Below are 55,807 nucleotides of genomic sequence, written 5' to 3'. Positions count from 1 at the left end.
CGGAATCCATTAATCGCAGCACGGAAACCGAATTAAAAGGTTTATTGAAAGACGAACCGGCGATTAACTTCGGTGGCGGTCGCGGCACATCACAGTGGTTTACCATTCGTGGGATGGGGCAAGATCAAGTGGATGTAAAAGTGGATGATGCTTATACCGATGCTCAACTTTTCCACCATCAAGGTCGTTTCATCTTTGATCCGGCACTATTGAAGAAAGTCAGCGTACAAAAAGGCACAGGATCCGCCAGTGCCGGCATCGGTGCAACCAGCGGTGCAATCGTTGCGGAAACCGTGAGCGCAAAAGACTTGCTGAAAGAAGGTCAAGACGTTGGTTTTAAACTAAATGCCGGCGTGAGCTCAAACAAAGGCTGGAGCAAAGGCGCAACCGTTTATTCACGCGCCGGTATGATGGATGCGTTAATTTCCGGTAACTGGGTCAAAGAAAGCGAGTATAAAGCAGGCAACGGCTACAAAATCAAAAATAGTGCATTAGGTCAACGGGGCTTATTAGCAAAAGTTGGCGCAGATTTGAATGAAGATCACCGAATTGAATTAAGTCATCGTCAAGAACGTCATTATGGCGTTCGTGCACTTCGTGAAGAATTTGACTTTTCACAGGATTGGCTAACGGCAAATGGACGAAATGGCAACCCACCGGCACTCACAAAAGAACAGCGTGCAAACGGCTATACGTTAAACCGAGAAGGGAATACTTGGTATGTTTTAGATCGCGATGGCAACAAAATTCCGAATACGGCAAATAACGCCCCTCGCTATCGCATCACCACCAATGACACCAGCAAAATTGAATGGACAGGGCAAAACATGGGCTTTATCAGCAATGCCAAGGTCAATGTGTGGCGCAGTGTAATTAGCCGTGAAGAGCCGAGCGAACGTTCCAGAATCCGTTTAATTGCCAATGGCGCCAACGTAAACTTGGATTCACCTATCGGTGAATCTCACTTAATCAAATACGGTGTCAATTACCGCGATCAAGAAGGTAAACCGAATTCTCTTACCGTACAAAACGGCATCCAAATGAAGACTCAAAAGAAACGTGAAGTCGGTGTTTACACAGAGGGCATTTGGGGCTTAGGCGCATTCACCTTAACCACCGGTTTGCGTTACGATCACTTCAATTTCCGTGCCATGGACGGTTCAAAATCCAAGAAAGGCAGTGTGAATCCAAGCGTAGGGTTGATTTATGAAGTCACCAATGATCTTAGTTTAAATACCAGCTTAAACTATGCTACCCGTAGCCCGCGTTTCCACGAAATCATGCTTTCTTCAGGCGCTAGCCGAGGAGGCTCGGCCGTGTATTCCATCGCCAACAACATCAAACCGGAAAAATCTCGCAATGCAGAAGTGGGTTTCAACTATAAATTCGCTGATAGCCTTTCCTTAAATGGTAGCTATTTCTGGCAAACCGTTCAGGACACGCACGCCTTTACGCAAATCAGACAGGGTTATTATGAAATCCAAAATGCCGGCAAATTAAGAAATCACGGTTACGAGTTAGGCACCGCCTATAAATATGAAGGCTTAACCTTGCGTGCCGGCGTGGCTTACAGCAAACCGGAATTGGACGGCAGAACCGTGGACAACACCGTCACGGCGATTCCAATCGGTCGCACTTGGACCACCGGCGCCTCTTACCGTTTCGAACAACCTGACGTAGAAATCGGCTGGAAAGGTCGCTTTGTACAACATACCAGCTACGATTCCACCACCAACAACCGTGGCGGCGGAGCAACCACCACCAAACGTCCGGGGTATGGCGTGAACGATTTCTATGTAACTTGGAAACCGGTTAAAAACGTTAACGTCAACCTGGCATTAAACAATGCGTTCAACAAATACTACCGCAGCCACAGCCAACGCGCAGGCGTATCCACCTTGCCTGAGCCAGGTCGTGACGTTCGTTTAAGTGTAAACTACACGTTCTAAACCTGAAAAGTGCGGTGAGATTTTACCGTGTTTTTTCAATACATCATGAAGGATTAAGTTCAGTTGGACTTAATCCTTTTCATTATAGCCAAACAAAGTCTGACTATAAAAACCCTACGCGATGCGTAATTCACAATTTCATGCGTAGCCTGCCACGAATGATTTTCCTCACGAGCGTTTTTATCCGTGCAACAAGTTGCACGCTACGGAGAGCGTGATTTCATATTGTAGCGTGCATCTTGATGCACGACCAAACCACGCACGGAACATTATTTAACCCTTTCAGGCATTCACAATTTCGTGCGTAGCGTGTCACGAATGATTTTCCTCACGAGCATTTTTATTCGTGCAACAAGTTGCACGCTACGGAGAGCGTGATTTCATATTGTAGCGTGCATCTTGATGCACGACCAAACCACGCACGGAACGATATTTAGCCCTTTCAGGCATTCACAATTTCGTGCGTAGCGTGTCACGAATGATTTTCCTCACGAGCATTTTTATTCGTGCAATGAGTTGCACGCTACAGGGAGCGTGATTTCATATTGTAGCGTGCATCTTGATGCACAAATGATTTTCCTCACGAGCGTTTTATTCGTGCAACGAGTTGCACGCTACGATTCTAAAAAGTGCGGTGAGTTTTTACTGTGTTTTTTTCAATTAAATAGGTTACGTATGCGTTTTATTGCATATCGGCGAAAATCCTAAAACACACTGAGGCAAATTCCCGTATGTTTTCTTCAAAACATAAAAACCTCGAGAATATCGACCGCACTTCACATTTTTTTGAAAAAACACTTGCGATAAAAAATATTTTCCAGTAGTTTAAAAAGCAATTCACTAGGAGATTCCCAAATGCGCTTTATTCGTCGTCACCATCATCACCACGTAACTGAATGATCTTTCAGGTATTTGGTGTGCTTGGAAGATGACTTCCGAGCAGGCACGAATAAAACGCTATCCCTTTAAGCCCCTCGGAAGTTGACTTTCGAGGGGTTTGTTTTTTTACCGTAAAAATAAATGCCTTAGAAATTAATCTATGATTTTATTAGACAAATTTTATTTCTCTAGTAAATTATCAATAACTTAAATCATAAGGACAAAAAAATGCTTACTAACCCAGTTGTTATTTCTATCGCGGTCTTGCTAGTTCTCAGCTTGCTGCGAATTAACGTGGTCATAGCCTTGGTTATTTCTGCCCTCACCGCAGGTTTAATTGGTAATCTAGGACTCACAAAAACCATTGAAACCTTTACCGGTGGCCTCGGCGGTGGTGCTGAAGTGGCAATGAACTATGCCATGCTCGGTGCCTTTGCCATTGCCATCTCCAAATCCGGCATCACTGATTTACTTGCCTATAAAGTGATTACCCGCATGAACAAAACCCCCTCTGCCAATGGGATTGCCATGTTCAAGTATGCCTTATTAGGGATTTTGGTCTTGTTCTCAATTTCCTCACAAAACCTGCTACCGGTGCACATTGCGTTTATTCCTATTGTGGTTCCACCTCTACTTACCGTGTTCAACAAACTGAAAATTGACCGTCGCGCCGTGGCTTGCGTCCTCACTTTCGGTTTAACCGCCACCTATATGTTATTACCGGTGGGTTTCGGTAAAATCTTTATCGAAAGCGTTTTGGTGAAAAATATTAATCATGTCGGTGCGCCATTGGGGTTACAAACAACCGTCAGTGAAGTTTCCCTTGCCATGATGATTCCGGTAACCGGGATGATTTTAGGTTTATTGACTGCCGTGTTTATCACTTATCGCAAACCGCGTGAATACAGCGTCACTACAGCAGAACCGACAACGCAAGACATTGAGCAACACATTGCTAACATTACACCAAAACAAATCACCGCAAGTCTTGTTGCGATTGTAGCAACCTTCACCACGCAATTAGTCACAAGCTCTACTATCATCGGTGGTTTGGTCGGTTTAATCATTTTTGCCGTGTTTGGTATCTTCAAGCTCAAAGAAAGCAACGACATTTTCCAACAAGGCTTACGCTTAATGGCCATGATCGGCTTTGTGATGATCGCCGCGTCCGGCTTCGCTAATGTGATTAATACCACCAGTGGCGTAACAGACTTAGTACAAGCGTTAGGGCAAGGCTTACAAAGTAAAGGACTTGCAGCGTTCTTAATGTTATTCGTCGGCTTGTTGATCACCATGGGGATCGGCTCTTCCTTCTCTACGGTGCCAATCATCACCTCGATTTATGTACCGCTTTGTTTGTCTTTCGGCTTCTCCCCACTTGCCACCGTGTCTATCGTGGGCGTTGCGGCAGCATTAGGTGATGCGGGTTCACCGGCTTCCGACTCAACCTTAGGGCCAACATCCGGTTTGAATATGGATGGTAAACACGACCACATTTGGGATTCTGTTGTACCTACCTTCATTCACTATAACATTCCGTTGTTAGCCTTTGGCTGGCTTGCAGCAATGACTCTCTAACCCTAAAAGTGCGGTCGGAAAAACACATCAATTTTCCATCGCACTTTTGCTTTTTTATGGCTATGAACAACATTTCCACCCAACGCTTAAAACAAAGTTTCCAGGATTTCTTCGCGCGTTACGCCACGCAAAAAGAAGAGATTGTTTATGCCAAATTTTCACCCAATCTGTTTACGGAAAATTGGCAAAAAACGGCATTTTATTTTGCGCAGATCGAACACTCTCTTATGCAGCTTGAACAGATTGAAAGGGATAACATTGAAGCCTGGCAGTTTTACACGCAAAAACTATCCGCACAATGCACCGCACTTTCGGATGCCTTAACGCGTCAACAGCAAAATGCGCAACTCTTTCCCGTTAAAGATAAAGAAGAAAATAAACCGCAAAATAAACGTCAACATCCCGTACACAGCCTGCCACCGCGCGAGCGCTTGGCAAAATATTATGAATATTTAGCGTCTTTTAATGAGAAAATTCAGCACGAGCAAGACAGTTTAAGTGAAGCGCAGAGAGAGGGACTTCCATTTAACCGATTAAAACTGGAACAACTAGAACAACGTCGCGCCCGTTGCTTGGAAGCCATCGAAATGTTAGAGGAATATTTAATTTTCCTCGAAAAGCAAAAATAGTCGCAATAAAAAACCTCGCCAAAATCGCGAGGTTTTTTCATTCCGAACAGATAAATTAGCCGGTGTAACGGCCTACACCCAGCTCATCTTCTTTACGGGTGCGGTTAATTACCATTTGTGGCGATTGCAACACACGTAAGCCCATTTGATCTTCGGTGCGCACCACTTCACCACGTAAGGAGTTCGTGAATACATCCGTGATTTTAATGTCGACAAATTTCCCGATCATTTCCGGCGTGCCTTGGAAATTCACAATGCGGTTGGTTTCCGTACGTCCGGTTAATTCCATAATATCTTTCTTGGACGGACCTTCCACTAATACACGTTGCTCCGTGCCTAACATCGCACGGCTGAATTGTGCCGCTTGGTTATTGATACGTTGTTGCAACAAATATAAACGTTGTTTTTTCTCGTCTTCGGTGACATCGTCAGGGTAATCTGCCGCTGGTGTACCAGGACGGGCAGAATAAATGAAGCTAAAACTCATGTCGAAGTTCACTTGGGCGATCAAATTCATGGTCTGCTCGAAATCTTCATTGGTTTCCCCCGGGAAGCCTACAATGAAGTCAGAACTGATTTGAATATTCGGACGTACCGCTTTTAGTTTGCGAATAATGGATTTGTATTCAAGCGCTGTATGTCCGCGTTTCATCATGGTTAACACACGGTCTGAACCGGATTGCACCGGCAAATGAAGGAAACTCACGAGCTCCGGGGTATCACGATACACATCGATAATATCATCGGTAAATTCGATTGGATGGCTCGTGGTAAAACGTAAGCGGTCAATACCATCAATGGCAGCGACTAAACGCAATAATTCCGCAAAGGTACAAATTTCACCGTCAAATGTCGGCCCACGATAAGCATTCACGTTTTGACCAAGCAAGTTTACTTCACGCACTCCCTGTGCGGCTAACTGCGCAATTTCAAATAAAATATCATCTACCGGACGGCTGACTTCCTCGCCACGGGTATAAGGCACTACACAATAAGTGCAATATTTATTACAGCCTTCCATAATAGAAACGAACGCTGTTGGGCCTTCAGCACGAGGCTCCGGCAAACAGTCAAACTTCTCAATTTCCGGGAAGCTAATATCTACAACGGAGCTTTTCCCACCGCGGATTTGGTTGATCATTTCAGGCAAACGATGCAACGTTTGCGGCCCAAAAACAATATCCACATAAGGCGCACGAGTGCGAATATGTTCGCCTTCCTGCGATGCCACACAACCGCCTACGCCAATCAATAAATTCGGGTTATTTTTCTTTAATTCTTTCCAACGACCTAATTGATGGAAGACTTTTTCCTGTGCTTTTTCACGAATGGAACAGGTATTTAACAATAAAACATCCGCTTCTTCCGGCACTTCGGTAAGTTCCAAACCGTGTGTGCTGTGTAATAAATCCGCCATCTTAGATGAATCGTACTCGTTCATCTGGCAGCCCCAAGTTTTAATATGTAGTTTTTGCGTCATACTGGCTAAAATTTACTCTAATGGTTCATAAAAATTGACTGGCTATTCTACCGAGTTGCGCTTTTTCCCGCTAGCAAAAAAGCAGATTTTTCGAAGAATTTTACCTGTTGGAGGTAGAAGAAATAGCAATTGAAGAGAATAAAGAAAAGGCAGATAAACACTCTAGAAAAGCAAACTTCGCCTGAAATTTATCTGCCATGAATCAATACATGGAATGACTTACTGATTCGGTGAGTAATAAAGTTTACCAATTTCAATCTTTTGACGGCCGGTTTGTTCGCGCCATTTATTACTATCACGCAAAGAATAAACGCAACCGCAATATTCTTGCTGATAAAAACGCTCGCGTTTACTGATTTCAATCATCCGTTGTGAGCCACCTTCTTTACGCCAGTTGTAATCCCAATAAATCACATCATCATATTTTTCTGCCGCACGATGACCGCAACCGTTAATTTGCTCCATGTCTTTCCAGCGGGAAATCCCAAGGCAACTGGTGAAGACCGGGAAACCATGTTCATGGGCATATTCAGCCGCTTTTTCAAAACGCATATCGAAACACATGGTACAACGAATACCACGCTCTGGCTCCCATTCCATGCCTTTAGCACGATCAAACCATTCTTGACGATCGTAGTCAGCATCAATAAACGGAATACCAAATTTCTGTGCAAAACGAATATTTTCTTCTTTACGAATTAAATATTCTTTTAACGGGTGAATGTTCGGGTTGTAGAAATAAATCGTAAATTCAATACCGGACGCCAAAATAGCCTCCATCACCTCCCCCGAGCAAGGGGCACAGCAGGAATGCAAAAGCAGTTTATTGTGCCCTTCGGGCAATTCCAGTTTTTCACGAATAAACGGCGCATTCGGATCTTTACGCGGTTTTTGTTTGCGTGTTTTATGTTGAAAACTGACTGCACTTTGAAATTGTTGTTCTGTCATTTTAATAACTTCTATCTACCGATAAATAGGCCAAAGAAATTAACGCTTGTTTATATTCGCTTTCCGGCAAAACTTGAATCGCATCAACGGCTTTTTGCGCTTCTTGTTTAGCGCGACCCATCGCGTAATCAAGGGATTTATGCTCAGCCATAATGGCTAACACCTCATCAATGGCCTCGCGTTTTCCGCCTTGCTCAATAGCCTCACGAATTAATGCGGCTTGTTGCTCATTGCCGTGGTGCATCGCGTGTAATAAAGGAAGGGTCGGTTTGCCTTCAGCTAAATCATCGCCCACATTTTTCCCAAGCGCTTTGGCATTCGCGCTGTAATCCAACACATCATCCACCAACTGGAATGCCGTACCGAGATAACGACCGTAATTCTGTAATGCTTTTTCCTGCTCGTCATCCGCATCGGCAATGATTGCGGCAGCTTGCGCCGCCACCTCAAATAAACGAGCGGTTTTGCTGTAAATTACCCGCATATAATTTTCTTCGCTGGTTTGCGGATCGTTCACATTCATTAATTGTTGCACTTCGCCTTCTGCCAACACATTGGTGGCGTCCGCCATAATGCGCAAAATTTTTAACGATTCCAGCTGAGCAACCAATTGGAACGCGCGGGTATAAATGAAATCGCCCACCAACACGCTTGCGGCATTACCAAACTCCGCATTGGCTGTGGCACGTCCGCGACGCATATCCGATTCATCGACGACATCATCATGCAACAAAGATGCCGTGTGAATAAATTCGACAAAGGTAGCGCACGTAATGGCTTTTTGCCCTTCAAAACCCAAGGCTCTTGCCGCCAACACAGCGATTAAGGGACGAATGCGTTTGCCACCACCTTGCACAATGTAGAATCCCAATTGATTAATCAACACCACATCTGAGTTCAGTTGGGCTAAAATCGATTCGTTCACTTTTTGCATATCCGCTTGGCTTAACGCCTGGATCGCATTCATATCCATTAAGTTTGTTGTCTTCATTTTGGTCAATTTGGGCTACATAAGGCCGGTTACGTTAAAACTGAGGCATAAAGTGCGGTCGATTTTACCTGATTTTTTAGGCTTTCTGAAATCGTTCCGGAAAATTTGTGGGATTTTTTATTTTCTTTTAAAGAAGTCCTTGCCATAAGGCAAATTTTTACGTAGAATTTGCGCCCTATTTATATGAATTTTATGTGCGAAATGAAACAACATTAGAGCACAATGATAGCGGAGTATTTATGTACGCAGTTTTCCAAAGTGGCGGTAAACAACACCGAGTAAGCGAAGGTCAAGTGGTTCGTTTAGAAAAACTTGAACTTGCAACTGGCGCAACAGTTGAATTCGATTCAGTGTTGATGGTCGTTAATGGTGAAGATGTTAAAATCGGTGCCCCAGTCGTTGCTGGTGCAAAAGTAGTGGCTGAAGTAGTTGCGCAAGGTCGTGGCGATAAAGTAAAAATCGTTAAGTTCCGTCGTCGTAAACACAGCCGTAAACAACAAGGTCATCGTCAGTGGTTCACAGAAGTGAAAATCACTGGGATTCAAGCATAATTTCAGAGGAGATCAAGTAGATGGCAACTAAAAAAGCTGGTGGTTCAACTCGTAACGGTCGTGATTCTGAAGCTAAACGCCTTGGTGTTAAACGTTTCGGTGGCGAATCTGTATTAGCAGGTAGCATCATCGTTCGTCAACGTGGTACTAAATTCCACGCAGGCAACAACGTTGGAATGGGACGTGACCACACCTTATTTGCGACAGCCGATGGTAAAGTAAAATTTGAAGTAAAAGGCGAGAAAAGCCGTAAATACGTAAGTATCGTTACTGAATAATTTTACACTGAGAACAAATAAATACCCTGCAAAAGCAGGGTATTTTTTTAGGTTATTTCAATCATCAAATCCGCACCCAATTTACGCTTCAATCAGTTTTTACGCTACAAGCAGTTAATTCATCCCCCCCTCAAAGTGCGGTCAAAAATAATTACATTTTTTCTAATCTAAAATAGCCAATACACTTTCCGGCGGGCGCCCTATTTTGGCTTTATTGTCGTTAATAAGAATGGGGCGTTCTAAAAGTGAGGAATGCTGACTAATCGCTTGCAAAAGCGCCTCTTGACTCAAACTCGGGTTATCCAGACCCAGTTCACCATATAACGCGTCTTTTGTTCGCATCATTTGTCGAATATCGCTAATACCTAATTTATCTGCAAGATGCTGTAATTCAGCCGGGGTATAAGTGTTTTGCAAATAAAGCTCAATTTTAGGATGAATATGGCGCTGTTCTAATAAAGCTAATGTTTCACGGCTTTTTGAACAACGAGGATTATGAAAAAGAATAAGTGACATGGAAATTCCTTCTGTATATGTGATTCGCTCAAATTTTAACTTATAATCGTACCCGTTTTACAGAGGTATTTATTATGATTGAAATGTTAAAAACGTGGTACGTTCGTCGTTTCAGCGATCCGCAAGCGATGGGATTATTTGCCATTTTGTTATTTGGCTTTATCTTAATCTATTTTTTGAGTGATTTGATTGCACCCTTGCTCGTTGCCATTGTGCTTGCTTATCTTTTAGAATGGCCCGTTCGTTGGTTAAATACGCGCTTAAAATGTCCAAGACTACTCGCTAGCACCATTATTTTAGGTGGATTTATCGGCTTGGTTTTCTTAATTGTTGTCGTTTTAATCCCTAATCTATGGGGACAAATGGCGGGATTATTAGGCGATTTACCACATATGTTCAATAAATTTAATGAATGGCTGCTCTCCTTGCCGGAACACTACCCGGAATTAATTGACTATCAAATGGTTGATTCTATTTTCAGTTCCGTGCGTACTAAAATTCTCGGTTTAGGCGAATCTGCCTTAAAACTCTCTCTTTCCTCGATCATGAACTTGGTGACATTGGGGATTTATTCTTTTCTTGTGCCGTTAATGATTTTTTTCTTGCTGAAAGATAAAGAACAATTAATTGCCGGCGTCAGCCGTTTTCTACCGCGTAACCGAACATTAGCCTCTGTGGTTTGGTTAGAAATGCAACAACAAATCGCCAATTATATTCGTGGAAAATTAATGGAAATTTTGGTGGTCACCATCATCACCTACGCCACCTTTCTCATTTTCGGCTTAAATTACCCATTATTATTAGCCGTAGCGGTCGGACTTTCCGTATTAGTGCCTTATATCGGTGCGGTGTTAGTGACCATTCCTGTCGTGCTGGTTGCGATTTTTCAGTTCGGTGATACCCATACGTTTTGGTACATCGTGATCACATTTATCATCACACAGCTCTTAGACGGTAACCTACTTGTGCCTTTTCTTTTTTCGGAAGCCGTGAATTTACATCCGCTGATTATCATTATTGCGGTGCTTATTTTTGGCGGCTTGTGGGGATTCTGGGGGGTATTTTTCGCAATTCCGCTCGCCACACTGGTTAAAGCCGTTGTCAATGCTTGGCCTTCCAATGAAACATAAGGAAGGCTCAAAGCCATCGCCTAGAGACGACATAATGCGATAAAATAGAGCGTCATCTACGTTAAAGTACGCGTAATAACACCGGTTGGTAAGCCGATTTACGGTTCAGTTTTTGGGCATACCAGCGCACACCAAGAAAGGAAAGTGCGGTGGAAATAAAAATAAAAAATACACTGACAAGCTCGTGACTCAACAACGAATCAAACAACAGCGTGCTGAATAATAAGGTGAACAACGGAACACAATACATCAGTAACGCCGATTTGATCAAGGAATGTTCAGACAAACCAATCTCCACCCGCTGCCCAACTTTTAGCGGGGTAATGGTTTCAATGGTGAAAATATGCTCACCACGCGCACCGCTACCGGTTAATTCCGATAATGCGGAATTTCCACAAGCGGATTTCGCTGCACAACTGCCACACGCGCTTTGTGATTGGCATTTGACTTTCGCCTTGCCGGATTCGTATTCAATCACGACCGCACTTTCTGTCAACATAATAAGCCTGTTTAGTTTTTGTTAAATTGAATGTCTTGCACAATACGTTTTGCCGTAGAAATCGGTAATTGCCCAATAATTGTCACCTCTTTATTGCCCACGGTTTCGTTATAAATCGTGTATGCGCCTTGTCGCCACGTATTGTCCGGCTGTGTATTTTCAGTCATTTTATCAGATACATATAACGTAAAAGAAAAAAGTCCGTCGCTATAAAGTTGTGATTCAATTTTATCATTGCTATCACGTTCAATACTACGATTTACCGCTTTAAAACCTTGTGGCAACCAACCCGGCGCCCAAGTAAAGTTTGGCGTTTGATTGGCATTTTTATCCATTAATAACGGAGGGAAAGCCACTTGATTGAAATAATCCACTAAGCCTGAAATTCCATTTCCCACATACACATTAACGACACGGAATTGATCCAATAAATTGCCATCGCGATCCAACATATCGCTGCGCAACAACAAGTTATTCTCTTCATCAATAAAAGCAACATATTGATAACGAAAATCGTCTTTCGGCAAAATTCGAATGGTTTGCACCACATGATCCGCTACGCGATTACGCCCGATATTCACAAAATCATAGTATTGCTCCAAGGTATCAAAATTCGCACGAATGAGTGGCGGCAAATTATCGGTAATTCCTTCACTGTTAATGCTAAAGGGTTGATAGTTTGGCTGGAAATAGCTAATTAATTTATCGCGTTGAATAATTTCTTGTTGAGCGCCATCAAGTGTCACTAATTGCGCAAATGTTTTGCCGTTCACTTTAAAATGACGATAACGCAACGAATCCATATTGGACGGCGTGGTTTGCACAAAAGAAAACTCATAATTGAGCTGATCGGCGGCTTTCTTCATTTCCTGCAACAACTGTTTCGCCGAAAGCGTTTCGGCACCGACAGAAGAAAATGAAGTACTGAGTAAGAAAAAAAGTGCGGTGGTTTTTAAAAATGTTTTTAACATGATCAAATTCCTAATAAACAAATTCACCACCCAAAATGGTGGTGAATTCTTATAAAATGGTCATCCCGAAACACAGGATTATTTATTGTTGCGGTTTTGTCCCAAATTGATGGAATCCGCATAAACCCGGCGTTGTAGTTCATAACTTTGCAACATCGCACCAATACGCTTATTTTTTTGCTCAAGCTGCTCAGCTGTCATCACATCTTTGCTTGGCGCATTGTAACTCACTTCTTGCACACCATTGTTAAAAGGCAGGGTCTGTAATACTGGCGCATCCACCGCACTTTGAACGGTAGATTTCGCATTAAAAGACTGCACGCCTAATACGGCTACCAAACACACGCTTGCTGCAACGGCAACCTGTGTTATCGGCATAAACCACGCTTTCAATTTTTGCATGAACGGCGTATTTTCCACTTCCTGTGGCAACGGTTGAGACGTCATTGCGTTAGGCACTTGAATCTCTTCTGTTGCAATTAAGCTTTCCATTTTGGCGGTGAAATCAGCGCCTAATACAACATTCGATTCTTGACGCATAATAGAACGAATGGTGTGAAAATCTTCCCAACTTTCCTGCAATTCCGCATCTTGGCATAATTGTTCGGTGAACGTAGGATTCACTTGCTCACCGTCCATATATGCTGAAAGTAATTCTTTTTGCATTTTTTACTCCGACTCACCGTAGTGGTATTCTTAATTTTCAATTAACGTTGTAAAAGCGGTTTGACCTTGCTTTCAATAATTTCACGTGCTCTAAAAATTCGTGATCTGACCGTCCCCACCGGACATTCCATAATTTCCGCAATTTCTTCGTAACTCAATCCTTCAATTTCGCGCAAAGTAATTGCTGTGCGTAAATCTTCTTGTAAGCCTTTAATGGTATCAAACACAATTTTCTTTAATTCGTTAGATAACATTTCGTTTTCAGGTGTTGCCACATCCCGTAAATTCGATCCGACATCGTAAGACTCTGCCTCTTCAGCCAAAATATCTTCATTTGGAGGACGGCGACCCTGTGCCGTTAAATAATTTTTTGCAGTATTTACTGCGATTCTATATAGCCAAGTATAAAAAGCACTATCACCACGAAAAGCACCGATAGAACGGTAGGCTTTTATAAATGATTCTTGTACAACATCGGGAATATCATTCGGTGAAACGTACCGCGTTAACAATCCGGCGACTCTATTTTGATAACGCGATACCAACAAATTGAAAGCTTTCTTATCTCCCTGCTGCACCCTTTCTACCAAAGCTTGATCTGTTAGCTGTTCAGCCATATCACCTCAAATATTACGTCTCACAAACTTTAATTTCAAAGCCAGCAAGCTTACAGCAAATTAGACGAAATGAATAAAAAAAAGTTCAGTTCTTTTATAAAAATGAATAAAATAATGCAAATCAATGTGTTAGATTAAGCTTTTGCTGAATTTCCTGTACCATGTCAGCCAATTGCGGATCCGCAATTTCGCCATGATTAAAGAACCAAGAAAACAACTGCAAATCACTGCAAGCCAACAAGCGAACAAAAATGGCTTTTTTATGCTCGCTTAACTGCTCAAAATGCTGTTTATAAAACGGCATGATGACCTTATCCAACTCCAGCATCCCACGCCGACAATCCCATTCAATACGCAACGGATCGTAATTTTTCATGTTATTCTCCAATCAAATACATTCGCCTTTTCCGAAGTGGATAGAAAGTGCCTATTCTCTGAAATCAAATCCGGCGCATTTCCACACCGTATTTTAACGCTATTCCTTTAGTTTAACTTGAATGCATACATAATTATAGTGATGAATAGATCGAGATTTGAAGTCGCTCAAAAAATATAAAAAAATCACCGCACTTTATACCTCAAAAATCATAAAAAAGAGCAACACAGCCTAACTGCGTTGCTCTTTGAATTGCTCAATTTATTCGAGCTATTTTTTCTTCGGTCTTTCCCAACCTTGCACGTGTTTTTGTGGCACACGGGTGGTGACCAGTTCGTCGCGTTTAACATCGTAGCGGATAGTGGAACCGGCGCCAATTGTTGCACCGCTTTCAATCGTCACTGGCGCGATAAGTTGGCTATCGGAGCCGACAAAGACGTTATCGCCGATAGTGGTTTTAAATTTATTGGCACCATCGTAGTTACAGGTAATCACGCCTGCGCCGATATTACAATTTTGACCAATTTCCGCATCGCCCACATAGGTTAAGTGGTTCACTTTGGATCCCTTGCCGATTTGTGCTTTTTTAATTTCCACAAAGTTGCCCACATGGGTGTTTTCTGCTAATTCTGCGCCCGGGCGTAAGCGAGAGAATGGGCCGATAGCCGCATTGGCGCCCACAGTGGCATCTTCCAATACAGAATACGGTTTGATTTCCACATCATCGCCGATATCACAGTTCGTCAGCACACAGCCGGCACCGATTTTCACCCGATTTCCCAACCGCACTTTGCCGTTTAAAATCACGTTAACATCTATTTCAACATCCTTGCCGTGAGTCAAGTTACCACGCAAATCAAAACGCTCAGGATCTAACAGCATCACGCCTGCCAACATCAGTTTATCCGCTTGTTTACGCTGAAAATAACGCTCCATGCGCGCTAATTGTTGACGGTTATTAATACCTTCAACTTCCATAAAATCCTCAGCTTGTACTGCAACAACAGCACGCCCATCACGATTTGCTAGCCCAATGACATCTGTAATGTAATACTCGCCTTGCGCATTATTATTGTCTAACTGAGCAAGCCATTTCTTAAAACTCGCGCCGTCAGCAACCAAAACCCCCGTATTGATCTCACGAATCTCCCGTTGTTCCGGTGAGGCATCTTTTTGCTCCACAATCCCAATGACTTTACCGTTTTCACGTAAAATTCGGCCATATCCTGTTGGGTTATCCAATACCACCGTTAAAACAGCAACGCCATTTTCAGGCTTGGCATTAATCAACTTTTGCAAGGTTTCAGGCGTGATCATCGGTCCATCGCCGTACACCATCAAAATATTTTCGTCATCCGCAAAAAACGGTGCAGCCTGTTGCATCGCATGCCCTGTGCCGAGCTGTTCTGTTTGCAAAACCCAATTCACCGGTTCCGCCGCCAAACGCTGTTGCATTAAATCGCCACCGTGTCCGTAAACCAAATGAATATTGCGCGCGCCAAGTTGTTTCGCTGTGTCAATAACGTGTTTCACCATCGGTTTGCCCGCAATCGGATGTAAGACTTTGGGTAAATCGGAATACATGCGGGTGCCTTTGCCGGCCGCCAAAATGACGACGCTGAGTGCTTGAGTTGTCATAAAAATGTCTCTTTTGTTCGCTAAAAATTGCGCACTAGTATATCATTCTTGGCATTTTGTAAAAGAATAAAAAACACCGCACGTCTTCCTGTTATTTTTCCCCATTTTACGCTATTCTATGCCGTATTTTCTCAGTTAAAACCCGCCAAAGTGCGGTCTATTTTTTAAGGTGATTTTTTATGCAAGAACAATATCGTCCTGATTTACTTGAGCCGGAAGTGCAAAAATTCTGGCAGGACAATAAAACTTTCAAAGCGGTACAAGATAACAACAAAGAAAAATATTACTGTCTTTCCATGTTGCCGTATCCATCCGGCCGTTTGCACATGGGGCATGTTCGTAATTACACCATCGGTGATGTGGTTTCCCGTTATCAACGCATGATTGGTAAAAACGTGTTACAACCGATGGGGTGGGATGCGTTTGGTTTACCGGCGGAAGGCGCAGCAGTAAAAAATAATACCGCCCCGGCAAAATGGACTTATGAAAATATTGCCTATATGAAAAACCAGTTGCAACTGTTGGGTTTCAGTTATGACTGGGATCGCGAAGTAACCACCTGCCGTCCGGAATATTATAAATGGGAACAATGGTTCTTTACCGAGTTATACAAAAAAGGCTTGGTGTATAAGAAAACCTCTACGGTGAACTGGTGCCCGAACGATAAAACCGTCTTGGCAAACGAGCAGGTGCATGAAGGTTGTTGCTGGCGCTGCGATACGCCGGTGGAACAAAAAGAAATTCCGCAATGGTTTATTAAAATTACCGACTATGCCGAGCAATTATTGAACTGCTTGGATGACTTGCCACAATGGCCGGATCAAGTCAAAACCATGCAACGTAACTGGATCGGTCGTTCTGAAGGCGTGGAAATCACCTTTGATATTAAAGACACCAACAAAAAATTAGCCGTTTATACCACCCGTCCGGACACGTTCTACGGCGTGAGTTATGTGGCGGTAGCGGCAGCTCATCCATTGGCGACACTTGCTGCGCAAAATAATCCTGAATTAGCAGAGTTCATTCAAGAAGCGAAAAACGCTAAAGTTGCGGAAGCGGACATTGCCACCATGGAGAAAAAAGGTATGGCTACCGGTTTGTATGCGGTGCATCCGTTAACCGGTGAACAAGTGCCTGTGTGGGTGGCGAACTTTGTATTAATGCATTATGGCACCGGTGCCGTGATGGCTGTACCGGCGCACGATCAGCGCGACTATGAATTCGCACAAAAATACGGTTTGGCAGTGAAACAAGTGATCGAACCGATGAACGGTGAAGAAATTGATTTAACCAAACAAGCCTTTACCGAACATGGCAAACTGATTCACTCCGGTGAGTTTGATGGCCTGCCATTTGATGCGGCATTTAATGGCATTGCCGACAAATTAGAAAAATTAGGCGTGGGCAAACGCCAAGTGAATTACCGTTTACGCGACTGGGGCGTCTCCCGTCAACGTTATTGGGGCGCGCCGATTCCAATGTTAACCTTGGAAAATGGTGATGTAGTGCCGGTGCCAATGGAAGATTTACCCATCATCCTGCCGGAAGATGTGGTAATGAATGGCGTGAACAGCCCGATTAAAGCGGATCCTGAATGGGCAAAAACCACCTATCAAGGCAAGCCGGCGTTAAAAGAAACCGACACCTTCGACACCTTTATGGAATCCTCTTGGTATTACGCCCGTTACACTTGCCCAGAATATCAACAAGGCATGTTAAATAGCGAAGAAGCGAACTACTGGTTGCCTGTGGATCAATATATCGGCGGTATTGAGCATGCGACCATGCATTTATTGTATTTCCGCTTCTTCCATAAATTATTGCGTGATGCAGGCTTTGTCACCAGTGATGAACCGGCGAATAAATTGTTATGCCAAGGCATGGTGTTAGCGGATGCGTTCTATTACACCAGCCCGACCAACGAGCGTATCTGGGTTTCGCCAACCAAAGTGACTTTAGAGCGTGACGACAAAGGTCGTATCGTGAAAGCGGTGGATGATGAAGGTCATGAGTTGGTGCACGCCGGTATGACGAAAATGTCAAAATCCAAAAACAACGGTATTGACCCACAAGAAATGGTGGAAAAATACGGCGCGGACACTGTGCGCTTGTTCATGATGTTTGCCTCTCCTGCGGAAATGACCTTGGAATGGCAAGAATCCGGTGTGGAAGGCGCGAAACGTTTCTTAGCACGCGTATGGAATTTGGTGTTTGAATACAGCAAAAATCCGACAAAAACAACCGTTAATCCGACCGCACTTTCTAGCACTCAAAAAGCGTTACGTCGTGATGTCCACAAAACCATCGCAAAAGTCAGTGATGACATTGGTCGTCGTCAAACGTTCAATACGGCGATTGCGGCAGTCATGGAATTAATGAACAAATTGACCCGTGCGCCATTAGATGACGAGCAAGATCGTGCCATCATGGCGGAAGCCTTGAGCGCTGTCGTACGTATGCTTTATCCAATTACGCCCCACATTTGTTTCCGTTTATGGCAAGAATTAGGCAACCAAGACGCCATTGATTTTGCGCCATGGGTGGAAGCCGACCCTGACGCGATGATTGAAGATGAAAAATTGATTGTGGTTCAAGTGAACGGCAAAGTGCGTGGTAAAGTCACTGTGGCTGCAGAGGCAGACGAAGAAAGTGTGAAAGCGATCGCTTTTGCCGATGAGAACGTCAAACGTTTTACCGATGGAATGCAAATTGTTAAGGTAATTTACGTTGCCGGCAAATTGCTCAATGTTGTGGTGAAACCGCAGTAATTTAATCACAAACCGCACATAAAACGTGCGGTTTTTTTTACCTATACTTCACAAGCTCCTCAAAGAGCTTGTGAAAACTGACAACCGAAAATTAACATATAGGCGGATTATTTCTCCCCTCGTAGCGTGCAACTTGTTGCACGAAATTATGAATATCCGAAAGGATTAAATAACGTTCCGTGCGTGGTCTGGTCGTGCATCAAGATGCACGCTACGCATGAAATTGTGAATTACGCATCTAGGTTAATCATTCGTGCATCAAGATGCACGCTACGTACGAAATCGCGAATTACGTATCGAGGTGAATCATTCGTGTATCAAGCTGCACGCTACGTACGAAATCGCGAATTACACATAGAAGTTAATCTATTTTAGTGAATCGTAGCGTGCAACTTGTTGCACGAAATCGTGAATGTCCGAAAGGGTTAAATAACGTTCTGTGTGTGATTTGGTCGTGCATCAAGATGCACGCTACGCATGAAATCATGAATTACACATCGAGGTTAACTATTCGTGCAACAAGTTGCACGCTACGAGGGGAGAAATAATCCGACTATATGTTAAGTTTCGGTTGTCAGCCTTGTTCATTATATAGCAAGGATTTTTTCTATTCATCGCTTAAGCTATTTAGCTCCATACGCTATGCATATGGTTTTTATAGTCAGACTTTGTCTAGCTATAAAAAATGACCGCACTTAATGCAAAGTGCGGTCATTTTTTTTGTTATTTTTCGAGATCAAAACTCGTCTTCGCGTTCACCACTGCCCACATAATCCGCAAAATCCTCTTGATTAAAACCATGTGACAGCATGTATTGCCAAATTTTTTGGCGCATTTTCGGCGGTTGCTTTTCCTTATAATCAGGAAACTTTTTGCGTAACACATTTAACGCCAATGCCGACCAATCAATATCGCATTCACGGACAACCGCTTCAATGATTGTGCTTTCAATCCCTTTTAATTGACGCAATTCTTGTTTAATTCTATTCACACCATAGCCTCGTTGAGAACGGCTATTCAAATAACTTTCAGTAAAACGTTGATCACTTTGCCAGTTTTTTTGCTGGCAATGGGCAATGGCTTGGTCAATTTCTTCCTCAGAAAAGGCTTTTTCCTGCATTTTACAACGCAGTTCAAATTCGCTGTATTCACGGCGAGAAAGTAAATTCATCACATAATTAAGGGCAAGAGAGGACATATTGTGTCACTTGTGATTACCGTTAAAGGAACAGATAGAAAAAGTGCGGTCTTTTTTCACCGCACTTTACCTATCACTCATTTTATTCGAAATCAGCTTCAGCTGCTTCGTCTTCAACATCGGCGGTAATGGCCGTTTCCGGATGCGCTAACAATTCATCACGCAAAGTGCTTTCAATTAATTTCGCTTGCTCCGGATTCTCTTTTAACCATTTCATTGCATTGGTTTTACCCTGACCGATTTTCTCGTTTTCATAGGCATACCATGCACCGGCTTTGCTGATAAGTTTGTGTTTTACACCAAGATCAATCAATTCGCTTTCTTTAGAAATGCCTTCACCGTACAGAATTTGGAAATCCACTTGACGGAATGGCGGTGCGACTTTGTTTTTCACCACTTTGACGCGCGTTTCATTACCAATGACCTCATCGCCTTCTTTGATTGAGCCAACACGGCGAATATCCAAACGCACAGAGGCATAAAATTTCAGCGCATTACCACCGGTAGTGGTTTCCGGGTTACCAAACATCACGCCGATCTTCATACGAATTTGGTTGATGAAAATCACTAAGCAGTTGGCATTTTTAATTTGTCCGGTTAATTTACGCAACGCTTGAGACATGAGGCGCGCTTGCAAGCCCACATGAGAATCGCCCATGTCGCCTTCGATTTCCGCTTTCGGCGTTAAGGCCGCAACGGAGTCAACAATAATCACATCCACGGCACCGGAACGCACTAAGGCATCACAGATTTCTAACGCTTGCTCACCGTTATCCGGTTGAGAAACCAACAACTCTTTCACATCCACACCCAGTTTAGAGGCATAAATTGGGTCTAAGGCATGTTCCGCATCGATAAAGGCACAGGTTTTGCCTGCTTTTTGCGCTTCAGCGATCACAGAAAGCGTCAAGGTGGTTTTACCGGAAGATTCCGGGCCAAAAATTTCAACGATACGTCCCATTGGCAAACCGCCGATCCCTAATGCTAAGTCAAGACCGAAGGAGCCGGTGGAAATCGCTTCAATATCCAATTTTTGGCTGTCGCCTAATTTCATGATGGCGCCTTTACCAAATTGTTTTTCGATTTGACCTAACGCGGCGTCGAGCGCTTTTTGTTTTTCTTCTTGAGTTGCCATTTTTTACCTCGGGAAAATCATTATCAAAATTTGCGCTTATAATAACTGTATCAATATACAGTATCAAGTGAAATTTTGATCTTTTTAAAAATAATGTGACACAGCTTCCAAAACTGCATTCTTTTAGGGTTTATTCTGCTTGAGACATGATGTCTTCTATGCTTTCTTGGAGTGCCAACCAGTCAGCTTCTACCTCTTCCAACTGCTTTTTCACCTGCACTTGCTCGGCTAAAAGTGCGGTCAGTTTTGCTTTCATTTCTACGTCGTACAAACTCGGATCTGCCAGCGCCGTTTCAATCTGCTGCAACTTCGCCTCCAATTTTTCCATTTGAGTTTCCAGCTGCGTTGCCTGTTTGCGTAATGGTGCCAGTTGTTGGCGAAGTTCCGCTTCCTTACGTTTTTGTTCTTTACGATTGGCGGCAGAATTTTCATTTTCGCTGGGCTCATTTTGTGCTTTTATCACTGCCGGTTGTGCATTCTGCTCGTTCAGCCACTTCTGATAATCCGCCAAATCCCCTTTAAATTCTTCCACTTGCTTATCATGCACCAAATAGAATTCATCCACGGTATTGCGTAATAAATGGCGATCGTGCGAAACCAATACCAAAGAACCTTGATAATCCACCAACGCTTCGGTCAGTGCCTGACGCATATCCAAATCCAAGTGGTTGGTCGGTTCATCCAGCAACAGTAAATTAGGACGTTGCCACACAATAAGCGCCAGCACCAAACGCGCCTTTTCGCCTCCGGAAAAAGACGCCACCGGCTGATTGACTTTGTCGCCGTGAAAGGCAAATCCGCCTAAATAATCGCGCAGTTGTTGCTCTGTTTGTTGGGGCGCAATTTTTTGCAAATGCCACAAGGCGCTTTCATCCGCGCGCAACGTGTCTAATTGGTGCTGGGCGAAATAGCCTAATTGTACGCCTTTGGCTAATTGAATCGTGCCACCGGTCGGCGCAATTTCGCCTGCCAATAATTTAATTAAGGTGGATTTCCCTGCACCGTTTTTACCGAGCAACCCGATACGTGAACCGGGCACCAGATTCAGTTTAATTTTACTTAAAATTTCCACCGCACTTTCACCCGAACCATAACCTGCAGAGGCGTTTTCCATCATTAATAGCGGACTTGGCAGAGAGAACGGTTCGCGAAATTCAAAATGAAACGGATTATCCACATACGCCGGCGCAATTTTTTCCATGCGCTCCAATGCCTTTATGCGGCTTTGCGCCTGTTTGGCTTTGGTAGCTTTGGCTTTGAAACGGTCGATATAACGCTGCAAGTGATCAATTTTCAGTTGTTGCTGGCGATACATGGCATTTTGTTGCGCTAATTTCGTTGCCCGTTGCAATTCAAAGGAAGAATAATCGCCCGTGTATTCATTGAGTTTTTGTTGTTCAATATGCAAAATCTTGCCGACAATCGGGTCTAAAAAGTCGCGGTCGTGCGAGATCAGAATTAATGTCCCCTGATATTGTTTTAACCAACACTCCAACCAAATCACGGCGTCCAAATCTAAGTGGTTGGTGGGTTCATCGAGCAACAATAAATCAGAGCGACAAATCAAGGCTTGAGCCAAATTCAACCGCATCCGCCAACCACCGGAAAACGCCTTCACCGGCTGTTCCAATTCCGCCTGAGAAAATCCCAAACCATGCAATAATTCGCCGGCACGTGCTTCAATCGTCCAAGCATCAATGGCATCAAGTTGATTATGCAAAGTGGCTATCGCATTACCGTCATTGTCAGCGTTCGCTTGTTGCAATGCCTGTTGCAGACGGCTGTATTCACGGTCGCCCTGAATCACATAATCAATGGCGCGGCAATCCAGTGTGGGCGTTTCTTGATTCACCCACGCTAACGCCCACGTTGACGGAAAAGACACCTCACCACCTTCGGCGCTCATTTCATTTTTAAGCAACGCAAATAAGGACGATTTGCCACAACCATTTTTGCCGACTAAGCCAACTTTTTGTCCGGGATTAATGGTGGCATTGGCGTTTTCGAGGAGCGTAGTCAAGCCCCGTTTTAAGGTTAAATTTGTGAAAAAAAGCATTGGTTTATAACGAATTTAATATAAGATATCAGTTCATAAAATACGTAGGTTATTTTCCACTTTTTTATTGGAGTTGCCAATGTTTGATTCTCTCGTCGTTCAATTTGTCGTGCTATGGGCGGTTGTTGACCCGATTGGCTCCATTCCCGTCTATTTAACCAAAACCGTTGGCTTATCCGTGGAAGATCGCCGAAAAATCGCACGCAAAGCTGTGATGATTTCCGCCGGTATTTTGATTTTCTTCCTCATCGCGGGACAAGCCTTGTTAGAAGCCATGCAAATTCCCCTCACCGCCTTCCAAATTGCCGGTGGTTTGGTGTTATTGTTGTTCGCTTTGACCATGATTTTCGGTGAAGGCAAACCGGAACAAGAAATTAAACTCTCATCCAATCTCAACGAACTGGCCGTGTATCCGTTAGCTGTGCCGTCTATTGCCTCGCCCGGCGCGATGATGGCGATTGTGTTACTCACCGACAACCATCGTTTCAGCCTGTTCGATCAAACCATGACAACCTTAATCATGCTTTCTGTGTTGTTGATTACCTATCTTTTATTCCTCGCCGCCAATCGCATTCAACGCTGGATTGGTAACACCGGCGCTGCGGTAATTAGTCGCGTGATGGGGTTAATTTTAGCCGCCGTTGCCATTAATAATATGTTGGTGGGCATTCGTGATTTCTTTACACAAATGAGTTAAACATGAACTTAATTAATGCCAGTGCTTGTGAGCTGTTTAATCTTCCTTTTTTCCAATTTGCTCAAATGAAAAAATTTTGCCCGGAAGAGATTCCGCGCATTAAAGCTGACTATAAAGCTCATTGGGAAAACTGGAAAGCGACCATTTTGCAAGTGTCCACAGAACTCGGTGCGCCTTTTGCTAAACCGCATATTGAAAGTTGGACGAATGGGTGGCAGGTACGCGGACATTTTTTTGCTTATTTTAAGTATGAAGATCATCTTAATTCCGCGGCGATTTTATCGGTATTATTAAACTCTCGTCGTTTGTCCGTCAGTTTAGATTGGCATTGCTATCGCGCCGATCGTTCGCAAATTAATGTACAACAATATAACCAATGGCTTGAAAATATCGACTTTACTACCTTTGCGGAATTTGATATTTGGCGCGGTGATGAAAGTGAATACGATGATTTTCGTAAAGTCAAGACGCTTTCGCCGGCTGATTTAACGCTACGTTCTGACGATGATTTTTGGTGCATCGGGCGAAACGCAGAAAAAGCCGAACTGGATTCACTGGATGCGACCCAATTTATCGTTAATAGCATTCGTGAGCTCTTACCGCTGTATGAAGCCTGTCATCGCAAGTCAGCATAGAAAACATGGTCACCACCTCGTGAGGTAAATTTAATCTCGGCGTTCTCCTTGCACAGAAAACGTTCGCATTAACTGATGCATTTTCTGACAATTTTTATGAAACGCTCGGCAATAAGGACAAATCGCCAAATGCAGATAAACTTGTCCTTGTTCTAATAGGGTCAAGGGGTTTTCTTGATGCTTAGAAATTAATTGAGTCACTTGACGACATTTCATCGTTTTTCTCCGGCATTATCCGTTTGATCAAACCAATGGTGGGACAAACACGCTTGTAATTGTAAGCGGGCGCGGTATAGCAACACGTGCAAATTAGAGGTGGATAAATCACATTCTTGGCAAATTTGTTCACTTTGCATATCAAAATATTCTCGCATCATAAAAACACGCGCTTGCTGTGCCGGCAGATGATCCAAGCAGGCTTCAAAAATAATCCAAAACTCTTTTTTATATACCTGTTCTTGAGGTTCTTCCCACGTAGAAGGTAAAAATCGACTACGATCCCAATGCCCTTCTTGATCAAAAAACACATTGGGATCATCGTCATCACTCACCTCTGAAACCGTTACCACACGCTGCCGATACTTCAATAAATCAATAATCTGATTTTTCAAAATGGCAAAAAACCACGTTTTTAATGCAGCTGCACCTTTAAATGACGCCGCATGCTGATACGCCTTTGCCAGAGCTTCCTGCACCACATCTTCCGCCAAATCCTTATCGCGCAACTGCAGCAGTGCAAATTTTAACATTTGTTCCCGAATCGCTTGTATTTGCTGAGATGAAATCGATTGAAACGCCAACGGCATCGTTGAAGACATAAGAAAATCCGTTTTATCTGTACTCACAAGTATTCATCATAATCCCATCTCTTTCACAAAGAAAGTCATACCAAAGAATTCATGGATATGAATGATGTACTTTGTGAAAAGGCTTGTTTATCACAAGCCTTATCATTAAAAAAGAAGATGAACCTTATTTAAAACAAATTACATTTTCGGTTTCATAGGTTCATTCTCTTTCATGCCCTTTTCCATGTTATTTTCCATCATTTTTTTATCTGATTTCATCTTTTTCTTCATGTCATGCTTCATCGCTTTTCCCTCTTTCATCTTATCCATTTTATTATCCATCATCGGCTTGGCATCTTTCATGCTCTCCATTTTATGTTCCATTTTCTGTTCCATTGGTTGCATGTTTTTCATTTCCGCAGAAACTTGAAAAGCCATTGCCATGCCAAGCACACCAGCTAATGTGACGAATGATGTCATTTTTTTCATAAGAAACTCCTTTTAATCCTATTGAGATATGTTGAATTTTTTTGATTAAGAAAAACTGTAAGAAAACGAACGCTTTCCTACATCCGATTAGACGGAATTCGTCGACAATTTCTTACAAAAATTTTTATGAAAAAAGAGGGGATGGGAAGACGAGATGAGCTGCGATGACAGAAAACAAAAAAAGTGCGGTCAAAATCCACCGTGAATTTCTATCGTGAATTTTTACCGCACTTTTCTTCTTAATATCAGTGCTTACTTTCTGCCTGTTTAATTTCCGGTGTGGTGTATAAACGATGTTTATACAAATAACTGCCCAACAGCGCGTGCGCCAAGGCTTCTTTGACCATACTTTGTGGCACCTCTACTTCCGTCAGGGTTTCGGTGGCTTTGTCGTAACGGTAGGTTTTGGCGCCCACTTTCGGGAATTGAATCACCACATCATTGCCCCGCATAAGCGCCTGCACTTGGTCGTATTGCATAATGGCGCGGTTTGGATCGTTCGGTTTAGTGAGATCATAACCGATCATCGGGTAGTCGCCACTAATGCCAGCCAAAGAAAGCAAGGTGGTCGGCATATCGAATTGGCTAACCAAACGGTTATCACGGCGCGGTTCGATGCCTTCGCCCAAAATCAATGCCGGAATATGGAAATGCTTAATTGGCATCAAGCTGGCGCCAGCCACACGAGAGTCGTGGTCAGCAATCACTAAGAAAATCGTGTCTTGCCAATAATTGGAGGCTTTTGCGAGTTTGAAGAAATGCCCAATCGCATAGTCTGCATATTTCGCCGCGTTGTTGCGCGTGGCTTTCGGTTGTTCATACAGCTCGATTTTGCCATCCGGAAATTCAAATGGATCGTGGTTGCTGGAGCTGAACACAAGGCTAAAGAACGGTTTGCCTTCGTTGTGTAATTGGGTAAACGTCTCATTGGCTTTAGTGAACAAGTCTTCATCGCTCACGCCCCACGTGCCGGTGAAGCTTGGATTTTGATAATCCATTTGGTCGATAATACGTTTAAAGCCATTGCCGTAGAAAAAGCCCGCCATGTTATCAAAGTGCTTTTCCCCGCCGTAAATAAAGGACGTGTCGTAACCCCGTTGGCTTAATAGTTGTGCCAAGGTAAAGAATCCACGTTGGCTGTTATTAAGTTTAACCACCGCACGTGCCGGTGTTGGAGTGAAACCGGCGGTAACCGCTTCAATACCGCGTACGGAACGGGTGCCGGTGGCGTATAAATTATCAAACAACCAGCCTTGCTGTGCCAACTTGTCAAATTCGGGCGACAACGGCAAACCGCCTAGCGTGCCAACAAATTGCGCGCCGAAGCTTTCTTCCAAAATAATCACGATATTTTTCGGCTTGCCTTGGTAAGTGGCTTGGTTATGGGTCAAGGTTGGAATTTCCTTGGAAATATAAGCCTCTGCCGGACGGCTTCCGCTATTTTTCACAATAGAAAGCATTTCTTCCACCTCCATTTTGCCATAGGCTTCGGAAGAGGTGCCTTCATCTTTAAATTGCTGTGCCGCATAAATTACGGAATAACCTGAATTCAGCACCAAAGAGTTCACCATGGCATCAGAAGAAAACGCCACCATGGCAGGGTTAATCCCGCGGTGTTGAAAGCTAGAACGCGCACCGAGAAAACTCAAGGCAATCACCAGCAACGCGACCACTGGGCGCCATGTCCAACGCATGGGCGTGATATTCCGCACCGCCCAACCGGCCAGTTTCCAATACACCACCGCAGCAATCAGCGTAAAAACGAGGCTAAAAATGACCGCACTTAAATGCCCTTCCATCAGCATGGAAAACACTTCTTTCGGGTAAATCAAATATTCGATGAACAGACGATTCGGGCGGTAATCATAGGTCTCAATAAACGCCGGTGTCGCCAGTTCCATAAACACGATAAACACACTGCCGGCCGTCAACCAAAAACGCAAAATATGCTGCCAAATGCGCCCTAACGCGTTTTGATGATATAGCAACACGGTCAATAATGCCGGCACGCCGAATAAATAACACAAAGACACCACGTCCATGCGTAAGCCTTGCAAGAATAACTGCCCCCAGCCATCCACCGCATTGACCCGATCTAGTTGCCATAAAGACAAACCGAGACGGGACAGGGTGAAGACAATGAGATTCACCAAAGAAAAGAAAAAAATCGGGAACAGCAGAGAACGCGGTTTGCCTGCCGTAAATAAATGTCGTGACATTTCAGTCTCCAAAACGTAAAAAATCCGCTCTTTTAAGCTATGACAACAAAGCGCGAATTTGAGAAAAAATTATTCGATCCAATGTACAATCTCATTGAGTGTTTTGCGGGATTTTGGACGAATCTCTTTGGCGCGATAACCGAACGTCACCGCAACGGACACCGCATATTTTTCTGCGTCATACGCACCGGTTTGCGCCAAAATACGGTTGACTTCCGCATAGTTAAACCCTTCAACCGGGCAACTGTCGATACCGATTAAGGCCGCACCCGTCATCATATTGGCAAGGGCGATATAGGTTTGTTTGCTCGCCCAGTCAAATAAAGTGCGGTCGTTTTCCAACACGTTTATGTGTTCTGTTTGAAAGCGTTGATAGGTCGCCATATTGGCTTGCATTTGCTCTTCCGTCAAGCCACGACGTGCAAGGTTTGCGCGAAAATCCTCAGAATCGTAACGCATATTTTTATTCGCCAAAATCACCACCACATGGCTAGCATCATCTAACTGCGTTGCCATGCCCCAACTCACCGGTTTTAAGGCTTGGCGTAATTCGGGATTTTGCACCACTAAAAATTGCCATGGTTCGGATCCTACGGAACTTGGCGATAAGCGACCAAGTTCTAAAATATAGTCAAAATCTTCTTTGCTGATTTTGCGCTCGGGATCGTAATAACGTGTTGCGCAACGGAAATGGAAGGCATCTAATACTTGTTGTTTGGTAGCAAACATTGAATTCTCCTTTATCATCATAAATATGATGGCGGTAGTTTACGTTTGTTTAGAGGGAATCACAATATAACGCTCAAAATATGACAACAAAGTCGAATCACATGATTTCGCTGAACAGAAAAAGTGCGGTGATTTTTTTATTTAATTGGTTGCATAAGGTGTAAATACATTATTTTCACCTCTCAGCAACTCCATTAGTTTCGGATGAATAAATAATTTATCCCTCCCTACAGATTGTTCACTTAAAACCCCTGCATCACACAAATCTTTTAAATATTTAGACGCGGTTTGTCTTTTAGCAATGCCTGCTCGTTCTAAATTTGCGATGCGAGTATAAGGTTGTTCAAACAGCAATTCGACTAATTCTAAACTGTAAAGATGAGGCAAAGATTGTTGAATGTAACGTTTTGTTTCAATAGACAAGGCTTTGATTGCCTCAATTTTACTCAACGTCCAAATTGCCGTCTCTTCAATCCCTTTTAAGAAATACAACAACCAATCTTGCCAATTTTGATTAGCAGTGACATCCAACAACAAGCGATAATAATCTGCTTTATGCTCAATAATATAACGACTTAAATATAAAATCGGCAAATGAAGAAGTCCTTTTTCAATCAGCAATAAACTATTTAACACTCGCCCTGTTCGCCCATTACCATCTAAAAAAGGATGAATAGCCTCAAACTGATAATGTGCAACCGCCAAAATAATCAACGGATCCAACGCCTCATTGTTATGAATAAACGTTTCCCAATTTGCTAGTTTATCCCGAATCAACCTCTCTCCTTCCGGTGGCGTGTAAATGACCTCACCATTCATCCCATTGCGTAATGCCGTTCCGGTTACCTTCCGAATATCCATTGCGCGTCCTTTTATCTCACTACATACCAATACGGCTGTTTGTGTACAAAGTGGACGCTCCTTTAAACTCTCAAATCCGGAAAATAAGGCTGTTCGATATTGCAATGCTTCTTTGGTCGCCGCATCATCTTCTTCACTATCAAGCTGTAATGACCGGAAAAGTTTATCTGTTGTGGTAACGATATTCTCAATTTCACTACTTGCACGCGCTTCCATAATCGGCAACGTATTGATTAACATCGACTGATTAGGGATAAGCTCAGCCGCTTGTTTTAACTCCGCTAATGCTGCTCTCGCTTTGATCGTTTGCTTTAAAATGTCTTTCGTTTCCAATTCTTCCGTTGGTGGAAGATCAGGAAGCTGATTAAACGCAAACGTTGGGTTCCATTGTCTCATCTTTAAAAATCTCATTTTTTTAAACAAATTCGAAGTATATGTTTATCAAATCAACATATCAACAAAATAGGTTTAAAATTTCTCCATTTTTAAACATATGCGAAGAAAGCGGCTTGCTCTTCGGGTAAGTAGGATGGAATATCGAAATCCACCGCACTTTTCATCCTTATGATTCGTGGTTTGATTTTGTCACTTGTTGGTTAAGATTTTGGGTCAAACCATTGATGTCGGCACCGTTTAAGCCTAGCTCTTTTAGCAGATTATCCACCAGCGGTGCTTGTCCGCGATAGCGTAATGCGCTGTTCACAAGCTGATCGGATAAACTGGCCTGTGAAGCGACTTCACCCTGCTCAGCAGATGTCGCGGCACCAAACCCTCCAAGGCCGTTGACTTGCAAAATTTTAATATCGTCAATATTTTCCATTGGACGTACGCTTTCACGAATAATGTCCGGTAAATGTTTCAATAGCGCAAGGCGAACTTGCATTTCCACTTGCTCAACGGACAAGACATTCGCCGCTTCATTAACGGCGCGAGTCCCTTCGGCATCCACTTTATATTGTTGCTCCAAGGCTTTGGCTAACAAGATTTTTGCATCTGCTTCCCCTTTGGCTTGTAAGCGTTGTTTCTCCGCCTCGGCTTCCGCCACAATGCGTAACGCTTCTGCACGGTCAAATGCGGCTTGTTTTTCCGCCTCCGCCGCAACCGTGATCGCAATGGCATCTTTTTGCGCGATTTCTTGAGCCGCAATCAATTCAACGGCTTTGGCACGTTCCGCTTTTTCTGTTTCACGCACTGTGATAACACTTTCCTCTTCTCGCACAGCCGATGCACGCGCTTTATCTGCCAGCGCTTTGGCTTCCGATTCGGCGCGTGATTTTTCTGCAACGGCAATAGCGCGATCTTGCTCGGCTAATTCAATCGCTTTTTTACGCTCTACTTCTGCGCGTTCAATTTGTTGATCTTTTTGAATTTTTTCATTTTCAATATCACGTTCCGCAAGAATGCGTTTTAAGTCCACTTCTCGAGACGCTGCGATTTTGACTTCTTCCGCTTCGCGTTTTTTCTGCGCTTCCTGTCCGGCAATTTCGGCATTTTGTTCCGCCCGACGTATCGCAATCTCACGCTCTTGTTCTAATTTGGCATATTCTTCTTCACGCAAAATTTGTAAACGAGTACGTTCGGCTTCCAAATTTTTGGTTTTTATCGCCAAATCCGTATCCTGTTCAATATCGTTACGTTTTTTACGGCGCACCTCGATGGTTTCCGTTAAGCGGGTTAAACCTTCCGCGTCAAAGGCATTTTGCGGATTGAAGTATTCAAAACTGGTTTGATCCAAGCCGGTCAGCGATACGGTTTCCAATTCCAAGCCGTTTTTAAACAAATCTTCCGAGACCACTTGTTGCACTTTTTGCACAAAATCCACCCGTTTTTCATGCAATTCTTCCATGGCCATTTCCGCTGCAACCGCCCGCAAACTGTCAACAAACTTCCCTTCCACCAATTCTTTTAATTGTTCCGGTGACATGGTTTTCATCCCCAAGGTTTGCGCCGCCGTGGCAATGCTTTCGGCGGTCGGTTTCACTCGCACATAAAACTCTGCCGTCACATCCACCCGCATACGATCTCGGGTAATCAACGCCTGATCTGCTGCGCGACGCACTTCCAAACGCAAGGTATTCATATTCACGGGAATCACTTCATGTAACACGGGCAAGACAATCGCACCGCCATTCATGATCACTTTTTCACCGCCAAAACCGGTGCGTACAAACGAGACCTCTTTGCTGGCGCGACGATATAATCGGGTAAGAATGAGGCCGAGAATTAATAATGCAATGAGTACAATGCCGGCAATAACGCTTATCAGTTCCATAATTTGTCCTTGTGTTTGAGAAAAATACGTCGTCGTTAATCAACCAAATTTCCATTCGGATTTTTGATTGCTTTAAAAAGATTATCTTGTAAAGAAATCAGTAATACCGTTTCGCCTTGCATGAGTGCGTTATCATCGTCAGGTTCGACCATGACATAATGTTGCTGACCGTAACCATCCTTTACGCGCGCTTGGGCGGGACTGCCTCGCTTTGCTGTGCCAAGTATCACCACCCCGACACAACCGACCAAACTTTCTTGGGTAACGGCGGTCGTTTCATCTTTAGGAAAGATGTGATAAACCCCGGCAGCCGCCATGCGCACCAACGGTAGGCTGGCAAACCAGACGATCACGGCAGCACCCCCCCCCTGCAAATAAAAACCGGAGAACTGATGTAATGCATATTGCAAGCTATAACCTAGCAAGCCAAACGTGGCGAGAAAAATCACCACTAACATTAATAGAGGCAACTTGCCGACATATAACCAACTTAAAAATCGGATCACCACGCCACTGTCGGCGTAATTCAGCCCAATTTCTGCCTGTGTGTCCGTTAAGCTATCCGGTAAAAAACCATCGACCCACTCATTAATGCCACCCAGCATAAATGATGCCAGTTCAAGAATGCCAAGCAATAACATCAGCATAATGGCAATGCCGAAAATGCTATTTTGCGGTGCAGTAATCAGTTCCCACATAATATATCCTTATTTCAAGATGCTATTTGGCGGTTTTCAGTTGTGCTAAACGTTCTTTAATCCGATTCGTTCTGCTCACCTCTTCCAAATCCTTTAATTTAGCTAACTGTGACGGATCACGTCCTGCCATATGCAAGCCGGTTTGTCGCCCCATCAACCGATCAAACGCATTGGCGGTCTTTTCGGTATTACGCAAAATTTGATTTAATGTGGAACCGTCGCGCCCCTTGTCATGCGTTGCCGCTTGCGTTTGGCTTTGCTTCCAATCTTGAACGGCCTGTTGCATTTCACGTCGTTTCGCTTGCAATGCCACAATAAACCCTTCAAGCTCTTTTTCCTGCGCCACACAGTCCGCTACCGTATTTTCCAACACCGGCAAGCGCGCCTCAATATCCATTTGTTCGGCAATCCCGATTTCCGCCAAGTCATCACGATTGGCTTTCAGTGCTTCTTGAATATCTGCCTGCAACGTTTCATGGCGATTGCTTTCATCCGCCATTTTTTTCGTGGCTAAATGCTTCTGCACTAAAACCTTGCCTAATTCTGACCGCACTTCATCTATTGCGCGCTCAATCTCGCGAATATTTTCATTCATCACCGCTTCCGGTGCTAAATTTTCTGCGGCATCTAAAATGGCATGAAATCCGCCACTGACCAAACGTCCGACACGACGAGCTAATGTTTCGCTCATATTCTACCTCCTTCTTTTTTTATTTTTCATCACGTTGACGAATAATGTGAGCCAAATTCAATGTGTTTTCCAGTTGGGCTAACACACTGTCATCGAATGCGGCCCCTTTCGCCGTCACCGCCAGTTGCAAAATGCTGTCAGTTAAACGCACAATACGCCACATGACTTCGCGCTCATATTTTTTTAACGCCTCTAACTCGCTTTCTGTCGGCACATCTGCGACTAATGTTGCGGTTAAATCCGGTAACAATTCAAATAAGCGCGCCAGAATGTGCGAATGAACCCCCAGCTCTTTTTCCGCATGTAACACATCGCGCTTGGCATTTTGTAAAAACTGTTCCGCTTGCGCTAAAGCGGTGCCGTAATCCTGCGGCTGTGTATAACTTTGCCGGGCTTGTTTTAATAATTCACGAATTTTTTCCGAAGGCGTATTTGCCCCTTCAACCTGTAAATTTGCAATAAAATCCGCATCTTCCTGAGAAATTCTCACGCTTATCGGAATTCGATTTGCTACACTCATATTCAAACCTCATCATTTGTATTCATCTGAATACAATATATAGAGATCGTTTTCAAAAAACAACTGTTTATTTAAAAATTTTACCGCCTAACCGATTTACTGATAGCAAACGGAAAAATACGCATAAAAAAAGTGCGGTGGATTTTCTCAGCGTTTTAAAACACCATAAAAACTCACCGCACTTTCATACTCAACGGGACTTAACTATGACATTCGCCCGTTGGCGATAGGAATAACCTGATCACAAATCGCCATAGTAGAGGCACGATGGCTTACCAAGATAATCAATTTTTCCGCTTTCACGTTTAGCAAGGATTGCAAAATCATGGCTTCGTTTAAGCTATCCAGATTACTGGTCGGTTCGTCCAACAAAATAATCGGCGCATTATGCAAGAAGGCGCGAGCAATGCCGATACGTTGTTTTTCACCGTCGGAAAGGTTGTTCCCCATTTCAGTGATTTTGGTTTCGTAACCTTCCGGCAAGCTCATGATAAATTCATGAATGGAGGCTTTTTTTGCCGCTTCAATCACTTGCTCTTTTGTTGCCTTACGGTTTGCCAATACAATATTTTCATACACCGTTTCATTGAAAATATAGGTTTGTTGGGTGATGTAAGCGATATTGTCGCGCAAATTCACCGTATTAATGTTTTTTAAGTCAGTATCGTTAATGCAAATACGACCTTGTTGCGGATCATAAAAACGCATCATTAATTTCAAAAGGGTACTTTTCCCGCTACCGCTGCGGCCGTGAATACCGAGAATTTCGCCTTTTTTGATCTGCAAATTCACATCAGACAAAATTTGTTCGTCCGCATAAGCAAAACTGACATTTTCTACCTTAATTTGCTGCACGTCAGTCATATTCACGCCGTTTTCTACGTCTTTTAATTCCGGTTGTTCTGCCAATAATGCCAAGACACGTTCGCCACTGGCGAGGGTTTGCAATAAGTTGTTGGACAGGTTACTTAAGGCAATCACCGGTCCATAACTGGACATCAATAAAATCACACCAATGAGCAAGCCGGCAAAATCAATGTAATCGTAAGCAAAGAGCGTTAAGCCCACCAATAAAATCACGATATTGAAGAAAGACACCGCGATTTCGGTGAACGAACGCACGTTGCCTTCTTGTTGTTTGATTTTTAAAAAGGCTTGGTCGATTTTTTCACTGCGCTGATGGATTTCCTGTAAGCGTTTTTCCTCGTTGCCGAAAAGTTGAATTTCTTTCATGCCGCGAATACTGTCGAGGAAGAAATCGTTCATTTCGCCGACTAAGTCACGGTATTTGCGGCCATCTTCACGTGCCATTTGGGTGGTGACGATAGGCAAAATAATGCCGACGGTCACATAAGCTAAAAATGCCACCAACACGAACCACCAAGAAATATGCGCGAACACCGCCAACAAGATACCCGAGGTTAAAAAAGCAATAGCGATCGGCGCGATGGTGTGCGCATAAAACACTTCCAACAATTCAATGTCATTGGTGACCAACGAAAGCAATTGACCGGATTGTTTGTCCTGCAATTTCACAAACGCCAAACGACGTAATGCACTGAACACTTTGTCGCGCAACAACGCCAATAATTTGAAGGCGATGTAATGGCCGGACATTTGTTCCAAATAACGCAAAATACCACGCGCTACCGCAAGCACAATAAGTGCGGTCAATATTTGCGATAAATTTAAATGGGAGTGGAAATTAAGCAATTCTGACAAACCCATCGCACCCAGCACCATAATGAAAATAGCACTGAGGAAACCGAGGGTACCCATAATAATGGTGAAACTCATGATATGCGCCAATGGCGTCACCAATTTCATGAGCTGCCACATGACGACAAATCCATTCTTACGCATGATTTGCCCCCGTTCTGATATTTTCTAAATTCTTTTGTTGATTAAACATTTCTGCATAAATTCCGTTTTCAGCCATTAAAGAAGCATGATCGCCCGATTCTGCCAAGTGACCGCTTTGTAACACATAAATTTGATCGGCATTCACCGCATTCGCCAGACGGTGAGAAATCATGACGATAGTTTTTTCGTGTTTAAGCTGTTGAATAAATTGCAGAATGATTTCTTCACTTTCTACGTCGATGTTACTGGTGGCTTCATCGAAAACGTATAAGTCGGCATTGTGCAACAACGCTCGCGCCAACGCTAAACGTTGAATTTGACCGCCGGACAAGTTGGTTCCGCGACTTAATAACATCATGTCCAACCCGCCGTTTTCACGGACGAAATTCGCCAAATTCACTTGTTCCAAGCATTGATAAATAGCGTCATCAGAAGCATCGGACAATGCCATCAACATATTTTCTCTGAGGCTACCTTTGAAAATGTAACTGCTGTGGCTCACCAGCGAAACATGACGATATAAGGAATGACGGTTAATTTGTTTAATATCGACGCCATTAAATAAAATTTCCCCTTGCTGTGCTTGATAAAAACCCATAAGCAAGGAAACCAGCGTGGATTTACCGCAACCGCTTTTACCCACAAAAACTGTTAATTGCTTCGGTTGAATATTAAGGTTTAAGCCGTTAATCGCCGGTTTTTCCGCAGAATAGGCAAAATGCAAATCCTTAATTTGCACGGTAACTTCATTTTTAGCCGGAAAATCCACCGCACTTTTGTTTTCTTCTACCGGGGTATCCAACAGCGTAAAGATTTTTTCTGAAGCCGCCTTGCCGTTCATCGCCACGTGGAAGAAAGAACCGAGTAAGCGTAACGGAATGAAAAATTCGGAAGAAAGTAAAATGAATAAAATGACACCGAAAATGCTTAAGCTACCGTCTTGGTATTGTAAAAGCGCCGTCAAAATCCCTAATGCCGCACCGCCGTAAGCCAATAAATCCATTAAAGAAACAGAGTTCAGCTGCATGGTCAGCACTTTCATGGTGATGGTACGGAAATTCTCCGCTTCGATATCCATTTGTTTGGCTTTGTAATCATCATCTTGGTAGATTTTTAAGGTAATCAAGCCTTGTAGGTTATCCAAAAAGCTACTACCTAAACCCACATAAATAGACCAATATTTCGCCAACAAACGTTTCGCGATTTTATTTACCGCAATGATGGACATTGGAATTAACGGCACACAAACCAAAAGAATTAATGAGGTTGGCGCGTTAAAAAAGACCAAGAAAACAAACAATGTGAGCGGTGCAAGCAAACTATAAAACAACTGTGGAAGATAACGGCCGAAATAAATTTCCAGTTGCTCCACGCCTTCAGATGCCACTTGGATCACCGAAGAGGTAGATTGTTGGTTAACCTGATTCAGCGGCATAGAAGACAATTTTTGATAAATCAGCGTGCGCAATTTATGTTTCACTTGCGTACTCGCTTTATAGGAGGCCTTCACCGCCATTTTCCCCGCCCAAGCACGCAACGCCAGACAAGCAACCAAAATGACGGTAAAAATGACCGCACTTTGTAGTGTAAGTGTGCGCTCAAACGCCCATTGCAAACAAATGGCAAATACCACCGCACTTATAATCCCGCCGATTAAGGCGACCCAGTTCCATAAGACATTAATAGCAATCCATTTTTTGCTATCTGCGACTGTGTTTATCAGCCGTTTATCTATCATCATGATAGAAACTCCTAAAAATAAAAAAGAAGTACGCCGGTAGCGTACTTTTGTTTAACGAATTCTGTCTTCCTCTCGACAACAGGCCCATTTCCTTGCAAAAAATTACTTTTCGCAAGTGACACCTGGTGACGATAAGCCGGGGTTTATTATAAAAAATAAAATAAAAGGAATATAGACGTGTATGAGAATTATTTTTATTTTTGTAATGAAATGGAAGAGCGTTTATTTTTATCAAAGATAGCTTAAAACAGGCGTATAATTGACCGCACTTTTTCGTGTGTTTGTTCAAATATTGACTTCTCCCCCTTGCGTAGTAATATGCACCCACTTTTCATTACAGGCGTTTATTTATGCTAGCGTTTTCACATCAAGAACATATTGAATCCTATTATTCCGTCACCCGTAACCAACATTTTGAGTTACCGCCGTTAAATCAAAAAGAATCTGCTGACGTGTGCGTTGTCGGTGCAGGCTTTTTCGGTTTATCCACGGCATTAGAACTTGCCGAACAGGGCAAAAGCGTGATCGTACTGGAAGGCGCACGGGTAGGCTTTGGCGCATCAGGGCGTAGTGGCGGTCAGGCCATTAACGGTTTTGAAGACGGCATCGATGAATATATCGAACAAGTAGGCTTGGAAACTGCCCGTAAGTTATGGCAAATGTCCTTAGAAGCCATTGATATTATTGATGAACGCATTGCGAAATACGATATTCAGTGCGATTGGAAGAAAGGCTATGCCACGTTGGCGCTCAACGAGCGTCGCATGGAAGATTTAATCGCGGTTGAAAAAGTCAGCCACGAGATTTTTGGCTATCAAAATATGCAGCTTTGGGACAAAGCCAAACTGGAACAACATCTCGGCAGCAAAATTTATTGCGGTGCGTTGTATGACAGCAATTCCGGCCATTTGCATCCGCTTAATTATTGCTTAGGTTTGGCAAAAGCGTGCTTGAATTTAGGCGTGCGTATTTATGAACAATCGCCTGTGGTGGATTTACGTGAAAAAGCAACAGACATTGAAGTCATAACAGATAAAAGCCTCGTTGTCGCCAAAGATGTGGTGTTGGCGACTAACGCCTACATTAATGTGCTACCAAAAAGTATTCACCGTGGCATTGCCCGCAAAATTCTACCGGTAGAAAGTTTCATCATCGCCACCGAGCCTCTCGATCAAGCCACCGCTGATTCCGTGATCAATAACGGCATGTCCGTGTGCGACAGCAATTATTTGCTGGATTATTACCGTTTAAGTGCCGATAACCGTTTATTGTTCGGTAGCGATTCCAGTTCTGAGAAAAACATGATTGAGGTCATGCGACACAATATGTTGCGCGTTTTTCCGCAGTTGGAAAACGTTAAAATTGATTACGGTTGGGGCGGCCCTATCGACATGACCATCAATTCCAATCCACATTTCGGACGCATTTCGCCACATATTTATTTCGCCCACGGCTATTCCGGCCACGGCGTGGCGCTCACTGGTTTGGCGGGACGCGTTGTCGCAGAAGCCATTTTAGGCAACGATGAACGCTTGGCTATCTTCAGTAAATTAAAAGTGCCTTCGGTATTCGGCGGCAAATTTGTTAAAAACCTCGCATTAAAAATTGGCGTGCACTATTACCGTTTCTTAGATAAATACCGCTGATGAATAAATCGGCGGATTTTATTGCTTTCAGTTATAACCTAGAGAAAACAATTATTTTGCTTTCTAAAAACTTACTGTAATAATCCACCGCACTTCACCTTATCAAAAAAGGAACACTTTATGAAAAAATCATTTATTGCAAAAACATTCTTATTATCCGGTTTAGTTTTCGGTATGGCGACCCAAGCCCTCGCTGGAGAAATTTCCGATCGCGTAGAAAAAACCAAAACCTTATTAGTAGGCACCGAAGGCACTTATGCGCCATTCACCTTCCATGATGACAGCGGTAAATTAACCGGCTTTGACGTGGAAGTGATTGAAGCGGTGGCACAACGTTTAGGCTTAAAAATTCAATTTAACGAAACCCAGTGGGATTCTATGTACGCCGGTTTGAATGCCAAACGTTTCGACTTAATTGCCAACCAAACCAATCCAAGCCCGGAACGTTTGAAAAAATACCTTTACACCGCACCCTATAACTATTCCACTGCGGTTATCGTGACCAAAGAAGGCGACAATAGCATCAAAACCTTTGAAGATTTAAAGGGTAAAAAAGCAGCACAATCCTTAACCAGCAACTACGGCAAAATCGCCAAAGCGAATGGTGCAGAACTCATCGTCGTCGAAGGTTTGGCACAAGCCTTAAAATTGATTACCCAAGATCGCGCCGAAACTACAGTGAACGATCACTTGGCAGTCTTGGATTACTTCAAGAAACAACCGAATTCCGGTTTAAAAATTGCAGTAAAACGGGATGACAAAGTGCCTTCCGGCTTCGCGGTACTAAAAGGTGAAGAACCGCTGGTCGAAAAAATTAACCAAGCATTGGAAGAGCTAAGAAAAGACGGCACCTTGAAACAAATTTCAATCAAATGGTTCGGCGATGACATTACTCAATAATTTTCTCGCCTCACTTCCCTTTATGAATGCAGAAAGAGCTGATGAAGTCATCAGCTCTTTTTGGCCTATGTTGGAAGCGGCTATTGATAAAACCATTCCGCTAGCCGTGATTTCCTTTTTTGCCGGCGTAGCCATTGCGTTACTGGTGGCGCTGATTCGCATTGTGGAAAAACCAAATCTCGGCATGCGTTTATTGCAAATCCTTTGCCGTATTTATGTTTCCACCATTCGCGGCACACCGATGTTGGTGCAGATTTTCATTATTTTCTATGGCTTGCCGGAAGTAGGGATTAAGCTCGATCCGTTTCCAACAGCGATTATCGCCTTTTCCATTAATATCGGTGCTTACGCTTCAGAAACCATTCGCGCAGCGATTTTATCCATTCCCAAAGGACAATGGGAAGCCTCCTATTCCATTGGTATGAATTATTATCAAACTTTCACTCGCACCATCATGCCGCAAGCCTTGCGCGTATCGGTGCCACCATTGGCAAACACCTTTATCAGCAATGTAAAAGATACGTCTTTGGCATCGTTAGTATTAGTGACAGAAATGTTTCGCGTGGCACAAAACATCACCGCAGAAAACTATGAATTTATTATGATTTATAGCGAAGCCGCGCTGATTTACTGGTGCATTTGTTTGATTTTATCCTTTGCACAAGACCGTTTAGAACAACGCCTATCCCGCCATCTCAAGGCCTAAGGAAATCGCATGTTAGAAGTGAACAACATTCATAAAACATTTAATGGCAATCCGGTGCTAAAAGGGATCGATTTTCACATTGAAAAAGGCGAAGTCGTGGCGATTCTCGGCCCTTCCGGCTCAGGCAAAACCACCTTCTTGCGCTGCCTAAACTTATTAGAACGACCTGAACTTGGTACACTGCGTTTTTGTGATGGAACCTTAACATTGGATTTTTCTCACAAAATCAGCAAAGCCGATGAATTGAAATTACGTCGTCGCTCATCCATGGTGTTTCAGCAATACAATTTGTTCCCCCATCGCACCGCACTTGAAAATGTGATGGAAGGCATGGTTGTGGTGCAAAAGAAAAGTAAAGCGGAAGCAGAACAGCGTGCGGTGGAATTACTCACCAAAGTGGGTTTAAAAGACAAAATGCACTTATATCCCTCGCAACTCTCCGGCGGTCAGCAACAACGGGTGGGCATTGCCCGTGCGTTAGCGGTTCAGCCGGATATTATTTTGCTAGATGAACCCACCTCGGCGTTAGATCCGGAATTGGTGGGCGAGGTGCTACAAACCTTAAAACTGCTGGCACAGGAAGGTTGGACGATGATTATTGTCACCCATGAAATGCAATTTGCCCGCGATGTGGCCGATCGCGTCATTTTAATGGCTGACGGGAATGTGGTGGAACAAAACAGCGCGCGCGAATTTTTTGAAAATCCACAACATGAACGTACTAAGCAATTCTTGTTGCAGGCAAAAATTCCCGTTTGCGTGGAATATGAAATTTAACGCGTTCTTTATAACGCAATTTGCGGAAAATATTGTTCGCTAAGCGCAACAAAATCCGCTAACGAAATGGACCGCACTTTTGCATCATTTGGCAGAAGTGCGGTTAAATTTCTCGCCAAAATATCATTCTCTAAGACAAAACAGGGAGCATGACAACGCGCCAACACGTCTGCCTGTTTTAACGCCAATAACACGCCATCTTGCCATAACACCACCGCATCCTGCGCCGTGGCATTTAGCAAATACTGTTCCAGTTCCGTTTGTGAATAATGCGCTTGAGAAAAAGTATAAAGCATAATCAGAAAGTCAAAATTTTTTCACATTGTTGTAGGCGTTGTAACAACGCTTGACGCGATAACACGTCACAATCCAAGACGAAATCCGCGGGTTTGAGCTGAAATTGCTGCAGTGAATCGGCGCACACATAGCGCTGTTCAATGTCGTATAAATCCAATAATTTCAACGCACTTGCCGTGTCTTTTTGCAACACGACGTCCGCTTGTTGCTGTTTTTGCAAGTTCAACACGCCGTCATCTAGGAAAAACACCGCAATGTCTTCTTCCGCACAAAATGCCGTCGCGGCAAGCAGCGCATCTAATCCTTCCCGTGTATTAGCCGTACCGTAAGGGGCATGACGAAAAATAAAGGCAAGTTTAGTCATAGGGTAATCACTCGATCTGCTTGTAGCAACGCTTGGCTAAATTCACCTAAACCGGCAAGTTGAAAAACGTCTGCCAAACTGACCGCACTTTTATCCGCTGCCGACTCGCTGTCCACCACACCTCGGCGTTGCGCCGCAGCGACACATAAATGTAATGGCACATTAAATTGGCGAGAAAACGCTTGCCACGCCTTGACTAAATTGAATTCATCATTGGCGGGATACACCAAGGCGTTGCCATTGCTGACACCGTCTTGATAGAAAAAGATTTGGCGGATGTGATGTTTGTGAACCAGTTCTTGCGCTAACTGATACGCGAGAAAAGCGCCTTGGCTCCCATAAACCGGCTGTTTAACCACCAATACATAATCCATGATTACTCGTCCTGATCCTGTTTGATTTGGCGGATGTATAAATACACGGTATGCCGGGAAATATTGAGGCGTTCCGCCACCAAATTGATCGCATCTTTAATGTCGAAAATCCCTTTCTCATACAACGAAACGACGATTTGGCGGTTTTTATTATTATTTGCCACCATACGGTCGGAAGTGACTTCCTCAATGGTTTTTTCCACGGTTTGAACTACCAATTCCTCCACCGAACTGGCAAAGTTCACCGCAGAGGTTTCACCATGATCCGATGCCGGAATAAAGTTTTGTAGGAATTGCGACATAGGCACATCTAAATTAATATTGATGCAAAGCAGGCCAATGATGCGTTTTGTGCTGTTACGAATCGCGATAGTCACTGACTTCATCAAGCCACTGCTTTTCTTAGCGCGGGTAAAATACGGTTTGCTGACGCTTTCCGATTTCATATTGTGCAACGAACGCAACGCAAAATCCGTCATGGGCGAGCCCACTTGGCGGTTGGTGTTATGTCCGTTAGCGATGTAAATGGCGGAGTGTTCTAAATCCTCAAAAGAATGGAGAACGATTTCACAATGTTGCCCGATGAGCGCACTGACACCGTCAACCACGGCAATATAGGAATTTAAAATCGTGCGATCTTCGTCGGTAAAAGGGCGTTTATCCGTTAACATGAATGTGCATATGCATTTTATTCAAATAAGAAACCGCACTTTTAAATGTAAGGCTCTAAAAGTGCGGTCATTTTTTCAAAGGTTTGAATTATTTTTTCTCTGGAATCACATCTAAGACTTCGACATCAAAATAGAGTGTCGCATTCGGTGGGATGCTCGCACCCGCACCTTCTTTGCCATACGCTAAATCAGCCGGTAATACTAATTCAATCTTACCGCCTTTTTTCACTAATTGCAGACCTTCAGTCCAACCTTTAATCACTTGATTTAACGGGAATTCTGCCGGTACGTTACGTTCACGTGAACTGTCAAATACGGTGCCGTCCGCTAATTTACCGGTGTAATGTACTTTAACGACATCTGTTTCTTTGATCGGATTGCCTTTACCTGCATCAACAACGCGGTATAACAAGCCGGATGGCGTTTTCTTCACGCCATCTTTTTTCGCAAATTCTTCTGCGAATTTTTTACCTTCTTCTTCCGCTTTCTTCGCTGCTGCTGCAAATCTTTCTTCGCTTGCGGCTTTTAATTTGCCATCAATTTCTTGTAAGACAGAGGTAATTTCTTTATTGTTTTCTAACTTAACTTTGCCACCTAGCACGTCTGCAATACCGGCAACGACTTTATCACTGTTGTAATCGATCACGCCTTTTTGTGCATCAATTAAACCTTGTAAATCTGAACCAAACAAAACACCAACCGCGTAAGAAGCTTCGTCATTAAATGAACCGGCTTTTTTGACCTCTGCCGCTTTCATTTCAGTCGCTTCTGCTTTTGCGGCTTCCGGTTTTACCTCAGTTTGCGCATCCGCAAATGCATTGGCAGAAAGAACGCTTGCGAGCATAAGTGCAACAGTTGATAATTTTTGAAATTTTAACATGATGTTAGATCCTTTATAATACATGAAACACGAAGTCATAGAGTAAAACGGATTCAATAAATTCACAACATTTATTTAGGAATTATTATGTCGATATCGAAAAATTTAGAACCACGAATTGCCGAATTAGAAATGAAATTGACTTTCCAAGAAACTATCATTGAAGAATTGAATCAGGCGCTTATCGAACAACAATTTCTAATTGATAAAATGCAGGTACAACTTCGTTATTTAGTGAATAAACTGAAAGATGTACAACCCTCCAACATTGCCACTCAGGCAGAAGAAACCCCACCGCCGCATTATTAATGTAAAAAAGGGCGCTATATTTAGCGCCCAAAAGAAGGGTTTTCTTATTGTTGTTGGAATTATTTTGCGAAGTACGCTTCTAAATCATCGCTACCGCCAATGTGTTTACCACCGATAAATACTTGCGGCACAGTTGCACGGCCGGAAACTGCACGTACACTTACGATAGTAGCATCATGACCTAACACGATTTCTTCGAAGTTCAAGCCTTTTTCATGCAACATTTGTTTTGCTTTCGCACAGAACGGGCAGCCCGGTTTAGTGAAGATCGCAACAGATTCTTGAATTTGGTGTTGTGGTGCGATGTATTTCAACATAGTATCTGCATCAGATACTTTGAACGGATCGCCCGGCTCGTTTGGCTCAACAAACATTTTTTCTACTACGCCGTTTTTCACGAGCATAGAATAACGCCATGAACGTTTACCGAAACCTAAATCTTCTTTACCTACCAACATACCCATGCCTTCGGTAAATTCACCGTTACCATCCGGAACAAAAGTAATGTTTTCTGCTTTTTCATCCTCTTTCCATGCATTCATAACGAAAGTATCGTTCACGGAAACCACAAGAATGTCGTCAACGCCGTATTTTTTGAATACTGGTGCTAATTCATTGTAGCGTGGTAAGTGAGAAGAAGAGCAAGTTGGGGTAAATGCGCCCGGTAAAGAGAAAACGATAACGGTTTTGTTATCAAATAATTCAGATGAAGTTACATCAACCCATTTGTCACCTTGACGAGTACGGAATGTAACCTGAGGAACTTTTTTTCCTTCCATAGTAGACATAAGTTTTTCTCCTATTCTATAAGTGTTGCTATGAATTAGAAAGCCAGCCTAAATTACAGGCAGTTTCTAAAGATGGTGTGAATTATAGATAAAATTGTGATATAGTCACAATCAATTAATTCTATTCTTTTAATTGCTACTTTCTATAATGAGGACATATGAATATCCGTGATTTAGAATACCTTGTTGCCCTTGCAGAACACAAGCATTTTCGTCGTGCAGCAGACGCCTGTCATGTGAGCCAACCAACGCTAAGCGGTCAAATTCGCAAATTAGAAGACGAACTTGGCATCATTTTATTGGAACGTACCAGTCGTAAAGTGCTCTTTACACAATCAGGTTTATTGTTGGTAGATCAGGCTAAAACCGTGTTGCGTGAAGTGAAACTCTTGAAAGAAATGGCAAGTAACCAAGGCAAAGAAATGACCGGTCCGTTACACGTTGGCGTGATCCCGACAATAGGTCCTTATTTAATGCCTCACATTGTCCCGGCATTACAAAATGCGTTCCCGGATTTGGAACTCTTTCTCTACGAAGCGCAGACCCATCAATTATTGGAGCAGCTTGAAACCGGCCGCTTAGATTGCGCCATTGTGGCATCCGTACGTGAAACCGAACCGTTTATTGAAGTACCATTATTTAAAGAAAGAATGTTATTGGCCGTTGCTGAAAACCATCCGTGGGCAAAAGAACAAACCATTCCAATGTCCATGTTAAAAGATCATGAAATGTTAATGCTCGATGATGGACACTGTCTGCGCAACCAAGCCCTTGGCTATTGTTTTACTGCCGGTGCAAAAGAAAATTCTCATTTCCAAGCGACCAGTTTGGAAACCTTGCGTAATATGGTCGCCGCCAATGCCGGTATGACCTTAATGCCGGAGTTAGCCGTGCTAAGCGAAGGGGAACGTGGCGGCGTGAAATATTTGCCATGCCAACCTGAACCTTCTAGAGATGTTATTTTGGTTTATCGCCCCGGCTCACCGCTCCGCGCTCGTTATGAACGCATTGCCGAGGCCATTGCGAATTCGGTTAAATCGATTTTATCTTAACGGAGCATTTCATGGTCGGTATTCGCGCGCAGCAAAAAGAAAAAACCCGTCGCGCACTCATTGATGCGGCATTTAACCAACTGACGGCAGAAAAAAGCTTTTCCAACCTGAGTTTAAGGGAAGTTTCCCGTGAAGCCGGCATCGCGCCGACCTCGTTTTATCGCCACTTCCGTGATATGGATGAATTAGGCTTAACGATGGTAGATGAAGCAGGTTTAACCCTTCGCCAACTCATGCGTCAAGCCCGTAAACGCATTGCCAGCGGCGGGAGTGTGATTGTCATTTCAGTGGAAACGTTCTTTGAATTTATCCATAACAGCCCAAACGTCTTCCGCTTATTGTTACGAGAAAGTTCCGGCACCTCACAAGCTTTTCGTACGGCGGCGGCTCGAGAGATTAAGCATTTCATTGATGAACTCTCGGAATACATCGCACGCAAAAATAATTATTCGCAATATATCGCTTATGTACAGGCAGAAGGCATGGTGACCATCGTATTCACCGCTGGTGCTAACGCGTTAGATATGAGCAAAGCGGAACGGGAACAGCTAAAAGAGCGGTTGATTTTACAGCTTAGAATGTTAGCCAAAGGAACAAAGCACGAAGCAAGAGATCGCCGTGAAAGCCATTAACTACAAAAAATTTCTCAAAAACACCCTTTCTCTATTCCTCACCTTGCTGGTGATGAGTAACCTCATGGATTTTATTCGTAAACCGACTGTGCCGGAAGATATTAACGCAACGGCATTATACGATTTGCAAGGGAATCCGTTTTTTCTACCACAACTGGCGCAGGACAAACCCACTATTGTCTATTTTTGGGGAACCTGGTGTGGTTATTGCCGTTACACCTCGCCGACAATTAACGCGCTGGCAAAAGAAGGCTATCCTGTCGTTTCCATTGCCTTACGCTCTGGTTCTACGCAGGATGTCAATGATTATCTTAAAGAACATCAATACGAATTTACGACTGTCAATGATCCCCATGGTGCACTAGCAAATCAATGGGGTGTGAATGTGACACCGACGATTATTCTTTTGCATCAAGGTAAAATGGACTTAACCACAACAGGCTGGACAAGCTACTGGGGATTAAAAGTGCGGTTATTTTTAACCACGTTTTTATAGGATAGGCTTAGCCGACTCACGGTGTCATTTCACTTAAGCGACTCTGCTGCAAAATTCTCTGGTAATTGCGTCTGCATACTTGCCCAAATCGCTCCGCTGTCCTTGCCATACTGCAATACGCAAGGTGCCACCTCATCGATGGCTTGACGTTGGCAAATGTCCATCAAATTTGCATAAAAACGTTTTGCCAAAAGGCGTGCTTCTGCATTTTGGAAGTAAAACATGCCAATATGGGAATACAAATTCTTGAAACTATTTAAAATTAAACCATACACTGGATTATCAGAAGCAAACGCAAGATTACGGAAGACGTCATAGTCAAATTTTGTGTAATCTTCCGCAGTATCTTGTAATGTATCTAACGGTTGTAAAATACGTAAAGATTGTTCCGGTGCGCGTCTAAAGGCTTTGGGAATGTAAATCATAGAAATATCGGTACGCGCCGAACGCATATTTGCAATAAGCGAAGGCTGACGAGTGCCATCCAATTGAATCATGGTTTCTAGAATATTTAAACCGGAGGTTTCCCAAATATCATTGACTTTTGTCGGCTTACCGTGTTGGATATTTAACCAACCATCTCGCGCTAAGCGTTGTAACACTTCACGTAATGTGGTGCGCGTCACACCAATTTTATCTGCTAACTCCCGCTCTGCCGGTAAATCTGATCCCGGTGGAAAATGATGACTCCAAATACTCTTCACAATATATTCTTCAGCTAAGGCCGCGGGACTTTGTGCCTTCAGGAGAGGAGGGGTATTATTCATAAGATTCTTGTTCAATAAGTAATAACAGCATCCTTATTATCGTTGAAACTGCTAGACATTACAATGAGATAATTATTTGGTAAATTCATTGACATCATTTAGGATTTTTGACACAGTTGAAATTTAATTTACCTAGAATAGCGTAGTTTAGCGTTATTTAACATTCGATGTAGGGGACATCATTTATGGATGATCGTAGTTATACACAAGCATTTCTTAAAAACTTTTTGGGAACCAGTCCGGATTGGTACAAAATCACCATCATTACCTTTCTTATCCTCAACCCAATTTTATTTTTCATCACTCCCTTTTGGGCCGGTTGGTTATTAGTTGTTGAATTTATTTTTACCTTGGGTATGGCATTAAAATGCTACCCGTTACAACCCGGTGGTTTGCTTGCCATTGAAGCGATCATTATCGGGATGACAAAACCGGAGCACATAAAAGCAGAAGTCTTGGCTAATTTTGAAGTAATTTTGTTATTAATGTTTATGGTAGCAGGCATTTACTTCATGAAGCAATTATTGCTCTTTGTCTTCACCAAGTTATTGCTCAATATTCGCTCAAAACTGGTCTTATCATTGGCATTTTGCTTTAGTGCGGCGTTTTTATCTGCCTTTTTAGATGCATTAACCGTCGTTGCGGTAATTATCAGTGTCGCCATGGGATTTTACGGTGTATATCACAAAGTTGCTTCCGGTGGGACATTTTACGATTCTACAGATATCACTAATGACGAAAAAATCGGTAATCATCATGAAACCTTAGAACAATTCCGCGCCTTTTTACGCAGCTTAATGATGCATGCCGGCGTTGGTACAGCTTTAGGCGGAGTAATGACCATGGTGGGTGAGCCTCAAAATTTAATTATTGCCGATCAAGCAGGTTGGAACTTTGTTGAATTCTTCTTCCGTATGGCTCCGGTGACTGTGCCCGTATTTATTTGTGGTATCTTAACCTGTGTCTTGTTAGAAAAATTTCACTTGTTTGGCTACGGAGCAAAATTACCACAAAAAGTCTGGGAAGTTCTGGCTGATTTTGATCGTGCCAATATGAAAAAACTGACCAAACAAGAACGTTTGAAACTCATTATCCAAGCAATAATTGGAGTTTGGTTAATTATTGGATTGGCTTTCCACTTGGCTTCAGTGGGTTTAATCGGATTAAGTATTATCATTCTATGCACCTCGTTCTGTGGCATTACCAGCGAACACGCATTGGGTAAAGCATTCCAAGAATCCTTACCGTTTACCGCACTTTTAGTCGTATTCTTCACGATTGTTGCTGTTATTATCGACCAAAAACTTTTCGCACCAATTATTCATTATGTTCTATCGGCAGAAGAAAGTACTCAACTCACCCTATTTTATGCTTTCAATGGTTTACTTTCTGCTATTTCCGATAACGTATTTGTGGCAACGGTGTACATTAACGAAGCGAAAAACGCATTATCTGCGAACATTATCCCGCCACATCAATTTGAGTTGTTAGCTGTTGCAATTAATACCGGAACTAACTTGCCTTCCGTTGCAACACCGAACGGACAAGCGGCGTTCTTATTCCTGTTGACATCATCACTCGCCCCCCTAATTAACCTATCTTATGGTAGAATGGTTTATATGGCATTGCCTTATACTATTGTGCTGTCTTTAGTAGGTTTATTTGCCGTAGAATATATTTTGCCATCAATGACTATTTGGCTAGCCAATTTAGGCTTAATTATGCCAATTTAATAAATTTGAAGGTTAATTAAAATAGAGAGGAAAAAACGCAATGCTACATTTGTTCAAAACACTTTCCGTCCAACGTTCCGGTTGGTTATTGTTATTGATTTCAGCATTAGCGTTAGAAGGCACCGCACTTTATTTCCAGTATGGCATGGGCTTACAGCCCTGCGTAATGTGTATTTATGAACGTGTGGCATTATTTGGTATCGCCTTTGCCGGCATAATCGGCCTAATTGCTCCACGTTTTTTAATCATGCGCGTATTGGCGTTAATCGTTGCTTTTTTAAGTGCGGTCAAAGGATTATTTATTTCGATCAAACACGTCGACTACCAACTCCACCCGGCACCTTGGAATCAATGTTCTTACTTACCTGAATTTCCACAAACCTTACCATTGGATCAATGGTTCCCGGTCTTATTTCATCCTACAGGTTCTTGCAGTGACGAAGTATGGTCTTGGCTAGGGCTTTCTATGGCACAATGGATTGTGGTGATATTTGCAGTGTATTTATTGATATTCCTCTTCGTTTTAATCAGTCAATTCAAACGCGTTGAAATCCATCAAAGCAGACGCTTATTTAAATAATCAGTTATAAATAACCTAAATCTCAAGATTTGGGTTATTTTTATATTGGTTAACCTTTATTTTTATTTGAATTCTTCATAATACGATCTTTCGCAACGCGCCACTCACGTTCTTTGATATCATCACGCTTATCATGTTGCTTCTTCCCTTTCGCTAAACCAATTTTGATTTTAGCCCAGGCACCTTTCCAATATAAAGAAAGCGCAATCAACGTAAATCCATCTCGGTTTGTTTTCCCAAATAAAGAATCTAACTCACGTTGTTTTAAGAGCAACTTACGTGTACGACTAGGATCACAAACAATATGTGTAGAAGCTACGCTGAGAGGTTGTATCATTGAGCCAAACAAAAAGGCTTCACCATTTTTGAAAATAACATAGCTATCACTAATATTTACCTTACCTGCTCGTATAGACTTTACTTCCCAACCTTGTAGCTCAAGCCCTGCTTCGATTTCATCTTCAATAAAGTAATCATGTCTAGCGCGTTTATTTAAGGCAATTGTATTACTACCAAGTTTTACTTTTTTCTTTGTCATTTTTTGAAATCCAAATTAATTAGTAAAAAAAAGACTGAAGACTATACAGCCTTCAGTCTCTAGTTTTAGTAGAATGAACTTTTATTCCGCCGCTACTTCTTCAGAAGAAACTTCAGGACGATCAACTAACTCAATGTAAGCCATTGGTGCATTATCGCCTGCACGGAAACCACATTTAAGAATGCGGGTGTAACCACCTGCACGTTGTGCAAAACGTGGCCCTAATTCATTAAATAATTTAGCAACAGTTTCAGTGTTGCGTGTACGAGCAAAAGCGAGGCGACGATTTGCCACACTATCTACTTTTGCTAAAGTAATTAACGGTTCAACTACTCGACGTAATTCTTTTGCTTTTGGCAAAGTTGTTTTGATAATCTCATGACTAATCAAAGAACTTGCCATATTACGAAACATCGCTTGGCGATGACTGCTATTACGGTTGAGTTGACGACCACTCTTACGATGGCGCATAACCTTATCCTTCTCAGAAAAATCTTAAACCTACGACCAAACTAGTCTTCAGCAATACTTGCTGGTGGCCAATTTTCAAGGCGCATACCTAGTGATAAGCCTCTTGAAGCGAGCACATCCTTAATTTCAGTAAGTGATTTCTTACCAAGATTAGGTGTTTTTAATAACTCAACTTCTGTACGTTGTACTAAATCACCGATATAGTGAATTGTTTCTGCTTTCAAACAGTTAGCAGAACGAACTGTCAACTCTAAATCATCAACAGGACGAAGCAGAATCGGATCGAATTCTGGTTTTTCTTCCTTAATTTCAGGTTGACGAACATCTCGCAAATCAACGAATGCATCAAGTTGTTCTGCTAAAATTGTTGCTGCACGACGAATCGCATCTTCAGGATCAATAGTTCCGTTTGTTTCTAGCTCAATAACCAATTTATCTAAATCGGTACGCTGTTCAACACGTGCAGCTTCAACATTATAAGCAATACGGTCAACCGGGCTATAACAAGCATCTACTAATAAACGACCAATTGGGCGATCTTCATCCTGATTTTGAACACGAGCTGATGCAGGCACATATCCTCTACCACGTTGCACACGAATACGCATATTAATTGATGCATTCTCGTCAGTTAAGTGGCAAATAACATGCTCAGGATTTACAATTTCAACATCACCATCATGGGTAATATCTGCAGCAACAACAGGGCCAATTCCAGATTTAGTAAGGGTTAGAAGAACATCATCTTTATTTTGTACTTTTACAGCTAAACCTTTTAAGTTTAAAAGCACTTCAAGAATATCTTCCTGTACGCCTTCTTTGCTACTATATTCATGCAAAACACCATCAATTTCTACCTCAGTTACAGCACAACCTGGCATTGAAGATAGAAGAATACGGCGTAATGCATTTCCTAGAGTATGACCGAAACCACGCTCTAATGGCTCTAAGATAATCTTCGCCTGTGTTGAACTAACTTGTTCAATATCAACTAGGCGTGGTTTTAAAAATTCTGTAACAGAACCCTGCATTTTATCCTCTCTTTGCTTCTAAGCACTACTACAATTATTTGGAGTAGAGCTCAACGATCAGATGTTCATTAATGTCTGCTGATAAATCAGAACGCTCAGGAACACGTTTAAATACACCTTCCATTTTAGCAGCATCAACATCCAACCAAGTTGGTTTTTCTTTTTGTTCTGCTAACTCTAACGATGCTTTAATGCGTGCTTGTTTTTTAGATTTTTCACGAACAGCAATTACATCATCAACTGAAACTTGGAAAGATGGAATGTTCACAACACGGCCATTCACAACAATTGCCTTATGACTCACTAACTGACGAGCTTCAGCACGAGTTGCGGCAAATCCCATACGATAAACAACATTATCCAAGCGACCTTCTAACAATACCAATAAGTTTTCACCAGTATTACCTTTTAGACGATTCGCTTCTTTGTAATAGTTACGGAACTGACGTTCTAAGATACCGTACATACGGCGAACTTTTTGTTTCTCACGTAACTGACTACCATAGTCAGACAAACGCGGTTTACGAGCACCATGTTGACCAGGTGCTGTATCAATTTTACATTTCGAATCAATCGCACGAACGCCTGATTTAAGAAATAAATCAGTACCTTCACGACGGCTGAGCTTGAGTTTAGGACCCAAATATCTTGCCATTTTCTTTCTCCAACTATCCTATTACGTCATTAAACACGACGTTTTTTCGGTGGACGACAACCGTTATGAGGAATCGGAGTCACATCAGTAATATTCGTGATACGGAAACCCGCTGCATTCAATGCACGGATTGTTGATTCACGACCCGGACCCGGACCTTTAACCATAACTTCCAAGTTCTTTAAGCCGAACTCTTTAACGATTTCAGCACAACGTTCTGCAGCAACTTGTGCAGCGAACGGGGTAGATTTACGAGAACCACGGAAACCTGAACCACCTGCGGTTGCCCATGCTAGAGCATTTCCTTGACGGTCAGTAATAGTAACGATTGTATTATTGAAAGATGCGTGAATATGTGCAACGCCATCCACAATTTGTTTTTTTACACGTTTACGTGCACGAATTGGTGTTTTAGCCATTCTTTATTTACCCCGACTATTTTTTGATCGGCTTACGTGGACCCTTACGGGTACGCGCATTAGTTTTAGTACGTTGACCACGTACAGGTAAACTACGACGATGACGTAAACCACGATAACAACCCAAGTCTAAAAGACGCTTGATGTTTAGTGTTACTTCACGGCGCAAATCACCTTCAACGGTAAATTTACCAACTTCGTCACGCAGTTTGTCAATCTGCTCTTCAGACAATTCGCTGATCTTAACATCTTCAGCAATACCCGCTGCAGCACAAATGCTTTTTGAACGAGTCTTACCGATACCATAAATTGCAGTTAAAGCGATTACAGTGTGTTTATGATCAGGAATGTTAATGCCTGCAATACGGGCCACTATGCACTCCTATATTAATTAATTTGACACCCTGATCTTGAAAAGCCCGTTTTCAGGATACTCAAACAGAGTGTCAAGGAAATAAATGAGCTGAGTAGTATAATTACTCAACCGGTTCTTTGCAAGAAAAATATCAATTAACCTTGGCGTTGTTTATGTTTGGGATCGTTACAAAGTACACGAACAACTCCCTCACGTTTAACAATTTTACAGTTACGACATAATTTCTTAACGGAAGCACGAACTTTCATTGCTTATCCCTTTTATAACTGGACTATTGTCCAAAACCTTTAAGGTTTGCTTTTTTCAACGCAGACTCATATTTTGTAGACATTAAATGACTTTGAATCTGTACGATGAAATCCATAATAACCACCACAACAATCAGCAAAGATGTACCACCAAAATAGAATTGAACATTCCAAGCAGATGTCATGATATAAGGAACCAAACAAACGAATGTGACATATAATCCCCCAATAAGGGTCAATCTAGTCATGATCTTATCAATATATCGAGATGTTTGTTCCCCTGGTCTAATTCCAGGTATAAATGCACCTGACTTTTTCAAGTTATCTGCTGTATCCCGAGGATTATATTGCATTGCAGTATAGAAAAAGCTAAAGAAAATAATTGCCACGGCATATATAACTAAGTATAACGGCTGTCCAGGATGTAATAACATTGATAAATCAGTTAACCATTCTAAACTTGAGCCTTGTCCAACCCATTGAGTTAATGTTGCTGGAAAGAGTATTATACTTGATGCAAAAATTGCGGGAATCACGCCTGCCATATTCACTTTTAACGGAAGATGTGAAGTGTGTCCACCCAAAATTTGTCTGCCTTGCTGACGCTTAGCATATTCCACTTTGATTCGTCTCTGCCCTCTTTCGACAAAAACGACAAAATAAGTAACTGCAAAAACAATAACAGCTATCAATAAAAGAACAAGAAAATGCATTTGACCAAGGCGAGCTTGCTCAATCGTTTGACCTACAGCAGCAGGTAAACCAGCAACAATACCCGCAAAAATAATCAAAGAAATACCATTACCAATACCACGCTCTGTAATTTGCTCACCTAACCACATTAAAAACATAGTCCCGGTGACCAAACTAATTACCGCAGTAAAATAGAAGCTAAATCCTAAATTAGGAACTAACCCCGGTAACATATTAGGTAAACCTGTTGAGATACCTACCGCTTGTAAAGTAGCAAGAACAACTGTTGAATAGCGTGTATACTTACTAATTTTACGGCGACCAGATTCACCTTCTTTTCTTAGTTCTGCCAGTGCTGGATGAACTGAGGCTAATAGTTGGATAATAATTGATGCCGAAATATAAGGCATAATACCCAAAGCAAAAATAGAAGCTCGACTCAGCGCACCACCAGAGAACATGTTAAACATATCAATGATGGTGCCTTTTTGTTGTTCAATTAACTGAGCCAATACGGCAGCATCTATACCAGGAACCGGAATGAATGCACCAATACGGAAAACTATCAGTGCGCCTAAAACAAATAACAATCTATTCTTAAGCTCACTTTTTCCGCCTTGCGTACTTCTTGCTTGATAGCCTGGTTGCTTAGCCATTAATTATTCCTCGATTGAACCGCCTGCAGCCTCAATTGCTGCCTTGGCACCTTTAGTAACACCTAATCCGCGAACTACTACTTTAGACTTAACTTCACCTGCCAAAATTACTTTAGCAAATTGAATATCCTTAGTTAAAACATTAGCTACTTTTAATGCTTCTAGAGTTACGATGCCACCTTCAATTTTATTTAGGTCATCTAAACGAACTTCTGCTGTTACTGCAGATTTCATTGAGGTAAAACCAAACTTAGGTAAACGACGGTATAAAGGCATTTGTCCACCTTCAAATCCGCGACGAACACCACCGCCAGTACGGGATTTTTGACCTTTATGACCACGTCCACCAGTTTTACCTAAACCAGAACCGATACCACGACCAAGACGTTTAGCACTATGCTTAGCACCTTCAGCCGGAGATAGAGTATTTAAACGCATCTATTACTCCTCCACTTTAACCATATATGAAATTTGGTTAATCATTCCTCGTACTGCCGGAGTATCAATTAACTCAACAGTATGATGCATATGGCGAAGACCAAGACCACGTAGTGTAGCTTTATGCTTCGGCAAACGAGCAATAGAACTACGAACCTGTGTTACTTTAATAGTTTTAGCCATTATCAATTACCCCAAAATTTCATCAACTGATTTACCACGTTTAGCAGCAACCATTTCTGGTGATTTCATAT

At 42.7% G+C, this 55,807-nt stretch carries 62 protein-coding genes and 1 other annotated feature (2 of these 63 cut by a window edge); of the genes, 19 read left to right on the top strand and 43 right to left on the bottom strand.

Going from position 1 to position 55,807, the window contains the following annotated elements:
- From J5X96_RS02400 to priC, 3 genes are all read left to right on the top strand, one after another.
- Positions 1-1,949, top strand: partial view of a TonB-dependent receptor domain-containing protein gene (locus J5X96_RS02400; protein ID WP_209364137.1) — the 3' portion only. Its footprint begins 130 nt before the window's first position; only the last 1,949 of its 2,079 coding nucleotides appear in the window; its start codon lies beyond the left edge, outside the window; it ends in the stop codon at positions 1,947-1,949.
- Positions 1,950-2,824: 875 nt separating this feature from the next.
- Positions 2,825-2,953: a sequence feature (His leader region), on the top strand.
- 103 nt (positions 2,954-3,056) lie between these two features.
- On the top strand, positions 3,057-4,406 hold the full coding sequence (locus J5X96_RS02395) for a Na+/H+ antiporter family protein (RefSeq protein WP_209364135.1): 1,350 nt from the start codon (positions 3,057-3,059) through the stop codon (positions 4,404-4,406).
- Positions 4,407-4,468: 62 nt separating this feature from the next.
- On the top strand, positions 4,469-5,035 hold the full coding sequence (priC, locus tag J5X96_RS02390; protein ID WP_209364751.1) for a primosomal replication protein PriC: 567 nt from the start codon (positions 4,469-4,471) through the stop codon (positions 5,033-5,035).
- A gap of 55 nt (positions 5,036-5,090) precedes the next feature.
- Here the strand turns inward: priC and miaB are convergent, their stop codons facing one another.
- The 3 genes from miaB to ispB all read right to left on the bottom strand — a co-directional run bounded on the left by miaB (position 5,091) and on the right by ispB (position 8,436).
- A complete protein-coding gene (gene miaB / locus J5X96_RS02385; protein WP_109128104.1) occupies positions 5,091-6,515 on the bottom strand; it encodes a tRNA (N6-isopentenyl adenosine(37)-C2)-methylthiotransferase MiaB in 1,425 nt (474 codons plus the stop codon).
- 219 nt (positions 6,516-6,734) lie between these two features.
- A complete protein-coding gene (locus J5X96_RS02380) occupies positions 6,735-7,463 on the bottom strand; it encodes an epoxyqueuosine reductase QueH (RefSeq protein ID WP_209364133.1) in 729 nt (242 codons plus the stop codon).
- Between the two features lies 1 nt (position 7,464).
- Positions 7,465-8,436: an octaprenyl diphosphate synthase gene (gene ispB / locus J5X96_RS02375; RefSeq protein ID WP_371812559.1), complete on the bottom strand. Its 972-nt coding sequence runs from the start codon at positions 8,434-8,436 to the stop codon at positions 7,465-7,467.
- 257 nt (positions 8,437-8,693) lie between these two features.
- Between ispB and rplU the strand changes: the two genes are divergently transcribed.
- Both rplU and rpmA read left to right on the top strand, forming a co-directional pair.
- Complete coding sequence (rplU, locus tag J5X96_RS02370; protein WP_005695431.1) at positions 8,694-9,005, top strand: 50S ribosomal protein L21; 312 nt, start codon at positions 8,694-8,696, stop codon at positions 9,003-9,005.
- A 20-nt stretch (positions 9,006-9,025) separates the two neighbouring features.
- Positions 9,026-9,283: a 50S ribosomal protein L27 gene (gene rpmA, locus J5X96_RS02365; RefSeq protein ID WP_005539872.1), complete on the top strand. Its 258-nt coding sequence runs from the start codon at positions 9,026-9,028 to the stop codon at positions 9,281-9,283.
- Between the two features lie 162 nt (positions 9,284-9,445).
- On the opposite strand, the gene arsC is transcribed toward rpmA, so the two are convergent.
- Positions 9,446-9,799: an arsenate reductase (glutaredoxin) gene (arsC, locus tag J5X96_RS02360; RefSeq protein WP_209364129.1), complete on the bottom strand. Its 354-nt coding sequence runs from the start codon at positions 9,797-9,799 to the stop codon at positions 9,446-9,448.
- 74 nt (positions 9,800-9,873) lie between these two features.
- Between arsC and J5X96_RS02355 the strand changes: the two genes are divergently transcribed.
- Entirely contained in the window at positions 9,874-10,929 is a 1,056-nt protein-coding gene (locus tag J5X96_RS02355; protein WP_021615487.1) for an AI-2E family transporter, read from the top strand.
- A 61-nt stretch (positions 10,930-10,990) separates the two neighbouring features.
- Here J5X96_RS02355 and J5X96_RS02350 read toward each other — a convergent pair whose 3' ends face one another.
- From J5X96_RS02350 to glmU, 6 genes are all read right to left on the bottom strand, one after another.
- Entirely contained in the window at positions 10,991-11,428 is a 438-nt protein-coding gene (locus J5X96_RS02350) for a SoxR reducing system RseC family protein (protein WP_209364127.1), read from the bottom strand.
- Positions 11,429-11,439: 11 nt separating this feature from the next.
- On the bottom strand, positions 11,440-12,399 hold the full coding sequence (gene rseB / locus J5X96_RS02345; protein WP_021615489.1) for a sigma-E factor regulatory protein RseB: 960 nt from the start codon (positions 12,397-12,399) through the stop codon (positions 11,440-11,442).
- Between the two features lie 78 nt (positions 12,400-12,477).
- Positions 12,478-13,065 carry a sigma-E factor negative regulatory protein gene (locus J5X96_RS02340; protein WP_021615490.1) on the bottom strand — a complete coding sequence of 196 codons (588 nt, stop codon included), beginning with the start codon at positions 13,063-13,065 and terminating at the stop codon, positions 12,478-12,480.
- A 41-nt stretch (positions 13,066-13,106) separates the two neighbouring features.
- Complete coding sequence (gene rpoE / locus J5X96_RS02335) at positions 13,107-13,682, bottom strand: RNA polymerase sigma factor RpoE (RefSeq protein WP_021615491.1); 576 nt, start codon at positions 13,680-13,682, stop codon at positions 13,107-13,109.
- Positions 13,683-13,803: 121 nt separating this feature from the next.
- On the bottom strand, positions 13,804-14,058 hold the full coding sequence (locus J5X96_RS02330) for a succinate dehydrogenase assembly factor 2 (protein ID WP_021615492.1): 255 nt from the start codon (positions 14,056-14,058) through the stop codon (positions 13,804-13,806).
- A gap of 270 nt (positions 14,059-14,328) precedes the next feature.
- Complete coding sequence (gene glmU, locus J5X96_RS02325; protein ID WP_209364117.1) at positions 14,329-15,696, bottom strand: bifunctional UDP-N-acetylglucosamine diphosphorylase/glucosamine-1-phosphate N-acetyltransferase GlmU; 1,368 nt, start codon at positions 15,694-15,696, stop codon at positions 14,329-14,331.
- Between the two features lie 179 nt (positions 15,697-15,875).
- Between glmU and leuS the strand changes: the two genes are divergently transcribed.
- Entirely contained in the window at positions 15,876-18,464 is a 2,589-nt protein-coding gene (leuS, locus tag J5X96_RS02320) for a leucine--tRNA ligase (protein WP_209364115.1), read from the top strand.
- 736 nt (positions 18,465-19,200) lie between these two features.
- Here the strand turns inward: leuS and recX are convergent.
- The 3 genes from recX to J5X96_RS02305 all read right to left on the bottom strand — a co-directional run bounded on the left by recX (position 19,201) and on the right by J5X96_RS02305 (position 22,853).
- Entirely contained in the window at positions 19,201-19,662 is a 462-nt protein-coding gene (gene recX, locus J5X96_RS02315; RefSeq protein ID WP_209364113.1) for a recombination regulator RecX, read from the bottom strand.
- Between the two features lie 82 nt (positions 19,663-19,744).
- Entirely contained in the window at positions 19,745-20,797 is a 1,053-nt protein-coding gene (recA, locus tag J5X96_RS02310; RefSeq protein WP_209364110.1) for a recombinase RecA, read from the bottom strand.
- Positions 20,798-20,927: 130 nt separating this feature from the next.
- The gene (locus J5X96_RS02305) at positions 20,928-22,853 is read right to left on the bottom strand and encodes an ABC transporter ATP-binding protein (protein ID WP_209364108.1); all 1,926 of its coding nucleotides are present in this window, start codon (positions 22,851-22,853) and stop codon (positions 20,928-20,930) included.
- 79 nt (positions 22,854-22,932) lie between these two features.
- On the opposite strand from J5X96_RS02305, the gene J5X96_RS02300 reads away from it, so the two are divergent.
- Together J5X96_RS02300 and J5X96_RS02295 are read left to right on the top strand one after the other, a co-directional pair.
- Positions 22,933-23,550, top strand: coding sequence for a MarC family protein (locus J5X96_RS02300; RefSeq protein WP_209364106.1), 618 nt, complete (start codon positions 22,933-22,935; stop codon positions 23,548-23,550).
- Positions 23,551-23,552: 2 nt separating this feature from the next.
- On the top strand, positions 23,553-24,185 hold the full coding sequence (locus tag J5X96_RS02295) for a glucose-6-phosphate 1-dehydrogenase family protein (protein ID WP_209364104.1): 633 nt from the start codon (positions 23,553-23,555) through the stop codon (positions 24,183-24,185).
- A 30-nt stretch (positions 24,186-24,215) separates the two neighbouring features.
- Here the strand turns inward: J5X96_RS02295 and J5X96_RS02290 are convergent, their stop codons facing one another.
- The 12 genes from J5X96_RS02290 to J5X96_RS02235 all read right to left on the bottom strand — a co-directional run bounded on the left by J5X96_RS02290 (position 24,216) and on the right by J5X96_RS02235 (position 37,056).
- The gene (locus J5X96_RS02290; RefSeq protein WP_209364102.1) at positions 24,216-24,401 is read right to left on the bottom strand and encodes a zf-HC2 domain-containing protein; all 186 of its coding nucleotides are present in this window, start codon (positions 24,399-24,401) and stop codon (positions 24,216-24,218) included.
- Complete coding sequence (locus J5X96_RS02285) at positions 24,398-24,991, bottom strand: sigma-70 family RNA polymerase sigma factor (RefSeq protein ID WP_209364749.1); 594 nt, start codon at positions 24,989-24,991, stop codon at positions 24,398-24,400. The genes J5X96_RS02290 and J5X96_RS02285 overlap by 4 nt, the downstream gene beginning before the upstream one ends.
- A gap of 180 nt (positions 24,992-25,171) precedes the next feature.
- Positions 25,172-25,462 (bottom strand): hypothetical protein, encoded by a 291-nt coding sequence (locus J5X96_RS02280; protein ID WP_209364100.1) that lies wholly within the window; start codon positions 25,460-25,462, stop codon positions 25,172-25,174.
- Between the two features lie 245 nt (positions 25,463-25,707).
- Complete coding sequence (locus J5X96_RS02275) at positions 25,708-27,681, bottom strand: LTA synthase family protein (RefSeq protein WP_209364098.1); 1,974 nt, start codon at positions 27,679-27,681, stop codon at positions 25,708-25,710.
- Positions 27,682-27,750: 69 nt separating this feature from the next.
- Positions 27,751-28,410, bottom strand: a complete 660-nt coding sequence (locus J5X96_RS02270; protein ID WP_209364096.1) for an NAD(P)H-dependent oxidoreductase — start codon at positions 28,408-28,410, stop codon at positions 27,751-27,753.
- A 141-nt stretch (positions 28,411-28,551) separates the two neighbouring features.
- Entirely contained in the window at positions 28,552-29,667 is a 1,116-nt protein-coding gene (gene fic, locus J5X96_RS02265; protein ID WP_209364094.1) for a protein adenylyltransferase Fic, read from the bottom strand.
- 166 nt (positions 29,668-29,833) lie between these two features.
- Positions 29,834-31,543, bottom strand: coding sequence for a flotillin family protein (locus tag J5X96_RS02260; RefSeq protein WP_209364086.1), 1,710 nt, complete (start codon positions 31,541-31,543; stop codon positions 29,834-29,836).
- A gap of 35 nt (positions 31,544-31,578) precedes the next feature.
- On the bottom strand, positions 31,579-32,241 hold the full coding sequence (locus J5X96_RS02255) for a YqiJ family protein (protein ID WP_209364084.1): 663 nt from the start codon (positions 32,239-32,241) through the stop codon (positions 31,579-31,581).
- Between the two features lie 22 nt (positions 32,242-32,263).
- Entirely contained in the window at positions 32,264-32,932 is a 669-nt protein-coding gene (locus J5X96_RS02250; RefSeq protein ID WP_209364076.1) for a PspA/IM30 family protein, read from the bottom strand.
- Between the two features lie 19 nt (positions 32,933-32,951).
- Positions 32,952-33,452, bottom strand: a complete 501-nt coding sequence (locus J5X96_RS02245) for a hypothetical protein (protein ID WP_209364074.1) — start codon at positions 33,450-33,452, stop codon at positions 32,952-32,954.
- 204 nt (positions 33,453-33,656) lie between these two features.
- On the bottom strand, positions 33,657-35,315 hold the full coding sequence (gene cydC / locus J5X96_RS02240; protein ID WP_209364072.1) for a thiol reductant ABC exporter subunit CydC: 1,659 nt from the start codon (positions 35,313-35,315) through the stop codon (positions 33,657-33,659).
- On the bottom strand, positions 35,308-37,056 hold the full coding sequence (locus J5X96_RS02235; protein ID WP_209364070.1) for an ABC transporter ATP-binding protein/permease: 1,749 nt from the start codon (positions 37,054-37,056) through the stop codon (positions 35,308-35,310). The genes cydC and J5X96_RS02235 overlap by 8 nt, the downstream gene beginning before the upstream one ends.
- A 350-nt stretch (positions 37,057-37,406) precedes the next feature.
- Between J5X96_RS02235 and J5X96_RS02230 the strand changes: the two genes are divergently transcribed.
- The 4 genes from J5X96_RS02230 to J5X96_RS02215 all read left to right on the top strand — a co-directional run bounded on the left by J5X96_RS02230 (position 37,407) and on the right by J5X96_RS02215 (position 41,085).
- On the top strand, positions 37,407-38,702 hold the full coding sequence (locus J5X96_RS02230) for an FAD-binding oxidoreductase (RefSeq protein ID WP_209364068.1): 1,296 nt from the start codon (positions 37,407-37,409) through the stop codon (positions 38,700-38,702).
- Between the two features lie 120 nt (positions 38,703-38,822).
- Entirely contained in the window at positions 38,823-39,602 is a 780-nt protein-coding gene (locus J5X96_RS02225) for an amino acid ABC transporter substrate-binding protein (RefSeq protein WP_209364066.1), read from the top strand.
- Positions 39,586-40,308 carry an amino acid ABC transporter permease gene (locus J5X96_RS02220; RefSeq protein WP_209364064.1) on the top strand — a complete coding sequence of 241 codons (723 nt, stop codon included), beginning with the start codon at positions 39,586-39,588 and terminating at the stop codon, positions 40,306-40,308. The genes J5X96_RS02225 and J5X96_RS02220 overlap by 17 nt, the downstream gene beginning before the upstream one ends.
- 9 nt (positions 40,309-40,317) lie before the next feature.
- Complete coding sequence (locus tag J5X96_RS02215) at positions 40,318-41,085, top strand: amino acid ABC transporter ATP-binding protein (protein WP_209364062.1); 768 nt, start codon at positions 40,318-40,320, stop codon at positions 41,083-41,085.
- An 8-nt stretch (positions 41,086-41,093) separates the two neighbouring features.
- On the opposite strand, the gene J5X96_RS02210 is transcribed toward J5X96_RS02215, so the two are convergent.
- The 5 genes from J5X96_RS02210 to J5X96_RS02190 all read right to left on the bottom strand — a co-directional run bounded on the left by J5X96_RS02210 (position 41,094) and on the right by J5X96_RS02190 (position 43,671).
- Positions 41,094-41,381 (bottom strand): DsrH/TusB family sulfur relay protein, encoded by a 288-nt coding sequence (locus J5X96_RS02210; protein WP_209364061.1) that lies wholly within the window; start codon positions 41,379-41,381, stop codon positions 41,094-41,096.
- Between the two features lie 2 nt (positions 41,382-41,383).
- Complete coding sequence (gene tusC, locus J5X96_RS02205) at positions 41,384-41,746, bottom strand: sulfurtransferase complex subunit TusC (protein WP_209364059.1); 363 nt, start codon at positions 41,744-41,746, stop codon at positions 41,384-41,386.
- Positions 41,743-42,120: a sulfurtransferase complex subunit TusD gene (tusD, locus tag J5X96_RS02200; RefSeq protein WP_109859822.1), complete on the bottom strand. Its 378-nt coding sequence runs from the start codon at positions 42,118-42,120 to the stop codon at positions 41,743-41,745. The genes tusC and tusD overlap by 4 nt, the downstream gene beginning before the upstream one ends.
- A gap of 2 nt (positions 42,121-42,122) precedes the next feature.
- Entirely contained in the window at positions 42,123-42,791 is a 669-nt protein-coding gene (locus J5X96_RS02195; protein WP_209364057.1) for a transcriptional regulator, read from the bottom strand.
- Between the two features lie 88 nt (positions 42,792-42,879).
- Positions 42,880-43,671 carry an FKBP-type peptidyl-prolyl cis-trans isomerase gene (locus tag J5X96_RS02190; RefSeq protein ID WP_209364055.1) on the bottom strand — a complete coding sequence of 264 codons (792 nt, stop codon included), beginning with the start codon at positions 43,669-43,671 and terminating at the stop codon, positions 42,880-42,882.
- Positions 43,672-43,758: 87 nt separating this feature from the next.
- Here J5X96_RS02190 and J5X96_RS02185 point away from each other — a divergent pair, with 87 nt between their 5' ends.
- Complete coding sequence (locus J5X96_RS02185; protein WP_021615529.1) at positions 43,759-43,980, top strand: SlyX family protein; 222 nt, start codon at positions 43,759-43,761, stop codon at positions 43,978-43,980.
- Positions 43,981-44,039: 59 nt separating this feature from the next.
- Here the strand turns inward: J5X96_RS02185 and pgdx are convergent, their stop codons facing one another.
- Positions 44,040-44,768: a hybrid peroxiredoxin PGdx gene (gene pgdx / locus J5X96_RS02180; protein WP_033002419.1), complete on the bottom strand. Its 729-nt coding sequence runs from the start codon at positions 44,766-44,768 to the stop codon at positions 44,040-44,042.
- A gap of 158 nt (positions 44,769-44,926) precedes the next feature.
- Here pgdx and oxyR point away from each other — a divergent pair, with 158 nt between their 5' ends.
- From oxyR to J5X96_RS02165, 3 genes are read left to right on the top strand one after another with little or no spacing between them, the layout of a single operon-like run.
- Positions 44,927-45,820 carry a DNA-binding transcriptional regulator OxyR gene (gene oxyR / locus J5X96_RS02175; protein ID WP_021615531.1) on the top strand — a complete coding sequence of 298 codons (894 nt, stop codon included), beginning with the start codon at positions 44,927-44,929 and terminating at the stop codon, positions 45,818-45,820.
- An 11-nt stretch (positions 45,821-45,831) separates the two neighbouring features.
- Complete coding sequence (gene fabR / locus J5X96_RS02170) at positions 45,832-46,452, top strand: HTH-type transcriptional repressor FabR (protein ID WP_021615532.1); 621 nt, start codon at positions 45,832-45,834, stop codon at positions 46,450-46,452.
- Positions 46,448-46,948: a protein disulfide oxidoreductase gene (locus J5X96_RS02165; RefSeq protein WP_209364747.1), complete on the top strand. Its 501-nt coding sequence runs from the start codon at positions 46,448-46,450 to the stop codon at positions 46,946-46,948. Before fabR ends, J5X96_RS02165 begins: the two co-directional genes overlap by 5 nt.
- A 29-nt stretch (positions 46,949-46,977) precedes the next feature.
- Here J5X96_RS02165 and fadR read toward each other — a convergent pair whose 3' ends face one another.
- On the bottom strand, positions 46,978-47,715 hold the full coding sequence (gene fadR, locus J5X96_RS02160) for a fatty acid metabolism transcriptional regulator FadR (RefSeq protein ID WP_209364054.1): 738 nt from the start codon (positions 47,713-47,715) through the stop codon (positions 46,978-46,980).
- 185 nt (positions 47,716-47,900) lie between these two features.
- On the opposite strand from fadR, the gene nhaB reads away from it, so the two are divergent.
- The gene (nhaB, locus tag J5X96_RS02155) at positions 47,901-49,448 is read left to right on the top strand and encodes a Na(+)/H(+) antiporter NhaB (RefSeq protein ID WP_209364052.1); all 1,548 of its coding nucleotides are present in this window, start codon (positions 47,901-47,903) and stop codon (positions 49,446-49,448) included.
- Positions 49,449-49,488: 40 nt separating this feature from the next.
- Positions 49,489-50,028 (top strand): disulfide bond formation protein DsbB, encoded by a 540-nt coding sequence (gene dsbB, locus J5X96_RS02150; protein ID WP_209364050.1) that lies wholly within the window; start codon positions 49,489-49,491, stop codon positions 50,026-50,028.
- Between the two features lie 49 nt (positions 50,029-50,077).
- On the opposite strand, the gene smpB is transcribed toward dsbB, so the two are convergent.
- From smpB to rpsE, 11 genes are all read right to left on the bottom strand, one after another.
- Complete coding sequence (gene smpB, locus J5X96_RS02145) at positions 50,078-50,566, bottom strand: SsrA-binding protein SmpB (protein WP_209364048.1); 489 nt, start codon at positions 50,564-50,566, stop codon at positions 50,078-50,080.
- Between the two features lie 81 nt (positions 50,567-50,647).
- Positions 50,648-51,037, bottom strand: coding sequence for a 50S ribosomal protein L17 (rplQ, locus tag J5X96_RS02140; protein ID WP_209364046.1), 390 nt, complete (start codon positions 51,035-51,037; stop codon positions 50,648-50,650).
- A gap of 41 nt (positions 51,038-51,078) precedes the next feature.
- Positions 51,079-52,068 (bottom strand): DNA-directed RNA polymerase subunit alpha, encoded by a 990-nt coding sequence (rpoA, locus tag J5X96_RS02135; protein WP_021615539.1) that lies wholly within the window; start codon positions 52,066-52,068, stop codon positions 51,079-51,081.
- Between the two features lie 34 nt (positions 52,069-52,102).
- Positions 52,103-52,723: a 30S ribosomal protein S4 gene (gene rpsD / locus J5X96_RS02130; RefSeq protein WP_021615540.1), complete on the bottom strand. Its 621-nt coding sequence runs from the start codon at positions 52,721-52,723 to the stop codon at positions 52,103-52,105.
- 29 nt (positions 52,724-52,752) lie between these two features.
- Positions 52,753-53,142, bottom strand: coding sequence for a 30S ribosomal protein S11 (gene rpsK, locus J5X96_RS02125; RefSeq protein ID WP_021615541.1), 390 nt, complete (start codon positions 53,140-53,142; stop codon positions 52,753-52,755).
- A gap of 16 nt (positions 53,143-53,158) precedes the next feature.
- Positions 53,159-53,515: a 30S ribosomal protein S13 gene (gene rpsM / locus J5X96_RS02120; protein WP_033002424.1), complete on the bottom strand. Its 357-nt coding sequence runs from the start codon at positions 53,513-53,515 to the stop codon at positions 53,159-53,161.
- A 137-nt stretch (positions 53,516-53,652) separates the two neighbouring features.
- Complete coding sequence (rpmJ, locus tag J5X96_RS02115; RefSeq protein WP_021615542.1) at positions 53,653-53,766, bottom strand: 50S ribosomal protein L36; 114 nt, start codon at positions 53,764-53,766, stop codon at positions 53,653-53,655.
- A gap of 23 nt (positions 53,767-53,789) precedes the next feature.
- Positions 53,790-55,115, bottom strand: a complete 1,326-nt coding sequence (secY, locus tag J5X96_RS02110) for a preprotein translocase subunit SecY (RefSeq protein ID WP_209364044.1) — start codon at positions 55,113-55,115, stop codon at positions 53,790-53,792.
- Positions 55,116-55,118: 3 nt separating this feature from the next.
- A complete protein-coding gene (rplO, locus tag J5X96_RS02105) occupies positions 55,119-55,553 on the bottom strand; it encodes a 50S ribosomal protein L15 (RefSeq protein WP_209364043.1) in 435 nt (144 codons plus the stop codon).
- Positions 55,554-55,556: 3 nt separating this feature from the next.
- Positions 55,557-55,736 (bottom strand): 50S ribosomal protein L30, encoded by a 180-nt coding sequence (gene rpmD, locus J5X96_RS02100; RefSeq protein ID WP_005715766.1) that lies wholly within the window; start codon positions 55,734-55,736, stop codon positions 55,557-55,559.
- 6 nt (positions 55,737-55,742) lie between these two features.
- Positions 55,743-55,807: the end of a 30S ribosomal protein S5 gene (gene rpsE / locus J5X96_RS02095; protein ID WP_021615545.1), read on the bottom strand. Its footprint extends 436 nt past the window's final position; only the last 65 of its 501 coding nucleotides appear in the window; its start codon lies beyond the right edge, outside the window; the stop codon is at positions 55,743-55,745.

The organism is Aggregatibacter sp. 2125159857 (assembly GCF_017798005.1).
GTDB lineage: Bacteria > Pseudomonadota > Gammaproteobacteria > Enterobacterales > Pasteurellaceae > Aggregatibacter.
The sequence above is the reverse complement of the archived record's forward strand: the minus strand, read 5'-3'. Positions and strand labels throughout refer to the sequence as shown.

What these genes read in the sequence shown, in the direction of transcription:
- priC (WP_209364751.1), top strand. Translation starts at nt 4,469, where the DNA reads ATGAACAACATTTCCACCCAACGCTTAAAACAAAGTTTCCAGGATTTC.
- J5X96_RS02225 (WP_209364066.1), top strand. Translation starts at nt 38,823, where the DNA reads ATGAAAAAATCATTTATTGCAAAAACATTCTTATTATCCGGTTTAGTT.
- rpmD (WP_005715766.1), bottom strand. Translation starts at nt 55,736, where the DNA reads ATGGCTAAAACTATTAAAGTAACACAGGTTCGTAGTTCTATTGCTCGT.
- pgdx (WP_033002419.1), bottom strand. Translation starts at nt 44,768, where the DNA reads ATGTCTACTATGGAAGGAAAAAAAGTTCCTCAGGTTACATTCCGTACT.
- J5X96_RS02340 (WP_021615490.1), bottom strand. Translation starts at nt 13,065, where the DNA reads ATGCAAAAAGAATTACTTTCAGCATATATGGACGGTGAGCAAGTGAAT.
- rseB (WP_021615489.1), bottom strand. Translation starts at nt 12,399, where the DNA reads ATGTTAAAAACATTTTTAAAAACCACCGCACTTTTTTTCTTACTCAGT.
- smpB (WP_209364048.1), bottom strand. Translation starts at nt 50,566, where the DNA reads ATGACAAAGAAAAAAGTAAAACTTGGTAGTAATACAATTGCCTTAAAT.
- nhaB (WP_209364052.1), top strand. Translation starts at nt 47,901, where the DNA reads ATGGATGATCGTAGTTATACACAAGCATTTCTTAAAAACTTTTTGGGA.
- rpmJ (WP_021615542.1), bottom strand. Translation starts at nt 53,766, where the DNA reads ATGAAAGTTCGTGCTTCCGTTAAGAAATTATGTCGTAACTGTAAAATT.
- J5X96_RS02380 (WP_209364133.1), bottom strand. Translation starts at nt 7,463, where the DNA reads ATGACAGAACAACAATTTCAAAGTGCAGTCAGTTTTCAACATAAAACA.
- J5X96_RS02395 (WP_209364135.1), top strand. Translation starts at nt 3,057, where the DNA reads ATGCTTACTAACCCAGTTGTTATTTCTATCGCGGTCTTGCTAGTTCTC.
- secY (WP_209364044.1), bottom strand. Translation starts at nt 55,115, where the DNA reads ATGGCTAAGCAACCAGGCTATCAAGCAAGAAGTACGCAAGGCGGAAAA.
- rplU (WP_005695431.1), top strand. Translation starts at nt 8,694, where the DNA reads ATGTACGCAGTTTTCCAAAGTGGCGGTAAACAACACCGAGTAAGCGAA.
- J5X96_RS02330 (WP_021615492.1), bottom strand. Translation starts at nt 14,058, where the DNA reads ATGAAAAATTACGATCCGTTGCGTATTGAATGGGATTGTCGGCGTGGG.
- ispB (WP_371812559.1), bottom strand. Translation starts at nt 8,436, where the DNA reads ATGGATATGAATGCGATCCAGGCGTTAAGCCAAGCGGATATGCAAAAA.
- J5X96_RS02355 (WP_021615487.1), top strand. Translation starts at nt 9,874, where the DNA reads ATGATTGAAATGTTAAAAACGTGGTACGTTCGTCGTTTCAGCGATCCG.
- J5X96_RS02295 (WP_209364104.1), top strand. Translation starts at nt 23,553, where the DNA reads ATGAACTTAATTAATGCCAGTGCTTGTGAGCTGTTTAATCTTCCTTTT.
- J5X96_RS02285 (WP_209364749.1), bottom strand. Translation starts at nt 24,991, where the DNA reads ATGCCGTTGGCGTTTCAATCGATTTCATCTCAGCAAATACAAGCGATT.
- recX (WP_209364113.1), bottom strand. Translation starts at nt 19,662, where the DNA reads ATGTCCTCTCTTGCCCTTAATTATGTGATGAATTTACTTTCTCGCCGT.
- J5X96_RS02250 (WP_209364076.1), bottom strand. Translation starts at nt 32,932, where the DNA reads ATGAGCGAAACATTAGCTCGTCGTGTCGGACGTTTGGTCAGTGGCGGA.
- arsC (WP_209364129.1), bottom strand. Translation starts at nt 9,799, where the DNA reads ATGTCACTTATTCTTTTTCATAATCCTCGTTGTTCAAAAAGCCGTGAA.
- rplO (WP_209364043.1), bottom strand. Translation starts at nt 55,553, where the DNA reads ATGCGTTTAAATACTCTATCTCCGGCTGAAGGTGCTAAGCATAGTGCT.
- J5X96_RS02260 (WP_209364086.1), bottom strand. Translation starts at nt 31,543, where the DNA reads ATGGAACTGATAAGCGTTATTGCCGGCATTGTACTCATTGCATTATTA.
- recA (WP_209364110.1), bottom strand. Translation starts at nt 20,797, where the DNA reads ATGGCAACTCAAGAAGAAAAACAAAAAGCGCTCGACGCCGCGTTAGGT.
- rpsD (WP_021615540.1), bottom strand. Translation starts at nt 52,723, where the DNA reads ATGGCAAGATATTTGGGTCCTAAACTCAAGCTCAGCCGTCGTGAAGGT.
- dsbB (WP_209364050.1), top strand. Translation starts at nt 49,489, where the DNA reads ATGCTACATTTGTTCAAAACACTTTCCGTCCAACGTTCCGGTTGGTTA.
- J5X96_RS02185 (WP_021615529.1), top strand. Translation starts at nt 43,759, where the DNA reads ATGTCGATATCGAAAAATTTAGAACCACGAATTGCCGAATTAGAAATG.
- rpsK (WP_021615541.1), bottom strand. Translation starts at nt 53,142, where the DNA reads ATGGCTAAAACACCAATTCGTGCACGTAAACGTGTAAAAAAACAAATT.
- J5X96_RS02280 (WP_209364100.1), bottom strand. Translation starts at nt 25,462, where the DNA reads ATGAAAAAAATGACATCATTCGTCACATTAGCTGGTGTGCTTGGCATG.
- cydC (WP_209364072.1), bottom strand. Translation starts at nt 35,315, where the DNA reads ATGCGTAAGAATGGATTTGTCGTCATGTGGCAGCTCATGAAATTGGTG.
- J5X96_RS02190 (WP_209364055.1), bottom strand. Translation starts at nt 43,671, where the DNA reads ATGTTAAAATTTCAAAAATTATCAACTGTTGCACTTATGCTCGCAAGC.
- J5X96_RS02305 (WP_209364108.1), bottom strand. Translation starts at nt 22,853, where the DNA reads ATGCTTTTTTTCACAAATTTAACCTTAAAACGGGGCTTGACTACGCTC.
- J5X96_RS02275 (WP_209364098.1), bottom strand. Translation starts at nt 27,681, where the DNA reads ATGTCACGACATTTATTTACGGCAGGCAAACCGCGTTCTCTGCTGTTC.
- J5X96_RS02195 (WP_209364057.1), bottom strand. Translation starts at nt 42,791, where the DNA reads ATGTTAACGGATAAACGCCCTTTTACCGACGAAGATCGCACGATTTTA.
- rplQ (WP_209364046.1), bottom strand. Translation starts at nt 51,037, where the DNA reads ATGCGCCATCGTAAGAGTGGTCGTCAACTCAACCGTAATAGCAGTCAT.
- rpoA (WP_021615539.1), bottom strand. Translation starts at nt 52,068, where the DNA reads ATGCAGGGTTCTGTTACAGAATTTTTAAAACCACGCCTAGTTGATATT.
- fic (WP_209364094.1), bottom strand. Translation starts at nt 29,667, where the DNA reads ATGAGACAATGGAACCCAACGTTTGCGTTTAATCAGCTTCCTGATCTT.
- J5X96_RS02210 (WP_209364061.1), bottom strand. Translation starts at nt 41,381, where the DNA reads ATGCTTTATACTTTTTCTCAAGCGCATTATTCACAAACGGAACTGGAA.
- rpoE (WP_021615491.1), bottom strand. Translation starts at nt 13,682, where the DNA reads ATGGCTGAACAGCTAACAGATCAAGCTTTGGTAGAAAGGGTGCAGCAG.
- J5X96_RS02215 (WP_209364062.1), top strand. Translation starts at nt 40,318, where the DNA reads ATGTTAGAAGTGAACAACATTCATAAAACATTTAATGGCAATCCGGTG.
- J5X96_RS02300 (WP_209364106.1), top strand. Translation starts at nt 22,933, where the DNA reads ATGTTTGATTCTCTCGTCGTTCAATTTGTCGTGCTATGGGCGGTTGTT.
- rpmA (WP_005539872.1), top strand. Translation starts at nt 9,026, where the DNA reads ATGGCAACTAAAAAAGCTGGTGGTTCAACTCGTAACGGTCGTGATTCT.
- J5X96_RS02290 (WP_209364102.1), bottom strand. Translation starts at nt 24,401, where the DNA reads ATGAAATGTCGTCAAGTGACTCAATTAATTTCTAAGCATCAAGAAAAC.
- tusC (WP_209364059.1), bottom strand. Translation starts at nt 41,746, where the DNA reads ATGACTAAACTTGCCTTTATTTTTCGTCATGCCCCTTACGGTACGGCT.
- oxyR (WP_021615531.1), top strand. Translation starts at nt 44,927, where the DNA reads ATGAATATCCGTGATTTAGAATACCTTGTTGCCCTTGCAGAACACAAG.
- fadR (WP_209364054.1), bottom strand. Translation starts at nt 47,715, where the DNA reads ATGAATAATACCCCTCCTCTCCTGAAGGCACAAAGTCCCGCGGCCTTA.
- J5X96_RS02255 (WP_209364084.1), bottom strand. Translation starts at nt 32,241, where the DNA reads ATGTGGGAACTGATTACTGCACCGCAAAATAGCATTTTCGGCATTGCC.
- tusD (WP_109859822.1), bottom strand. Translation starts at nt 42,120, where the DNA reads ATGGATTATGTATTGGTGGTTAAACAGCCGGTTTATGGGAGCCAAGGC.
- miaB (WP_109128104.1), bottom strand. Translation starts at nt 6,515, where the DNA reads ATGACGCAAAAACTACATATTAAAACTTGGGGCTGCCAGATGAACGAG.
- glmU (WP_209364117.1), bottom strand. Translation starts at nt 15,696, where the DNA reads ATGACAACTCAAGCACTCAGCGTCGTCATTTTGGCGGCCGGCAAAGGC.
- J5X96_RS02235 (WP_209364070.1), bottom strand. Translation starts at nt 37,056, where the DNA reads ATGATGATAGATAAACGGCTGATAAACACAGTCGCAGATAGCAAAAAA.
- J5X96_RS02245 (WP_209364074.1), bottom strand. Translation starts at nt 33,452, where the DNA reads ATGAGTGTAGCAAATCGAATTCCGATAAGCGTGAGAATTTCTCAGGAA.
- J5X96_RS02220 (WP_209364064.1), top strand. Translation starts at nt 39,586, where the DNA reads ATGACATTACTCAATAATTTTCTCGCCTCACTTCCCTTTATGAATGCA.
- fabR (WP_021615532.1), top strand. Translation starts at nt 45,832, where the DNA reads ATGGTCGGTATTCGCGCGCAGCAAAAAGAAAAAACCCGTCGCGCACTC.
- J5X96_RS02230 (WP_209364068.1), top strand. Translation starts at nt 37,407, where the DNA reads ATGCTAGCGTTTTCACATCAAGAACATATTGAATCCTATTATTCCGTC.
- J5X96_RS02350 (WP_209364127.1), bottom strand. Translation starts at nt 11,428, where the DNA reads ATGTTGACAGAAAGTGCGGTCGTGATTGAATACGAATCCGGCAAGGCG.
- J5X96_RS02270 (WP_209364096.1), bottom strand. Translation starts at nt 28,410, where the DNA reads ATGTTTGCTACCAAACAACAAGTATTAGATGCCTTCCATTTCCGTTGC.
- leuS (WP_209364115.1), top strand. Translation starts at nt 15,876, where the DNA reads ATGCAAGAACAATATCGTCCTGATTTACTTGAGCCGGAAGTGCAAAAA.